Origin of the sequence: Tropicimonas aquimaris (genome assembly GCF_042676185.1) — a bacterium.
Taxonomy (GTDB): Bacteria; Pseudomonadota; Alphaproteobacteria; order Rhodobacterales; family Rhodobacteraceae; genus Tropicimonas; species Tropicimonas aquimaris.
This window is the reverse complement of sequence record NZ_JBHTJT010000009.1, coordinates 1-44,858: the sequence shown is the minus strand read 5'-3', so window position 1 is coordinate 44,858 and position 44,858 is coordinate 1. Positions and strand designations below refer to the sequence as shown.

At 62.4% G+C, this 44,858-nt stretch carries 36 protein-coding genes and 3 pseudogenes; 18 read left to right on the top strand and 21 right to left on the bottom strand.

Going from position 1 to position 44,858, the window contains the following annotated elements:
• The first annotated feature begins 304 nt into the window (after nucleotides 1-304).
• From ACFQ2S_RS10150 to ACFQ2S_RS10125, 6 genes are all read left to right on the top strand, one after another.
• On the top strand, nucleotides 305-922 hold the full coding sequence (locus ACFQ2S_RS10150; protein WP_386074352.1) for a hypothetical protein: 618 nt from the start codon (nucleotides 305-307) through the stop codon (nucleotides 920-922).
• 722 nt (nucleotides 923-1,644) lie between these two features.
• Nucleotides 1,645-2,427, top strand: a complete 783-nt coding sequence (locus tag ACFQ2S_RS10145) for a citryl-CoA lyase (protein WP_386074351.1) — start codon at nucleotides 1,645-1,647, stop codon at nucleotides 2,425-2,427.
• 5 nt (nucleotides 2,428-2,432) lie between these two features.
• On the top strand, nucleotides 2,433-3,737 hold the full coding sequence (locus tag ACFQ2S_RS10140) for a phenylacetate--CoA ligase family protein (RefSeq protein ID WP_386074350.1): 1,305 nt from the start codon (nucleotides 2,433-2,435) through the stop codon (nucleotides 3,735-3,737).
• A 40-nt stretch (nucleotides 3,738-3,777) separates the two neighbouring features.
• Nucleotides 3,778-4,359, top strand: coding sequence for a VOC family protein (locus ACFQ2S_RS10135; protein WP_386074354.1), 582 nt, complete (start codon nucleotides 3,778-3,780; stop codon nucleotides 4,357-4,359).
• A gap of 389 nt (nucleotides 4,360-4,748) precedes the next feature.
• Entirely contained in the window at nucleotides 4,749-5,711 is a 963-nt protein-coding gene (locus ACFQ2S_RS10130) for a TAXI family TRAP transporter solute-binding subunit (RefSeq protein ID WP_386074349.1), read from the top strand.
• Nucleotides 5,712-5,771: 60 nt separating this feature from the next.
• Nucleotides 5,772-7,538 carry a TRAP transporter permease gene (locus ACFQ2S_RS10125; protein ID WP_386074348.1) on the top strand — a complete coding sequence of 589 codons (1,767 nt, stop codon included), beginning with the start codon at nucleotides 5,772-5,774 and terminating at the stop codon, nucleotides 7,536-7,538.
• A 65-nt stretch (nucleotides 7,539-7,603) separates the two neighbouring features.
• On the opposite strand, the gene ACFQ2S_RS10120 is transcribed toward ACFQ2S_RS10125, so the two are convergent.
• From ACFQ2S_RS10120 to ACFQ2S_RS10100, 5 genes are all read right to left on the bottom strand, one after another.
• Nucleotides 7,604-8,539, bottom strand: a complete 936-nt coding sequence (locus ACFQ2S_RS10120) for a DUF6782 family putative metallopeptidase (protein WP_386074347.1) — start codon at nucleotides 8,537-8,539, stop codon at nucleotides 7,604-7,606.
• Entirely contained in the window at nucleotides 8,470-8,988 is a 519-nt protein-coding gene (locus ACFQ2S_RS10115; protein ID WP_386074346.1) for a hypothetical protein, read from the bottom strand. Before ACFQ2S_RS10115 ends, ACFQ2S_RS10120 begins: the two co-directional genes overlap by 70 nt.
• A gap of 159 nt (nucleotides 8,989-9,147) precedes the next feature.
• Nucleotides 9,148-9,825, bottom strand: a complete 678-nt coding sequence (locus ACFQ2S_RS10110) for a hypothetical protein (protein WP_386074345.1) — start codon at nucleotides 9,823-9,825, stop codon at nucleotides 9,148-9,150.
• A 48-nt stretch (nucleotides 9,826-9,873) separates the two neighbouring features.
• A complete protein-coding gene (locus tag ACFQ2S_RS10105) occupies nucleotides 9,874-10,773 on the bottom strand; it encodes a fatty acid desaturase (protein ID WP_386074344.1) in 900 nt (299 codons plus the stop codon).
• Between the two features lie 193 nt (nucleotides 10,774-10,966).
• Nucleotides 10,967-11,173, bottom strand: a complete 207-nt coding sequence (locus ACFQ2S_RS10100; RefSeq protein ID WP_089235623.1) for a cold-shock protein — start codon at nucleotides 11,171-11,173, stop codon at nucleotides 10,967-10,969.
• 881 nt (nucleotides 11,174-12,054) lie between these two features.
• On the opposite strand from ACFQ2S_RS10100, the gene ACFQ2S_RS10095 reads away from it, so the two are divergent.
• The 5 genes from ACFQ2S_RS10095 (at nucleotide 12,055) to ACFQ2S_RS10075 (ending at nucleotide 15,217) form a co-directional block, all read left to right on the top strand.
• Entirely contained in the window at nucleotides 12,055-12,441 is a 387-nt protein-coding gene (locus ACFQ2S_RS10095) for a hypothetical protein (protein ID WP_386074343.1), read from the top strand.
• A gap of 65 nt (nucleotides 12,442-12,506) precedes the next feature.
• Complete coding sequence (locus tag ACFQ2S_RS10090; protein ID WP_386074342.1) at nucleotides 12,507-13,247, top strand: hypothetical protein; 741 nt, start codon at nucleotides 12,507-12,509, stop codon at nucleotides 13,245-13,247.
• Nucleotides 13,248-13,281: 34 nt separating this feature from the next.
• Nucleotides 13,282-14,124 (top strand): transglutaminase-like domain-containing protein, encoded by an 843-nt coding sequence (locus ACFQ2S_RS10085; RefSeq protein ID WP_386074353.1) that lies wholly within the window; start codon nucleotides 13,282-13,284, stop codon nucleotides 14,122-14,124.
• A 217-nt stretch (nucleotides 14,125-14,341) separates the two neighbouring features.
• On the top strand, nucleotides 14,342-14,833 hold the full coding sequence (locus ACFQ2S_RS10080; RefSeq protein ID WP_386074341.1) for a hypothetical protein: 492 nt from the start codon (nucleotides 14,342-14,344) through the stop codon (nucleotides 14,831-14,833).
• 72 nt (nucleotides 14,834-14,905) lie between these two features.
• Nucleotides 14,906-15,217 (top strand): hypothetical protein, encoded by a 312-nt coding sequence (locus tag ACFQ2S_RS10075; protein WP_386074340.1) that lies wholly within the window; start codon nucleotides 14,906-14,908, stop codon nucleotides 15,215-15,217.
• A 432-nt stretch (nucleotides 15,218-15,649) separates the two neighbouring features.
• Here the strand turns inward: ACFQ2S_RS10075 and ACFQ2S_RS10070 are convergent, their stop codons facing one another.
• The 5 genes from ACFQ2S_RS10070 to ACFQ2S_RS10050 form a co-directional block, all read right to left on the bottom strand.
• A complete protein-coding gene (locus tag ACFQ2S_RS10070; protein WP_386074339.1) occupies nucleotides 15,650-15,883 on the bottom strand; it encodes a hypothetical protein in 234 nt (77 codons plus the stop codon).
• A gap of 297 nt (nucleotides 15,884-16,180) precedes the next feature.
• Nucleotides 16,181-16,387, bottom strand: a complete 207-nt coding sequence (locus tag ACFQ2S_RS10065) for a cold-shock protein (RefSeq protein ID WP_386074338.1) — start codon at nucleotides 16,385-16,387, stop codon at nucleotides 16,181-16,183.
• A 166-nt stretch (nucleotides 16,388-16,553) separates the two neighbouring features.
• The gene (locus ACFQ2S_RS10060; protein WP_386074337.1) at nucleotides 16,554-16,781 is read right to left on the bottom strand and encodes a hypothetical protein; all 228 of its coding nucleotides are present in this window, start codon (nucleotides 16,779-16,781) and stop codon (nucleotides 16,554-16,556) included.
• A gap of 139 nt (nucleotides 16,782-16,920) precedes the next feature.
• On the bottom strand, nucleotides 16,921-17,169 hold the full coding sequence (locus ACFQ2S_RS10055; protein ID WP_386074336.1) for a ParB N-terminal domain-containing protein: 249 nt from the start codon (nucleotides 17,167-17,169) through the stop codon (nucleotides 16,921-16,923).
• A 71-nt stretch (nucleotides 17,170-17,240) separates the two neighbouring features.
• Entirely contained in the window at nucleotides 17,241-18,062 is an 822-nt protein-coding gene (locus ACFQ2S_RS10050; RefSeq protein WP_386074335.1) for a transglutaminase-like domain-containing protein, read from the bottom strand.
• Nucleotides 18,063-18,254: 192 nt separating this feature from the next.
• Here ACFQ2S_RS10050 and ACFQ2S_RS24800 point away from each other — a divergent pair.
• Nucleotides 18,255-18,435 (top strand): annotated as a pseudogene (locus ACFQ2S_RS24800) (IS5/IS1182 family transposase); the annotation flags it as partial.
• A 98-nt stretch (nucleotides 18,436-18,533) separates the two neighbouring features.
• On the opposite strand, the gene treY reads toward ACFQ2S_RS24800, so the two are convergent.
• The 6 genes and pseudogenes from treY to ACFQ2S_RS10020 all read right to left on the bottom strand — a co-directional run bounded on the left by treY (nucleotide 18,534) and on the right by ACFQ2S_RS10020 (nucleotide 28,496).
• Nucleotides 18,534-20,732, bottom strand: coding sequence for a malto-oligosyltrehalose synthase (gene treY, locus ACFQ2S_RS10045; protein WP_386074334.1), 2,199 nt, complete (start codon nucleotides 20,730-20,732; stop codon nucleotides 18,534-18,536).
• A 2-nt stretch (nucleotides 20,733-20,734) separates the two neighbouring features.
• Nucleotides 20,735-22,453, bottom strand: a complete 1,719-nt coding sequence (gene treZ, locus ACFQ2S_RS10040) for a malto-oligosyltrehalose trehalohydrolase (protein ID WP_386074333.1) — start codon at nucleotides 22,451-22,453, stop codon at nucleotides 20,735-20,737.
• Nucleotides 22,446-24,479 (bottom strand): annotated as a pseudogene (gene glgX, locus ACFQ2S_RS10035) (glycogen debranching protein GlgX). Before glgX ends, treZ begins: the two are co-directional and overlap by 8 nt.
• Before the next feature lie 648 nt (nucleotides 24,480-25,127).
• On the bottom strand, nucleotides 25,128-26,471 hold the full coding sequence (locus ACFQ2S_RS10030) for a sodium-dependent transporter (protein WP_386074332.1): 1,344 nt from the start codon (nucleotides 26,469-26,471) through the stop codon (nucleotides 25,128-25,130).
• A 144-nt stretch (nucleotides 26,472-26,615) separates the two neighbouring features.
• Nucleotides 26,616-26,918 carry a hypothetical protein gene (locus ACFQ2S_RS10025; RefSeq protein WP_386074331.1) on the bottom strand — a complete coding sequence of 101 codons (303 nt, stop codon included), beginning with the start codon at nucleotides 26,916-26,918 and terminating at the stop codon, nucleotides 26,616-26,618.
• Nucleotides 26,919-27,056: 138 nt separating this feature from the next.
• A complete protein-coding gene (locus ACFQ2S_RS10020) occupies nucleotides 27,057-28,496 on the bottom strand; it encodes an amidohydrolase family protein (protein ID WP_386074330.1) in 1,440 nt (479 codons plus the stop codon).
• A 203-nt stretch (nucleotides 28,497-28,699) separates the two neighbouring features.
• Here ACFQ2S_RS10020 and ACFQ2S_RS10015 point away from each other — a divergent pair, with 203 nt between their 5' ends.
• Nucleotides 28,700-29,707 (top strand): AraC family transcriptional regulator, encoded by a 1,008-nt coding sequence (locus ACFQ2S_RS10015; protein ID WP_386074329.1) that lies wholly within the window; start codon nucleotides 28,700-28,702, stop codon nucleotides 29,705-29,707.
• Nucleotides 29,708-29,992: 285 nt separating this feature from the next.
• On the opposite strand, the gene ACFQ2S_RS10010 is transcribed toward ACFQ2S_RS10015, so the two are convergent.
• The gene (locus ACFQ2S_RS10010) at nucleotides 29,993-30,718 is read right to left on the bottom strand and encodes a Crp/Fnr family transcriptional regulator (protein ID WP_386074328.1); all 726 of its coding nucleotides are present in this window, start codon (nucleotides 30,716-30,718) and stop codon (nucleotides 29,993-29,995) included.
• Between the two features lie 157 nt (nucleotides 30,719-30,875).
• Between ACFQ2S_RS10010 and ACFQ2S_RS10005 the strand changes: the two genes are divergently transcribed.
• Nucleotides 30,876-32,765, top strand: a complete 1,890-nt coding sequence (locus ACFQ2S_RS10005) for a DUF3604 domain-containing protein (RefSeq protein ID WP_386074327.1) — start codon at nucleotides 30,876-30,878, stop codon at nucleotides 32,763-32,765.
• A gap of 139 nt (nucleotides 32,766-32,904) precedes the next feature.
• Here the strand turns inward: ACFQ2S_RS10005 and ACFQ2S_RS24795 are convergent.
• The 4 genes and pseudogenes from ACFQ2S_RS24795 to ACFQ2S_RS09975 all read right to left on the bottom strand — a co-directional run.
• Nucleotides 32,905-33,699 (bottom strand): annotated as a pseudogene (locus tag ACFQ2S_RS24795) (transposase); the annotation flags it as partial.
• A 234-nt stretch (nucleotides 33,700-33,933) separates the two neighbouring features.
• A complete protein-coding gene (locus tag ACFQ2S_RS09985) occupies nucleotides 33,934-34,986 on the bottom strand; it encodes an ABC transporter ATP-binding protein (protein ID WP_386074323.1) in 1,053 nt (350 codons plus the stop codon).
• Nucleotides 34,987-34,995: 9 nt separating this feature from the next.
• Nucleotides 34,996-37,140: an ABC transporter permease gene (locus ACFQ2S_RS09980; protein WP_386074322.1), complete on the bottom strand. Its 2,145-nt coding sequence runs from the start codon at nucleotides 37,138-37,140 to the stop codon at nucleotides 34,996-34,998.
• Nucleotides 37,141-37,207: 67 nt separating this feature from the next.
• The gene (locus ACFQ2S_RS09975) at nucleotides 37,208-38,239 is read right to left on the bottom strand and encodes an ABC transporter substrate-binding protein (RefSeq protein WP_386074321.1); all 1,032 of its coding nucleotides are present in this window, start codon (nucleotides 38,237-38,239) and stop codon (nucleotides 37,208-37,210) included.
• 212 nt (nucleotides 38,240-38,451) lie between these two features.
• Between ACFQ2S_RS09975 and ACFQ2S_RS09970 the strand changes: the two genes are divergently transcribed.
• From ACFQ2S_RS09970 to ACFQ2S_RS09955, 4 genes are all read left to right on the top strand, one after another.
• Nucleotides 38,452-39,192 (top strand): response regulator transcription factor, encoded by a 741-nt coding sequence (locus ACFQ2S_RS09970; RefSeq protein WP_386074320.1) that lies wholly within the window; start codon nucleotides 38,452-38,454, stop codon nucleotides 39,190-39,192.
• Nucleotides 39,189-41,663: an ATP-binding protein gene (locus tag ACFQ2S_RS09965; RefSeq protein WP_386074319.1), complete on the top strand. Its 2,475-nt coding sequence runs from the start codon at nucleotides 39,189-39,191 to the stop codon at nucleotides 41,661-41,663. The genes ACFQ2S_RS09970 and ACFQ2S_RS09965 overlap by 4 nt, the downstream gene beginning before the upstream one ends.
• Nucleotides 41,650-42,249, top strand: a complete 600-nt coding sequence (locus tag ACFQ2S_RS09960; RefSeq protein ID WP_386074318.1) for an HAD family hydrolase — start codon at nucleotides 41,650-41,652, stop codon at nucleotides 42,247-42,249. Before ACFQ2S_RS09965 ends, ACFQ2S_RS09960 begins: the two co-directional genes overlap by 14 nt.
• A 1,165-nt stretch (nucleotides 42,250-43,414) precedes the next feature.
• Nucleotides 43,415-43,801, top strand: a complete 387-nt coding sequence (locus ACFQ2S_RS09955) for a ParB N-terminal domain-containing protein (protein WP_386074317.1) — start codon at nucleotides 43,415-43,417, stop codon at nucleotides 43,799-43,801.
• The last annotated feature ends 1,057 nt before the right edge of the window (nucleotides 43,802-44,858 follow it).

The window sequence follows — 44,858 nt, the reverse complement described above, 5'->3', positions numbered from 1 at the left end:
GTTCGCCATTCTCTGTCCTCCGTTTCCTAAACATAACGGTGGACCAGTTCAGATGGGGCACTCCAAGCGGACCTCGGGCTCCACTGCGGCAGAAGTCATACTGATTGTTCGGCTAGCCTGCATTTTTTTGGTGCAGCCAGATATCTCCTCCGTACCTCATGCTCTTCCTTGATGAGGGTCAACGCCGCTTGGATGGAAAGATGATAGATATCCCGAGGGAGAGTTCTTGCGCCGCTCCGGTGATAAAGAACGCGCGGAGCGCGTGGGAGGCCAGTCCCAAGGCAACAAAGAAGGAGTGGGGCGAATGCCGGATTCTGCAGCCACCAGCTACAATACGGTACGGGAGGTCGTTGCTGTCTTTCACGACGCAAGAAAGCTCGAAGCAGCGGCAGACGAACTTGTTCTGGCGGGCTTTTCGCAAAGCCGCCTGAATGTGATAGGGGACCAAAAATCGATCGCGAGAAGGCTTGGCCACCATTTTGAGCCGGTCGAGGTAATGGAAGACGACCCACGCGTGCCTCAGCAAGCCTTCGTCTTCAAATCCGACCGGATGACGGCAGAAACCGCCCTGTTCGGGCTTCCACTATACGTAGGTGCCATGGGCGGCGCAGTGTTGGTGGTGGCGAGCGGTGGTGCCCTTGGGGCAGTGCTTCTGGGGGCGGCCGCCGGCGGGGCCGTTGGGGGCGGGCTTGGCGCCGTTCTTGCTCAGGCTGTTGGCAAGGCACATGCTGACGAAATGGAGACTCATCTTCGCGCGGGCGGGATCCTGTTCTGGGTAGCAGTCAGTGACGACGTCGAAGAGAGCCGGGCCAGTGAGGTCCTGAAGAGGTGCGGCGGAGAGCATGTGCATGCCCACGTGATCGAGCGCACGTTCGGAGAAGAGCGGTTCAAGTACCGCAACCCTGACCCGTTTCTTGACTAGGACGCAGCATCGCTGCGGCTATGGGCCGCTCCGTCGCGAACGAGGCGGGTCATAGTTCCGTTTAGCGCGCGCCTCGAAAGGAACTGCGAAGAGCTTCTATAGAAGAGCTTCTATAGGCGTCTGCGGGATTCCCTGGCCTGCGGCATCCGCGTTGCAAGCCCTTCCGATGGACTGGTTTCGCCAGCCGGCCTCGGATGTCTTGGTGCCGGGCAAGGTCCCGGCGTAACTGATAAAATCAGCGCACGACACCAGACCTTGCAACTGATCGAAGGGCAGAGACTCTGACAACGGCCGACGGCGCGTTGGGTCGCACGTCACAGGATTGGAACGTCAAACGCATCCCTGAAAACGACAACAAGCATGTCGTCGATCATTATCAGCAGGATGTTCTTGGCATGTCTTGGGGCAGGCCTCTCCTTCTCCCCAGCTGCAACATTCTGAGTTGTAGATGAGCCTTTTCCCGGAGGCCATGATTTCAGTCATGTCTCGCGCTTTACCGAATGCGATCCACACAATCATCTGACGCTCTGACCACATCTCTCGATCGGATAGCTCGCTGGCGTGGAAATTCGGCCTGCGCCGCTGGTGCGCCAAGAAGAGATTGAGCGCTGATTCCTCGGCAAGGAGCCCCCGTACTACGCTTCGTAGAAAATGCCACGAACACGCGCAGCAGTTTCCATGTCCGGACATCGCGCTATTTTAGCACGACAGGGAGTACGACAATGCAAATTGGCAAGGCCGGCAAGGCAACCACATCCATTTCGACAGCGACCCCGGACGCGATCACCGTCCGCAACCATGACTTGGTCAACGAACTCATGGGCCATGTGAGCTTCACCGAGTATTTCTTCTTACTGACCACCGGTCGCAGGCCGACGGAAGATCAGACGTTCTTTCTGGATCTCCTGCTGGTATCGATTGCCGAGCATGGTCTGGTTCCCACCAACCAGGCGGCGCGCATGACCTATGCAGCTGATCCCGATTTTCTTCAGGGGGCTGTGGCAGCAGGGCTGCTAGGATGCGGCAAGGTCATCCTCGGGACGACAGAGATCGCAGGTGCATTCCTGCGCGAGACGCATCAACGCCTCGCCGAAGAAGGAGAAACACTCGACGATTTAATCGTTCAGGCCAGGGATGCGGGCCGACGTCTGCCGGGATTTGGGCACCCGCTCCACAAGCCCGTCGATCCGCGCGCGCAGCGGATCCTTTCCCTGGCCGAAGAGCGCGGTGTCGCGAAGACCTATGTGCCGCTTGCGAGAGATATCGAGGATGCGGTCAACCGCCTCTGGTCGAAGCCGTTGCCGATGAATGTGTCTTTCGCCATTCCTGCGGTCCTGCTCGATCTCGACTTCCCGGTCTCGGTGCTGAAAGGGATCCCGATACTTGCCCGCACGGCAAGCTTGCTGGCGCATCTCGCGGAGGAGAACCAGACCCCAATCGGCTTCACACTGGCACATCACGCGGAGATGGGGATCACCTTTGAGCCTCAGCCGGTACCAAAATGAGCGCGATGGCTGGGATCGACTTTCCGTGGGACCAGCAACGTTCCCATGATGAAGATGCTTACAGGGCTCAGCTCGACTATTTGCTGGGTTATTCGAAATTCTATCGGGACAAACTCGCGACGGTGGGTATTTCCTCCGCCCGGGACGCCGGAGGGCTCGACAACCTGCGAAACCTTCCGTTCACGGAGAAGGACGAGCTTCGCGAGTCCCGTGACGAACAGCATCCGATCGGAACCCACCTTTCCGCACCCATGGAGGAGGTGGTACGGATCTATTCGACAAGCGGAACCACGGGGACGCCGAGCTACATCCCCTTGACGGCGGATGACTTGGCCAACTGGGTCGAGATTTCCTGCAGATCCTACGGGGCGAGCGGAATTACGGCCGGCGAACGCATGGTGACGACATACAACGCGGGTCCGTTCGTTGCCGGTGTGACGCTGGATGCCTTCGCGCGCCTGGGCGTGTGCCACATCCCGGTTGGCGCCGGAAACACCGAGCGATTGATGTCTGCCGTGCAACTCCTGAAACCCACCGTGCTTGGCTGCACGCCGTCCTATGCATTGTACCTGGCTGAATGGGCGGCGGACCGCGAGATCGACACGGCGTCCTCGTCCGTCAACAAGATCCTTGTCGCTGGTGAACCCGGTGGTGGCGAGCCCGCAATGAGGGCGCGCCTCGAAGCGGCCTGGGGCGCGCGGGTAACCGAAGCAATGGGGATCGGCGACATCTCGGTCTCGCTTTGGGGGGAATGCACCGAGCAGAACGGCATGCACTTTTCCGGTGCAGGCTTTGTGCATTTCGAATTGATCGATCCGGAAACCGGAGATCCGGTGCGCATGGTGGACGGCGCAGAGGGCGAGTTGGTCTATACGCATCTGAAGCACAGAGCGGCTCCGCTTCTGCGTTTCCGATCTCGTGATCGGGTGCGAATGTCGGTCGGACGGTGTTCCTGCGGTCGGACGACGCCGAGAGTCCGCTGCATAGGTAGAACCGATGATCTGCTGATCGTCCGGGGTGTGAACGTGTTTCCGTCCGCTGTCCGGGACGTGGTCGGCAAGATGGGCGAGCGCCTGAGTGGAACAATCTCGATCCGCCCGAAGGCCAAAGGGGTGAAACAGTCCCCCCCGCTGTCCGTTGTGGTCGAACTCTCGCGGGGAGCAGACCCCGATCCGGGGCTTGCATCCCGCATTCGCCAACGCCTCCGCGACGAACTCGTCGTGACTACGGAGATCGAGCTTGTGCCGTTCGGCACGTTGCCAAGAACGGACTACAAGTCAAAGCTGGTCGACTGGTCCGGAGCCAGTTGATCGAAGAAATCGGGAGAGAACCATGTCGCAAGCCAATGAAATCAGAAAGATTCAGACCCAGGGCGTTCACCATATCACGATCATCGGCGCGGACCGTCAGACCTCGATCGACTTTTGGGAAGGTGTCCTTGGCATGCCTTTCATCTTCGATCAGCCAAATCTCGACGACCCGAACGAGGGGCACCTTTACTTCGACCCCGGTGACGGTCGGCTGATCACGATCTTCACCAACGAAGACCGCAAGCCCGATGCCATGCCGGTGCCCGAGGCGATCGGGTCCCTTCACCATCTTGCGCTCAATGTCAGCCAAGCGACGTTCTGGCAGGTCGCCGAACGACTGGATGCGCGTGGGGTCCCGCATTCCGGCCCGGTGGATCGGGGCTTCATGGACTCGATCTATTTCCGGGATCCGCTGGGTCTTCGGCTCGAACTCGCAAGCTACAGGTTCGAGCCGCCCGAGGGCTGCCGCCACGCCGACGTGATGATCGAGGCCCACAAGATCCGTGTGGCGCGCGGCGATCATCACATCGATCGTGCGCATCTGGCGGATGCGATCGAACTGCTCGTGGATCGTCGGCAAGCCTCACTTTCCGAAGACCGGTCGCCACGGAAGTCCTACTAGAGAGCGAGTGACGCAGGAGCGTGTTGGCAGCCAAACAAACTCGGCCAGGCAGCGAAAGGAGAAAGGCCTAGCAGCGAGAGGCCGGGCCTTCGTACCCATGTGGCTCCCGGACAGGATTCTGCAGAAAGCCAGGCCATGGCCAACCAAATGGACCGCGGCAACAAGCTTTGGGGGCAACTATCTGGCAACTCTACCGGACCGATCGGATCAGGCTTGCCGCGACCACAGACCGGCCCGCGGTCCAATCGGAAAGGCCGCGAGATGATTGGGTTCCTGCCGGATTCCAACAAACGTTTATACTCGTGGGTCCAGCAGGGGCACTTGCGCTTGGCACAGTGCCGAGTTCCTTCTAAAACCAGAAACATACTGAGAAACGTTGGGAGGAAGCAATGAAACCAATCCGTTACGCTGTCATCGCGACTGCTGCCGCGGCGCTCGCCCTCGCGGCCGGTGTCGCCGCCGCACAAGAGCGCGTGACTTTCAAGTCTGCGAAGTCGACCTCGTCCTACTACCAAATGGCCGTGCAGGTTGCCGAAGCGATGAAGGCCGGCAGCGACGGCGGGATCATTGTTACGGTCGAGGAAAGCCAGGGCTCGGTTCAGAACGTCATGGAAGTGAAGGCCCGCGGCGCGGATTACGTCTTCACCACGCCGCCTTCGCTGGTCGGACTGGCCCAAGGTGGAAAGGCGATGTTCGAAGGCAAGGGAGACCCGGCCTTTGACGAGATCCGGGCCTTGTTCCCGATCCCGTCGCTTACCATGCATTTCGTCATGTCCGGCGCGAGCGGCGTGACCGACTTCGCGGGGATGGAGGGCAAGACGATCCTGCTCGGCAAGGGGTCCTTCGGCGCGCGCGAAGGCGAGAAGTACCTGCAGCTCTTCGGGCTGGAGGGTAAGGTCGAGCTCGCCGAGGTCGAACTGTCGAACGCTGTTTCCGCGCTCAAGAACGGGCAGATCGACGGGTTCGTTACGGCAGGCTCCTACCCGGCACCCAACGTGATCGAGGCCGCCGCGAGCGTGGGCGTAAACGTCCTGTCGCTGACCGACGATCAGATCGCAGAGAGCAAGCGGACGCGGCTTGTCATCCCCGCCGGCACCTATGCCGGGCAGGAGAGCGACATCGTGACGACGTCGCTTCCCGTGGTGGCCTACACCACCACCAAGATGAGCGACGACGTGGCCTACGAACTGACCAAGACGTTCTGGGAAGAGCGCGAGGCGATGGGCGCCGGCGCTCCCTGGTGGCTGGGCGTCGACGAAAGCCTGATGCCCACGATCACCGGCAAGATCCACGCCGGCGCGCTGCGCTACTACAAGGAAGCCGGCTTCACGCTGACGGACGCGAACATGTAAACGACACCCGCCCGGAGGCCGCTCTGGCCTCCGGGCAATCTGCCCTTTTCCGGATATCTCATGCGACTTGTCGCCTTTGCCGCAGCGCTTTTGCTCGTGGCCTACCACCTTGGTCTGATTTTCTCAGGCCTTGTTCCAAACCTCGTGAGCCGACCGCTGCACCTCGCGCTTGCGCTCCCATGGATCCTGCTGGTGGCCGATCAGTCCCGCTTCATGTGGGTGACGGGGCTCGTGCTGACGGTTCTCGGCGTCGGGGCATGTCTTTGGATCGCGTGGTCGCATGACATTCTTGCGGACCAGTATGGCTTCCTCGAAGGTCCTGGACAGACGGCGATTGCAGTGGTCCTTCTCGCCGTTGTCCTCGAGGCGGCCCGCCGCGCGATCGGCTGGCCGTTGCCCCTGGTTGCATCACTCGCGCTTGCCTACGGTCTTTGGGGCCAGCACATCCCCGGCGAATTCGGTCACTCGGGGACGCCGCTGGCAAGCTTCCTGGGCACGCTGACCATCGCCGAAGGTGGCATCTGGGGCAGTCTGACCGGGGTCTCGGTCAACGTCGTGGCGATCTTTGTGATCTTCGGGGCCGTCCTCAATGCGGGTGAGGCGGGGCAGGGGTTCATGAATCTCGCGGCCGCGGCGGCGGGGCGGCTGAAAGGCGGAGCGGCCAAGGTCTCGGTTCTGTCTTCCGCGTTCTTCGGATCGATCTCCGGATCGGCTTCCGCCAATGTCGCCTCGACCGGCGCCATCACGCTCCCGGCCATGACCCGGCTCGGCTATCCCAAAAGGCTCGCGGCGGCGGTCGAGGCCGTGGCCTCCTCAGGCGGGCAGATCATGCCCCCGCTCATGGGCGCCGGCGCCTTCGTGATGGTCGAGCTAACGGGCACTCCCTACACCTCTGTCATGGCGGCGGCCCTCTTGCCCGCGTTCCTGTATTTCCTCGCTGTCTGGGTTGGGGTGAACGCCTATGCCGACCGTTTCGCGCTGCGGGGCATCGATGCCGATGACCGGCCCGGGCTGCGCGATGTCATCATCACCACGGGTTTTTTCGCGGTCCCCTTCGGCGTTCTTCTCTGGGGCATGTTCGGCCTGAAGGTGACCCCGCAATACGCGGCGAGCCTCGCGATCCTCACCGCTTTCGTCCTCCTCTTCTTCAACGCACGCGGCCTGGGCTCCCCTTCGGAGACCGTTCTGCGGATCGAGAAAGCGCTTCTCGCAGCAGCGCGCCAGGTGTCGATAATCGCCGCGATCATCGTTTGTGCCGCGATCATCATCGGCGTGCTGTCGATCACCGGGCTTGGCGTCAAGATCACCTCGCTCATCCTGTCGGGGTCCGGCGGGATGCTTTGGCCGGCCCTTCTCCTGACGGCGCTGGCCTGCCTTGTCCTCGGGATGGAGGTTCCGACCACGGCGGCCTACGTGATCTGCGTGTCCGTTGCCGGCCCGGCGCTGATCGAGCTTGGTCTCGACCCGCTGCAGGCCCATCTCTTCGTCTTCTGGTTTGCGCTCCTCTCGACGATCACTCCACCGGTCTGCGGCGCGGTCTTCATCGCCGCAGGCATGATCGAAGAGAACTGGCTCAAGGTCGCCATCACCGCGATGAGCCTCGGCTTCGGGCTGTACATCATACCGCTGGCGATGGTCGCCAATCCGGCCCTGATCGCGCTGGAACACAAACCGGTCCTGGCGTTGCTGGCCACGCTCCGCATCGGTCTGGGGTTGGCTCTCATTTCGGTTGGACTCGTGGGCGCGCGTTCCTTGCCGGTCCGGGCCGGCTATCTCTGCCTCGGGCTGGTCCTTGCATTCTCGGGCAGTTTGCTAAGCGCGATCTGACCGGAGCCGGCGTAGAACGGCTGCACAAACCGAGAATTGAACGTGTCCACGGGAACACGGGCTGTTCAGAACTTCGGTTCTTCGCAGGGGTAGGGCCGTCCATCCGGAAGCTTGCAAATCGTCGTCAGGAAATCAGACGCCAGCGCACCATGTTGGGGGAGGCTATGGGTGTCGTCCTGTCGATCAAGGTAGTCGCTGCATGCGGCAAGATAGTACGACTGTCGACGCCAGTCGGACACGTACCATTGGGCGAAAGCCTGCGCTGCGGCGTGCATCGGATCGCCCGTCTCCGTCATTGTGCGTTCGTAGACTGCGGCCAGATCCGCATGCGTTGGCCATGCTGCAAGCGCGTCCCACACGCCGGGGGCGCCGGCCTCTCGCAAGCTCCATCCGACAACGAGGCTGATCGCGCTTGCATCGGCTTCGAGCGCCAGCGTCATGCGAGCAACCGCCTTCATCGAGTTGTCCGGTGCCGGACAAGTCCCCGAATGGACCTGGTGAAGGTGACGGACCTCGTGGAGGACCACCGCGCGCATCATGTCCAGAGACAGGCCTTCCCGCAGAACAATCGCGTTGCCATCCACGTCGAAATAGCCCTCGGCGCCGAAGATCTTCTCCGCGAGACAGATCCTTGGCGCGCTCTCTTCCAGCGAAAACAGAAGATCCGGATGGCGGGCAAGGGCGGTCCGGAGCCAGTCCGCCAGCGCTTGTATCCGGGCTTCGTGATCCGTCGTCGCCCGGTCGTAGGGGGCGTGCAGACACACGACCTGATGCCCGCCAACAACGTCAGCGATCGCTTGCGTTGATGAGCACACAAGTGCGATGCCTGCCAGCCTGGAAATCCAACTCATGCGCACCCCATCACAACCGACGCGGCATGATTTTTGCAGATCGAGGGGAATTCTCAAAGAGCCGAGCGACACCAGAGCGATCAGGTCTTCCCCGCATTCCGATACCTGTCGATCACGTCTTTCAGGTCCGTCGACGAGATCTCGAGGCACCAAGTTGCTATCATTAGATGGTTTGGCCCGACACGTTTGTGCATTGCCTTCACCAGCTTCTGTTCGACAGGAACCGTGTAGGATTTCGAGAAGCTGGGGCGCAGCGTCAGTATCACGAAATCGCCTCGACGGACGCAGTTCCGGACCGCTGTCCACGGAATTTCGGTGCGGTTGATTCGAAGGTCGACCAGGCCAGACCTGCGAATCCGCAAGGGGGCGCCGAATGGAACAATCAGGCGCCAGATCGCAATGCAGAGCAGGAAGGATGCCAGCGGGAGAATGACGAAGGAGTCACTGCGGAACCTGCGATCCCGGTAGCCGTCGACTTCCATCTGCACACCATAGGCCGATGCCGCTATCAGCAGCAGACCGATGGCGACCAGCCCGACGGTCCTCGGCCAATCGCGTTCAACGCTAAATTCCTCCGATATTGGTATGTCTGATGCCATCGGTTGCTTCCGAGGCTACGGCTCTTTCCGCTCTCCGCCAAATGGAAACCCTCTGAGACCTAGTTCCATATCGGGACTGCAATTCGTTGCTCCGGCCTGGCTGGCGACCGGAAGGGGGAAGCGCTCGCCGCGTTGAGCTGCGGAGATCTATCCTCGAGATCAGATTCCACTTCGGACTGAAGCGCGCAACTCGGGATGGAGTATCCAGTTTCCAGGGTCTTCGTCGTTGCGCGCAATGCCCCTGAAACCGAGGATTGAGGTGCCTTCCAGACCGTTGGAAGGTCCGTTCGAAACCGTCTCCGCAGAAAGATAATTGGCAATCAGCATTCCAGCGCCGGCGAAAGACCGATTGGCGGATGCCTGTGACTTGTACCCCGCCGCGTACGCCATGCGTGCGTCCGTCATTCCGTCTTCGCCGGCGAGAGACAGTGCCGCCAGCATCGCGCGCTGCGGTCTCGACAGGGCGATTTGACCGATCGCTTCGCGGTATTCCTCGGTGCTCGGCACGGCCAGACCCGTTCGCGGATCGGTTCTGCGCTGTGCGGTTCTGCGGTCCTCCCGAGCATTGATGACCTCGAGCAGGTTCGCGATTGCCGCCTCTTCCGTTGCGCCGCGCGCCTCGGCGATCAGTCCGCGTGCCTGCGTCGGCGGTTTGGGAAACGCGCGTGCAACGAATTCCCCGGCGAGGTAGCCTGACTTGATCTGATATCGGCCGTGCTCGCCGACGAGGACCGCCGGGACCTTTTCCTTGTTGCGCGCCTTGGTTTTCTTCTTGCTCTTAACCTTGAAGACGTCATGGCTCATATCGTAGCTGCCTGCTGTGCTGGAACGTGTCATCGTTGATCTTCTCCTCGATGGTGAAATGTCATGTCCTTTGCGTCAGCCTCAGGCCGGCAGCCTCCGAGCCTCGGCGAAAGAGACCAGTCGCCGGCTCTCTTCGTCCCAAAGAGAGAGGCTTGCGCAATGCAGGCTTTCGCGAAGCGTGAGACGCCCTGTATCGGCGAGCGCGTCATGGTCCCGAAGGACTTCGGGCAAACGGTAGAACGGAATCCTGCTGGCAAGGTGGTGAACGTGATGGACCCCGATATTCGCCGTGATCCAGTTCAGGACCGTGGGCAAAACGTAGTGAGACGAACCGTGTAAGGCTGCGTCCTGCACCGACCAATCGTCTTCGTCGGCCCAGGACGTTTCCTCAAACTGGTGTTGGACGTAGAACAGCCACATGCCGGCCGAGGCCGCGAGCATCATCATCGGCAAGTAGACGCAGAGCAGGACCTGCAAGCCGCCAAGCAGGTAAAGCCCACCAAGCATGAACAAGACCACGGCATTCGTGCCAAGCGCACTTGCCCAATAGCGCCACCCGGACCGCATGAGGCCCATAGGGATACGATTCTGGAGGAAGAAAGTGTAGAAAGGGATCACCCCGAACAGGATCGCGGGATGCCGCATCAGGCGATACAGGCAACGGCCAACAAGCGGCTTTGCGCGGTACTCCGAAACTGTGAGCGTCGGAATATCTCCGACGCCGCGGCGGTCGAGATTTCCGGTCGTTGCATGGTGAATGGCATGGTTTCTCCTCCACACACCATACGGCGTCAGAGTCAGCACGCCGATCGTCCGGCCAACCCAGTCATTCCATCGACGGCTGCCAAAGAAGGCTCCATGGCCACAATCGTGCTGGACCATGAAAAGGCGCACCACAAAGGCTGCGTTCGCCAGCGACAGCGCGACGGAGATCCAGAGGCTGACTGACAATGCAGCCCATGCGGCGGCAAAGATCGCCATGAATGGTAGCGCCGTCACAGCCAGTTCGAAGCGGCTCCGCGCCGAATTCGGGATGCGATAGGCTGCGAGACGTCGTGTCCATTCGGCCGCTCCGCCAGAGGTGACGGCCAAAACGGGTTCACTGGCGGGAGACAGCCGTCGCTGTGGCTGGCTGGGTTCCGGGCGCCCATCAGGGCACCCGGTCACACTCGTTTCATGCGAGCGCGAGATTGGTCGCGCTTTCGCGGCCGTCGCGGCCGGCCTCTACGTCGAAGGTCACCTTCTGGGCGTCGGCCAGGCCGGTGAGGCCCGCACGCTCAACAGCCGAGATGTGGACGAAGATGTCCTTGCCGCCGGACTCGGGCTCGATAAAGCCGAAGCCTTTGGACGTATTGAACCATTTCACGGTGCCATTGGCCATATCCGTGGTCTCCTGTTCTGAATGCTGCCCGCACAGCGCGGCAGCCCGGCAAAGTCAGCTCGAATCGATCAACTGATGCCGGGTGAACGGAGGCAGAGGTTCGCAGAGAATAACGTTAGCTCTACAGAGGTGGGGCTTCGAGGAGAGAGAAACAAGTGCGGTCCGGCCTGGAAATTTCTTTTCGTCAAAATGCGCATTTCGAATGCAATGATTGACAATGCAGGCGCGAGGCCCCATGTTTTTATTACGTCATAGCCCTGCCGCGTGAGCAGGCGGCCTCAAGGTCGCCCCCGGCCGTGATGGACAGTTTTCCCAAATCACGAAGGGAGACCCCGCTTCGGGCAGATGTTGGCTCGGCCTTGTGTCGTGTGCGGTTGCCCCGGGTACATCTCAGCCGTCCAAGCGCAGAGGCGCCTGGCGGAGCCACCGGATCGAGGTCCGGAAACGGACCGTATGGGAATTTCGAAGAACTCGGACTCAGTGCCTGCCTCACCTGACGGCTCGAAGGCCTTCATACCACGAGGCCGGGACCCATTCAGAAGACAACGAATTCACGCGCCTTTGAGGGGCGTGGAGGTGGAGCGATTACGTTGTGCGCTGTGGACGAGGTGGCAAGGCTCACGGCCGTCGAGAGATTGCTTGCTATTCGCCTCGATGCCGCTGGCGGTCGCCGCTGGGACCAACAGTGCGAGAAGCCGAAACAACAGGGCGAGCTGCGGCCGTGCCGACGCGCTGGAGGAGATACGGAGAGCATGGCTGACAGAGACCATGCCGGCCGGAGCGTGGCGCAAGACGGGAAACGGCGCGAAATGCCGAAACCTGACTGCGTGACCGAACGATATTCATAGCGAGGCGGCGCTCTCTCCGCAGGAGGACAAGATATGAACACTCCCGAATGGCTCAAGCCGGGCATAAAAGGTGCCCTGATCGGCGCCGTTTTCGTTGCCATCGTCGGTTTTGCCTGGGGCGGCTGGGTGACCGGCGGGACCGCGCGTGACATGGCGATGAAGATCTCACGTGATGACGTCGTTTCGGCAATGGTGCCTGTTTGCCTCGATATTGCCCGAACCGATCCGGAGCGCGTGGAAAAGCTGGCGACGATCCGTGCCGCTTCGACCTACCAACGTCGAGATGCGGTGATGAAGGCCGGATGGGCAACCGTTCCGGGGGCCGAGGCGCCCGACCGGGAGATTGCCCAGGCGTGTCTGGCGTCTCTGGATTTGAATGTAACCCCGGAGAGCGCCCCTACCGCGGTTGACGAAGGATGAGCCGCGCCCTTTCCATCTGCTGGTCGAAGGCTCTCCGGCCAGGTCCGTTTGCGAGGATGGCTGCCTTGGCGGGCATGATTGCCTTCCTTGCGTTTCCTGTCCTTGCGCAGGACGGCACCGGACCGCTACCGGAGAATGCAGAGGCGCGTGACTATGGCGGCGGCTGGGACTGTGACCTTGGATACCGTGTGGAGGGTGCAGAGTGCCTCGCCATCGATACTCCCGAGAATGCCTTTCCGACAGGGCGGTCGTATGGCTCGGGCTGGGCGTGTCGGCGCGGATACCAAGAGGTCGGTGGCACGGCCTGCAAGCCGATCTCAATACCAACCAACGCTTTCCTGCATTCGTCTGGCTACGACTGGCAGTGTGAACGCGGGTTCCGGCGGGACGGGGAGAGCTGTGTCCTCATCGTCTTGCCCGATCATGCATATCTTACGAATGACCCTTCGGAATCCGGTTGGAAATGCGCGCGTGGCTATACGGCAAAGGCCGGCAACTGCATTCCAATTGCCGTGCCGGAGAACGGCTATCTCACCAATGCGGACTACGGGGCCGCTTGGGCCTGCGAGAGGGGATTTCGAAAAGTCGACGGCCGCTGCGATCCCGTTCCAGTGCCGGCAAATGCCTTTCTCGACCCGGACTCATACGGACCGGGATGGCGCTGCGAGCGCGGATATGAGGCCAAGGGCAACGCATGTGTAGCGATCAATTTGCCGGCGAACGCGCATTTCGACCGGTCCGGCAACCGGTGGCGATGCGACCGCAGCTTTCAACTCTCGGATGGGGAGTGTGTTCTTGGACGATAGTTCTCCCAATCCAGCCCGTTCCGGAATGTCCGGTATACGTATGCACATCGGATGCCGCCTGAGTTACCAGTTCACTGGACCGACGCCGCTCATTGCCATGCTGAATGTGCACTACTCGCGGTTCGGCGACCTGGAACGGGCCGACTATCTGGTGACGTCGCCCAGCGTGCCACTCGAAAGCTATCGCGACGGGTTCGGAAACTGGTGCACGCGGCTGGTGGCGCCAGCCGGCGACTTCACCCTAAGCTCCGACGGCATCTTCCGCGACTCTGGCCGGCCCGATGCGTTCGCGCCTGAGGCGGCGCAGCATGCGGTTCAAGACCTGCCTTTCGAGACGCTCGTGAATCTTCTGGGCAGCCGCTACTGCGACACGGATCTTCTGTCGGACGAAGCCTGGCGCATGTTCGAGAACACGGCGCCAGGATGGGCACGCGTTCAAGCGATCTGCGATTTCGTTCACGAAGCCGTCTCGTTCGACTATATGCAGGCAAGCGCAACTCGCACAGCGTCCGAAACGTTGGCCGGGCGGCAGGGCGTCTGCCGCGATTTCACACATGTCGCAATCGCCCTTTGCCGCTGCATGAACATCCCGGCCCGCTACTGCACGGGCTATCTGAGCGATATCGGCGAGCCGGAGCCCTATCCGCCTGGCGACTTCGCCGCGTGGATGGAGGTTTTTCTCGGCGGTCGCTGGTGGGTGTTTGACCCTCGAAACAACACGAGGCGCACCGGGAGGGTTCTGATCGCCCGAGGGCGGGACGCGGCTGATGTGCCTCTGACACAGACTTTCGGGCCGAACACTCTAACTCAGTTCGAGGTATGGATACGCAACGCGGAAGACGCTCCGACGGAAGCGCCGTCCGATACCCGCAATTGAATAGCAGCGCTCCGTCGTCGTCAGGTTTTGTCCATTCGCCATCGGTTCACCCGGTCGGGCGAGTTCAACGAGTTTCGAAACAGTGACGCCTGCCCACCGCGCGACGCATACCCTGGCGTCCGTCCCACGAACGAAACGTAGCTGACGACAAGACTACAGCCCACGCCCCACTATCCGGCTGGACATCCGTGGTCACAATTCATCCTGGAGATATCCAATGATTTCTTCGATCAAGACGACCGCGGTTTTTCTGCGACCGTTCGAACTCCCCAGTTTCAACGAGAGCCTACCGCCCGGCGAATACGACATCGAGACCGAGATCCTCGAACCTTTGGACACGATCGATCTCGGTACATGGACCTCTTCGGTACTGATACACCTGAAGCCCCAGTCGTCGCGCCCCGGCCTGAGCCGGACGCTGACCGTTCCACTTGCAGAGCTGGAACATGCCGTTGCAAAGGACAAGCTCACCGGCAAGCCCCTCAAGGATTTCTTCCTCGAGGAGATGCTCGCCGATCCGATGATCGGTCTCGTCATGCAGGCTGATGGCGTTACCGAGTCCGAGTTGCGTGAGTTCTACCGGGTCCGATCCGGTGGAGAAACCGGCGGTGCAGAGCAGAGGCAAGACCTGGCTACGCCGCACGAGACCGATGGGTTTGATGATCGCCGCCTCCGGACGGGAACCTCTCGACCGGGGATCGGCGAATGATGGCCATGTGCCAGATGATCGTCCAACAATTCCGTGGCACCCCCGATCGGACGCCGTCGTGAGGACCTTGCCGTGACAGACGACCCAATCGAACTCGACGGTCGCAGGACCGCTGCTGGAAAGATCGAGATCAAGCTGCGGCGGCATTCCGCAAACAACCGTTCGAGCCCCAAAACGGTTGGTCAGCCTCACCTCGAAAGTCTGGAAGAGCAAATGATGGCCGAGCCGGTGCCGACCTGGATAGAAACTATGGAGAGATGCCGACTTCTTCTTGATCGCTATGCCGCGTCACCAGACGGACAGGCTCCCCGGACCCGGGAAATGATCGAGCGTGCCCTCGACGAAATTGCACACCTGATAAAACATCAAGAGCAGGAGCCATGATCGACACGGAAGAGTCCGTTCGATCGATCGTCAGAGCGCGACACGACGTAGCTGCCGAACGCGGCTGCCTTAGCTGCAAGGCCACCCTCTGAGCGGAGGGGGGGCCACCGCGTCTGTGCCCGTTGTAAGCGCACCTTTTCCAGGCGTACCGCGGCGCCGGGAAGCACCGGGCTGTCTGTTCCCCCAATACCGGGCCATTGTTTGGACCAGGAAAGGGGAACGGCGACCTTCACCCTGTTTCTGGTCCCGTCGTCATCCGCCGTGCAATCCGCCGATGTGGCATTGATGGCGGAGCTCCTTGCTGATCGTGCTCCGAGGGAGCCGATCTCAGATCAAGAAGCGACACGGTAGGAGGGGGCAGAACTCCGGTTACGCAGTGACTGTGCTAACTCATTTTTTCAAGGCAGCATCTTCTGGACCAGCACAGGCCGGTCACGACCAGTTTGCCTCATGTTCCAGCACATCGGTTGGGCCAAGGCCACACCAATAGCAGACCGCAGCCAGAGCAAGCGCCCGCCGGTTCCTTGCGAAGCGGATCTCGGAATAAATATCATAGGCTTCGTCTGTCGGTCGCGGATCCGTGGGAGCGGGGCCGAGACGCGCGATCAGTTTGGCCAGTTCGGAGCGAACATTGCTTTTGAGCTGATTATCTTTCATTTTTTCCATTCATGTATTGTGGGCAGCGCTGGTCTTGCAGCGCCGTCTGGTAAAACCTGTGGTGGGTAGGAAGAGGGCGTCTCAGCTCTCGGCGGCAATAGAACCGCGTCGGGAGTCTGTCGGGTCAGTTGCCGGCGAAACGTCAGCAAGTGCGACCCACTTCAATGCCACTGCGATGATCATGAGGAGCACGAGCAGGATCTGCGGTGCGAGATCGGCATTGCGATGCTTCACACTGGTCTTTCCGTGTGAAGCGTCCGTCTTCTTCGGGTGAGCATCGGGGCGCTCAGAAAGCGCCCCGGCTGATCAAGCAAGGGCCACGTTGGTCGCGGCGTCGCGCCCGTCTCGCCCGGTCTCGGTGTCGAAGGTCACTTTCTGACCATCGTCGAGAGCCGAAATGCCGGCGCGTTCGAGCGCGCTGATGTGAACAAACACGTCGCGCTTGCCCCCTTCAGGCTCGATAAAGCCGAAACCTTTGGTGGAATTGAACCATTTCACGGTGCCATTGGCCATCGTGATGTCTCCTGTTTGAGTGCTGCCCACGGAGTTGCGGCCGCCCGGCTCGGTCAGATCAAGTCGATACTGAAGCCGGGTAAGGGAGACAGTGGTCAAAGAGATAACGTTGCCCCTCATACATGGGGCGTGCCAGTCGCAAACACAAGGAAAGTTTTTCAAGCAGTCACAGATCGAGCCCGACCTCGTCGAATCCGATCGTCTTCTCGAACTCGGCGATCGCAGTCGCCGCATCGGGAAACGTTCCGAGCATCCGGTCACGGTGATCGCGCAGTTCGACGGTGTTCCCGTCGATCACAACCACGGAGCCTGCGACCGTTCCGTCGACGACCAGCTTGAGGGTGTTTGCCATTTGCGCCGTCTTGACGACGCTGATCTGGTTTCGAGGTGCCATGTAGTGTCTCCCGGGTTGAAACCGACCCGAGAATCCTGGGTAAGCCATCTTCCGCAGAGCACAGCCAGGTCTCGAAGGCCAGTCAAATCTGGAATGGATTTCACGGGATCGGAAAGCGCACATGCTGGCGAGATGCGAGTCAGTGCAGCCGCGCACTTACGAGGTAGCCGATAATCGTTTTCTCTCCGAGCGCCCGAAGCGCTTCGAGCCGATGCAACCCCTCGATCAGGACAAACCGATCACCGTCCTTGCGCAAGCGTATTGGTGTCTTCTGGCCATGTTGCATGATGCTTTCGGCAAGCTCCAACACCTTGTCAGGATCCAGGGTCTTGATGCGTTTGACCGGAACGCGGATCTTGTCGATCGGGTAAGGCGCCTTTTTCAGCATGCGTTTCTCTCCATCGTGTCTCTTCCTCGTGCCCGCCTTGAGTCACCACTCGCAGGGTGCCGTTTCCGGGATCAGGTCTGTGATGCCCCATCCTGCTGTTCGATCCATACAGCGAAGTCGGTAAGCTGATGCTCGCCAAATCCGTGTGTCAAAGGCACGTAGGCCGCATCGCGCCCCCGCGCAACGAGAACTCGCCCGAAACGGATGTCGTTGTTGCGTGGGTCGAACACCCACCACGCGCCGCCGAGATAGACCTCCATCCAGGCCGCGAAATCCATCGGAGGAAATGGCGGTTCCTGACCGATGTCACTGACGTAGCCGGTGCAGTAGCGCGCCGGGATGTTCAGGCACCGGCAGAGTGTGATCGCAAGGTGGGTATAATCGCGGCAGACACCGACGCCTTCGTTCAGAGTTTCGGCGGCCGTGCGTGTCGCACGTGCGTGCTGATAGCCGAAAGTCACGTGATCATGCACGAAGTCGCACACCGCCTGGACGCGCGGCCAGCCTGCCCGGGTGTCTCCGAATTGCTTCCAGGCGAAATCTGACAGAAGATCCGTCTCGCAATACCTGCTCGGCAGAAGAAAGGTCAGGACCTCGCTCGGCAGTTTGCCGATTTCGACCTGGGCAGCGGCAAGATCCTTGAGGTCGGAAAGACCGGGATCCCGAATGATACCATCCGTGGAAACCGTGAAGCGCCCTGCTGGCGCCGACAGTCGACAACACCAGTTGCCGAAGCCGTCACGGTAATTCTCGATGGGAACTGCGGGATTGGTCGTCAGCACATCGGGCCGCTCCAGATCGCTTGCGCGCGAGTAGTGAACATTCAGTAGAAGTATCATCGGTGTCGCTGATGGCAGCTGAAAGCTGAGCCGACAGCCGAGGTGCAGTCGCATGGGGACCGACTTTCTCGCCGACACCTTCAGCGGTGTCTCCGGCGGTTGGGATTGGCCAACGCTTAGCATGTAGAGCCCGCGTTGTCGCCTGCATCGCCAAGGGGGCCAGCTTCTCGTCCTTGGTTCAACGACAACACCTGAAATACTGTCCCTCCCTCCGTGGCTGTTGTCTCCGACAAAACCGCAGTTCTCTGGCTTGCGGCAGACACGGTCTACGGCACTGCCGAGACCTTCGGATGGCTGATCGCGAAACGCATCATCATTCCGTTCATCCCTGTCATCGACAAGGCGGAGCGGGTGGAAAAGCACATTCACCCGATCAGACGCCGAATGGGATGAGTTGAATGATCAATTCATCTGCCCCGAGCGCCATGAGGTGTATCCTCGTCCGCCGACGTTGGGTTGGCGCAGACGTGGGGAGTGGAGCTTGTGAGGAAACGTCAAGGGCAATGAGAACCTGCCCGGACAATCCTAATCAACGTCAGAACCATGGGAAACGCCGAAACTCGCTTCACGGCAGCGGTCCAGAAGCGGCTTGTAACGCGCCATGATCCGGGTGCCCGGGTCCATTGCGGGCCAGTCGTCGCCGGCGGGCTCGGCCCCGGCAAGACGGGCGCGGGTCAGACGGCACTTTGCTCCAACGGCTCCGGAGGACGAACACAGGGCTTCCATTTCGGCAGGCGAGACGGGGCGGCGGTTGTCGGGGTCGGTGAGGTCGAGGAGCGCCCCTTCCGCCCCCTGGTAGAAGTCGGGCACGCCCGGGAGCGCGAGTTTCAGTTCGAGCTGCAGGCGTGACAGTGCCTCGCCCGCGGCAAGGATCGGGGCAAGCCGCGGTGGCTCGTCCCGCGTCCAGTCGGCCACCAGCGCACGGGCAAATGCAGCCGCGGCCTGTTCGACCTCGGCGTCCGGATGCGCCCAGGTTGTCGTCTCCTTCGCCTCGCGCAGGGCCTTCTCTGTATGCTGCACGAGCCGGTCGGCGAGATCCTGTGCGATCGACTGGCCAACGGGCTGCCAGAGCGCGATCAGAGACTGCAGGATGTACCAGCATTGGTTCGGATCGGGGGCAGTGGCTTCGGGAAGGGCGCGGGCGCGGGCCCACAGCGCGGCGAAGTCGTCGGGGCAATGCGTAAGCGCAACGAGCCGCATCCGCGCGTCCTCGCTGCGCTTGGTGTCGTGCGACGAGGTCAGGGTGAGCCCGCGTGATCCTCGGGTCGCCGCCCAGTCGAGGAACTGCGCCCCGTCCCAGGCGGGCTCGTCGGGTTCGGCGCCCACTTCGTTTGCGGCGAGACAGGGCACCCAGCGGAACCCCGCGGTGTCTTCCTGCGCCTTCGCGAGCAGCGCCCCCGACACCTGCTGGAACCGCCGGGTGAGCGCCGCCTCTTCGGCGGTCTCGGATCGCAGGATCGCCTCGACGAGAGCGCGGACCACCCGATCCGAACGGAGGCCTTGCGCGGCCTTCTCGGCTACCTCCTGCCACAAGGTCACGTCAACCTCGCGGGGCGCGCGCCCGGGTTGGATATAGCTGCGGTAGCGCGGGAAGGCGATGAGCAGGGCGAAGACCGCCTCACGAATGGATTCGGCGCCAGCGTCGGTTTCTGGATCGTCGCCAAGCACCGGTTTGCACAGCGCGATCAGCTCGTGCAGTTCGGCCGCAAGTTCCTCGCGCAGTACCTGGTCCTTGGCCTCGGCAAGCGCCTCGCGGAAGCTCATGTCGCGGCCGGTCTCCTCCTGCCAGAGCGCGTGCAGCCGCTGCCAGCCGGCTTCGTCGGTAAGCACGCAGGCGATGGCGCGCGCGGCCTCGTAGCCGGTTGTGCCGGCAGCCGGCCAATCGGGCAGCTGTTCTTCGCCGACCAGGATCTTCTCGACCCAGATCGGCACCGGTCCGAGGTTCGCGGCAAGACGACGGAGGTAACCCGTCGGGTCGGCCAGCCCATCGACATGGTCGACCCGCACACCATCGACCTCGCCAGCATCGACAAGATCGAACAGCAGCGCATGCATGTCTTCGAAGACCTCGGCCCGTTCGACCTGCATCCCGATCAGCGACGTGACGTTGAAGAACCGCCGATGGGTCACCCCGTCACGTTCGTAGCGCCAATCGGTCAGCCGCCAGGATTGGGCGTCGTGGACGGCGCGCAGGGCGTCGCGGTCATTGCGGGAGATGTCTGTGCCGGGGGCAAGCGGCAGGGTAAGCCCCGGCGCTTCGAGCACCGGCCGGCCGGCCTCGCGCCGCAGCGTGAGGTCGCCGCGTTCGAGCGCCTGGTCGAAGGTGCCGTCGAGCAGCGGCAGGACCAGCGGTCCCGCCTGCCAATCGATGTCGAAATGATGCGCGAAACGGCTGTGTTCGCCGTAGCGCAGGACGTCGCGCAGCCAGGGATTGGCCGGGGTGAAGGCGGTATGGTTCGGGACGATGTCGAGGATCAGCCCGAGACCCTGCGCCCTGGCCGCCCTGGCAAGGCGCGAGAAACCCGCGCGGCCACCGAGGGCCGGGTCGATCTCGCCGGGGTCGATGATGTCGTAGCCATGGGTCGATCCGTGCTGCGCGGTAAAGATCGGCGACAGGTAGAGATGCGAGATCCCGAGGGAAGCGAGGTGGGGCAGCCATGTCTCGGCGGCGGCGAAGTCGACGCCGCCCCGAAGCTGGAGCCGGTAGGTGGCTGTGGGGAACATGGTCATGTGCTCACGGCGAAGGCGAAGGGGGAGAGGGCCGGGTCGCCCTCGGAAAGGTCCGGCGACCAGTCGGGCGGCGTGTCGGGCAGCGCCCCGAGATTGGCCGCGATCCGGAGACGGCCGGCGGCGAAGCGCCATTCGGCGGCGATCGAGCGCTGACCGGTGCGCCAGGCTTCGGGGTCGCCGACGAGACCTGAGGCGACACGCGGAACGACGTGCTCGCGTCGGAATGCCAGGCACCGGCGGGTAAGGTCCAGCCAGCCGCGCGCGCGGTCGTCGTCGGCCCAGCCGAGGCGCGAGGCATCGCGCGTGGCGGGGGACGTGGGGTCGGGCACCGTTGCCCCGGCAAAGGCGGAGAACCCGGCAAACTCCGCCCGGCGCCCGTCGCGGTAGGCCTGGGCAAGGTCTTCGCCGGGGTCGGCGAAGAACTGGAAAGGACGGGTCTCGCCGCGCTCCTCGCCCATGAACAGCATCGGCACGAAGGGCAGACAGAGCAGCATCGCATGGGTGGCGCGGGTCGCCGGGTCGCCCGCGAGCGCGACCAGCCGCTCGCCGAGGGCGCGGTTGCCGACCTGGTCGTGGGTCTGGTTGGAATTGACGAACGCGCAGGGCGGCAGGTGGCCCGACGGCTTGCCGCGCGCGATGTCGCTGCCCGCGCGCTCCTGGCCCTGCCGCACCTGGCCCGAACGGAGCGCCAGCAGGAGATCGGCGATCGGATCGACCGCGAAGGAGCGATAGTAGCTCTCTGCCTCTCCGGTCAGCGCACAGTGGATCGCGTGGTGGTAATCGTCGTTCCAATGGGCGTCGAGCATTCCGGTTTCGCGCAGCGCGGTGTCATTGCGCTCGTCCTCGGCGACCAGGTAGACCGGCCCGTCCACGGCGGCACGCGCGGCCGCGGAGATCTCGTCGAGAATATGGATGTCGGAGGGGTCCTGGATCTGGTGGGTCGCATCAAAGCGGAACCCGTCGATCCGGTACTCGGTCAGCCACATCAAGGCATTGGCCCGGTAGAAATCGCGCACCGGCTCCTTGGTGAAGTCGATGGCCGCTCCCCAGGGCGTGCTGCGGGTCTGGTCGAAGAACGGCGGCGCGATGCGGTGCAGGTCGACGCCCTCGGGGCCGAAGTGGTTGTAGACCACGTCGAGCAGCACCATCAGGCCGAGCCCGTGAGCGCGGTCGACCAGCCGGCAGAGATCCTCGGGCGTGCCGTAGGCGTGGTGCGGCGCGAAGGGGAGGGCGGTGTCGTACCCCCAGCCGTGCTGCCCCGGGATCTGGTTCAACGGCATCAGTTCGATGGCGGTGATGCCGAGTTCTACCAGCCCCTCGAGACGGTCGGCGGCAGCGGCAAAGGTGCCCTCGGGGGTGAAGGTGCCGATATGGATCTCGGAGATGACCGCTTCATGCCAGGGACGGCCCGGCCGGTCGTGTTGCCAGCGAAAGCCCGAGAGATCGACAAGGGCCGAGGGGCCGAAAAGCCCATGGGGTTGCGCGCGCGAGGCCGGGTCGACCATCGGCGCGTCATCGACAACCAGGCGGTAAAGGCTACCGGCGGGGGCTGCGAGATACCCCTCGAACCGGTCGTCGGCATCGCGGGCGAGGTCGTGGCGGGTGCCGTCGATTTCGACGGCGACGCGGGTCGCCCCGGGGGCCCAGAGCCGGGCGCGCCATCCGTCGCCGGAACGGGCGACGCCCCAGTACCGCGCCGGGACCCCGTCAGCCATTGTCGAATACCGCAACGCTCTGAGGGGGCATTTCAAGTGGGTGCGCTTCGGGCGCAAGTTCGCGGCTCGCGAGCCGCAACCGCCAGTTGCCCTCCGGGAGGGTGACCGCGGTGGCGTCACCCGCGTTGAACAGCATCAGCAGGTTGTGGTCGTCGCCGTCGAGGATCAACCCGAAACAGAGCGTCGTCGGCCAGTCGCTGTCCTCCATGTGACGCCCCTCGGGGTGCCACCAGTGCACCGCGTCCAGGCGGTCGCCCTGAGCGCCGGAAATACCCTCGAAGGTGCGGCTCGAGAGGTCCGGAAAGCTGCGCCTCAGCGCGGTCAGCCGGGCCACCCAGTCGACGAGGTCGGTGTCGGCCGCATCCCAGTCGAGCCAGGATGTCTCGTTGTCCTGGGCGTAGACGTTGTTGTTGCCGTCCTGTGTGTTGCCCATTTCGTCACCGGCGAGCAGCATCGGCACGCCGCGCGACAGGAACAGCGCCGCGAGCATCGCCTTCACGCGTGCGTTGCGGGCGTCGTTTATGACCGCATCATCGGTCGCGCCTTCCGCCCCCATGTTGTCGGAGACGTTGTGGTCGTGGCCGTCGCGCCCATCCTCGCCATTGGCGTCGTTGTGCTTGTGGTTGTAGGAGACCGTATCGCGCAGGGTGAAGCCGTCGTGGGCGGCGATGAAATTGACGGAGCTCGTGGCCGGGCGGAGCGAATGGCCGAACTGCACGGGCGAGCCGAGGAGCCGTTCGGAGAACCGGCCGGCCATCTCCGGGTCGCGCCGCCAGAAGCCGCGCACGTCGTCGCGGAACTTGTCGTTCCATTCGCGGAAAGGCCAGGGAAAACCGCCAACCTGGTAGCCGCCGTCGCCCACATCCCAGGGCTCGGCGATCAGCTTCACCGACGAGAGCACCGGGTCCTGCTTCATCGCGGCGAAGAAGGCGCCCTCGCGTTCGAACCCGGTCGGTTCGCGGCCGAGCGTCGAGGCGAGGTCGAAGCGAAAGCCGTCGATATGCATGACCTCCACCCAGTACCGCAAACTGTCGAGCACCATGCGCAGCACGGCCGGATGCGCGACGTTGAGCGTGTTGCCGGTGCCGGTCACGTCATAGCAGTGGCGCGGGTGCTCGGGATCGGTGAGGTAATAGGTGAGGTTGTCGATGCCGCGAAAACTCAGCGTCGGGCCCTTCTCGCTGCCCTCGGCGGTGTGGTTGTAGACCACGTCGAGGATCACCTCGATGCCGGCCTTGTGCAGGGCCTTCACGGTGCGCTTGATCTCCTCCACGTGCCCGCCGGCGAGATAGGAGGCCTGGGGCGAGAAGAAGTTGATCGTGTTGTAGCCCCAGTAATTGGTGAGCCCCTTGTCGACGAGGTGCTGGTCGCGCAGGAAGGATTGCACCGGGAGCAGCTCGACCGCCGTGACGCCGATCCGGTTGAGGTGGTCGAGGACGGCCGGATGGGCGAGCGCCGTGAAGGTGCCGCGCTGTTCCTCGGGCACAGCGGGGTGCTGCATGGTGAGGCCGCGCAGATGCGCCTCGTAGATCACGGTTTCCGACCAGCGGCGGCGGATCGCCAGATCGCCGTTCCAGTCGAACACCGGGTCGGAGACCACGCCCTTGGGCACGAAAGGCGCGCTGTCGCGGTCATCAAGGGAGAGGTCGTCGCCGGTGGCGACGTCGTAGCCGAAAACCGCGTCGTTCCAGATCAACTCGCGATCGAGACGGCGGGCATAGGGGTCTATGAGCAGCTTTGCGGGATTGAAACGGTGCCCCCGGTCCGGCTCGTAAGGCCCGTGGACGCGTTAGCCATAGCGCTGGCCGGGGCCGACGTCCGGCAGGAAGCCGAACCATATCCCGCCCTCCATCTCCGGCAGCATCCCCGACTGCGTGGGCGCGCCGGAATCGTCGAAGAGGCAGAGCTCCACCGCCGAGGCGTGTTCGCTGAAGATCGCGAAGTTGGTTCCGCCCTCCTGCGGTTCTGCTCCGAGTATGTTGGAGCGGGCCGCGGACCGGTCGAAGGGGAGGTTGGACTTGGTCATGCAGAGATCCCTTGAAAAACCCCGAGCGCTCCCGGGCCGACCTGCCAACGTGTCACGGCGCATTTGGTTCCACGGAAACCGCCCGAAGGTGTTTGCATCGACACCCACGAGCTTGCCCGGTTCATGGCCGCTGTCCTTTTCTCGTGTGGCTGACCTCACGCACACCCGACTGCAGCCGACCGCAGCCCGTCCGCCGCGTTGCTCCTCGGTTGTGTTTGCAACCGGCGTTTTCACCTTGCATCAATCGGTGCTGACCCCTCATCGGGCCGCGCGAAACAGCCCATGGATGGAACCGTTCCAGCGAGCCTGCGCCTTCGGGACTGACCGAGGGCTACCTGGCAAGGTGGCGAAAAATCGAGGCCGCCGGTGTTGCAGTTCGTCGACGCGCATGGAGACGCAGTGGACACGGACAGGATCGGCGCGTGGCTCGCGGCCGCAGGGAGCGCTTGGGGGGCGTAGAATACCGACCGACCGCTGGTCACGCTCCACTCCGGCATCGCGATCGCAGCAGCGCGAAGCGCTGACGATCAGCTACCCCGTCGCATCGCCGTCCCATGAATGGATGGTGAAGCGCGGATGGGAATTGCCGTTCAGCGCCCCGCGGACGAAGAGTTCAGACCCACAGGCGCTGAAGCCGATCATTTAGCGTCAGAACGCGATTATCTCCAATCCGCTCAGGAGAATGAGAAGGATCGCGACCGGGGCGATGAAGCGCAATATGAGAAGCCAGGCCCTGGTCAGGAGGCCCGGTGCGCCATCTCCAGACACTTCCCTTTTCATGACCGGAGCAATGATCCAGCCGGCGAAGATGCAGATCAGCAGGCCGCCAATCGGCAACAGGAGCTTGTCCGTCAACCAGCTGGCGGAATCGAGGAAGCCCTGGCCCTTGATGAAGTGGATGTCATTCCAGATCCCGACCGACAGGGAGGAGGGGATACCGAGCAGGAAAATGATCACGCCGGATCCGATGGTGGCCGTCTTGCGAGAAAGGCCCATGTTGGTGAAGAAGGCGACGACCGGCTCGAGAACCGAGACCGACGAGGTCAGCGCGGCGATGGTCAGCAGCACGAAGAAGATGATGGCAAAGAAGTACCCGCCGGGCATGGAGTTGAACACTGTCGGCAAGGTCACGAATGTCAGGCCCGGCCCCGCCGCGGGATCCATGCCTAAGGCAAAGACGGCCGGCAGGATGGCCAGCCCGGCCAGGATGGCGACCAGCGTATCCAGAAATACGATCTGGACCGCGGATTTTCCGAGATTTGTCTGCCTGTCGACATAGGATCCGAAGGTCAGCAGGATCGCCATGCCGAGGGAGAGTGAGAAGAACGCCTGGCCGAGTGCGGCCATGACGGTAAGGGCAGAGATCTTGGAGAAGTCCGGCGCAAGGAAGAACTCCAGGCCCTGCGCCGCACCCGGAAGGGTCACGGATCGCGCAACCAGCGCAATGAGGATGACAAAGAGCATGGGCATCAGGAACTTGCTGGCCTTCTCGATGCCCCCGGCGACGCCTCCGATGACAACGGCCATGGTCAGGCTTGCGAAGATGCCATGGTAGACGATCGGGGCCACCGGAGATCCGATGAACGAGCCGAATGCCCCCCCGATCGCTTCCGCGTCCATGCCCGAAAACGCGCCGCCGGCGGACTTGACGATATAGGCAATGCACCAGCCGGCCACGACCGAATAGAAGGACAGGATGATGACGGCTGTCACGACGCCAAGGACGCCAACGAAGGTCCAGCCCGGCTTGCCGATTTTCCGGAAGGCACTGATGGCATCGGTCTGGGCGTGTCGCCCGATGGCGATTTCCGCCAGCATGACCGATAGGCCGATGGTGAAGACGATCCCGAGATAGATGATGATAAAGGCAGCCCCTCCGTTTTCGCCGGCGACATAGGGGAATTTCCAGATGTTCCCAAGGCCGATCGCAGACCCTGCGGTCGCCAGAATGAAACCGAGGCGAGAGCCCCAGTTCTCATGTGCTGCTTTCATTGTCCTGTCCCTGAACTGTCAGCATTCGCAAGGAGCGCTGGTGTGGCTTGCAGCTCAATTCGAGCTTTGGCGGGCCGTAGAGCACAAGAGGTCACCAATGGGAATGCGGCATCCGCTGATCGAACTCTGCTTTTTAATTGTCCTTCAGCAATCCCTGCGCAAGACGGCGAACCGGAAAGCACGGTTTTCATGGGAACGAGCTCCCAGGGTGAGGTAATCGAGATTGAAGCGGAAGCCGCCCTCCGCCAACCGGTCCTTCCAGCCGAAGTAGCCGGGAAGGGCGTTGCGCGGGAAGTTGGTCCGCGGCTGCGGGTCCGTGAGCCCGTCTCGCGGAGACAGTTCGGCAGCCACCGAGGACGGGCCGGAAAGCCCCTCCTGCGCGACCAACGTTCCGGGCAGCAAGAGCGTGACCAAGGCTACTGCAAAACGTTTCGACACAAAGGACACGCGTTCTCCTATTGCGCGCCAGCCTGGGCCTGAATCCCATTTTACGACCGGCGAGGCAGCCGAGGTATGAAACCGCCCCGCCGTACAATCAGTCCGGCGAGTTCTTTGCGATCGCACCGTACTTCATGGTGATCCGGCTCACGGGTGCATCTGCGGTTCCCGAACCGCCGGCCGGTACATGATACTGTCGCTGTCGACCATCGTGTTTTTGTAAGCGCGGCCGTTCTTCATGACGAGCTGCAGGTTGGTCTCGTCGAGGATCAGGTTGATGTCCTCCAGCGGGTTGCCGTCCCAGATCAGGATGTCGGCATAGCTGTCGGGCGCAATCTGTCCGAGCTTGTATGTCGGGTAAGGGTCCTTTGGCCCCGACCACTTGAGCACGATCCCAGCGTTTCCTGTCCAATGCTTCAGGGCCTGCGCGGGGCTGAAACCAGCCTCGACGTTGCAGGTGAGGTCTTCCTTGATCTTCTCAACCAATCCGGGGCTGAAAATGTCCGACCCGCCGACGATGAACATGCCGTATTCGTTCATCCACTTGGACATTCGGCGCACGCCTTCACCCGCGGCAACGCCCTTGAGTTTCTGTTCATGTGTGAAGAAGTCGGGCATCGTTTCATAGCTGCCGAAGGACTTCACGCTCATGTAGCACTGGAAGCTCCAGACGATGTCCTTGGTCTCATTGTATTTTGCGACCATGCGCTTAACCATGACTTCCGAAATCAGGAAGCCATGTTCGAAGGAGCGGGTGCCGAGACGGAGATGCCGGTCGTAACTTTCGTCGTGATAGGCATGAACCGCCACGTAAGTGCCATTGTCCCTTGCAATTTCCACCGCACGAGCGACTTCGTCCTCGGCCAGGCCCAGGATCTCGAGGGGATCGAATTCACTGGCAACACCGCCGCCGCCCATCACCTTGAGAAAAGCTGCGCCGCGACGGAAGTTCAGGCGCGCGGCCCGCGTCACGTCGTCAACACCATCAGCCACCCATGTGTTCGACGTCGCCTGCCCCATATCCAGACCGTTTTCGAGCGTATGCGGCGGGACGTTCCTACCCGCCCAGTCGCTGTGACCGCCGGTCTGACCTATTGCGCCACCTGCAGAATAGATTCGTGGTCCCCTGATCAGATCCATATCGATGGCTTTGGCGATGTCCAACGGATCGCCTGCGATGTCGCGGACCGTTGTGATACCCTTCACGAGCATGTGATCGTTGATGTATTGGATGGCGATCGCCCCGCCCGACGCGTCGTCCCATCGGGTCTGATATGCCGCCGTGCCTTCGGGTGGGTTCAGCATCACGTGCTGGTGCATGTCGATCAAGCCTGGCGTCATTGTTTTGCCGGTCGCATCAACGACGAACGCACCCTCTATCTCGATAGGGTCGGTCGAGACCTGAGTTATTGCGTTGCCTTCGACGAGAACGTTGGCGTCTTCGATCAGATCCGGTCCAAAGCCGTCGAAAACGTCGACATTCGTGAACAGGATCGGCGGCGGTCCCGCTTCCTCCTGTGCGACTGCAGAACTGACGGTTGCTACGGCGAGAGCGACGCCGGCAACCGAGTTGAAGAACTTGCACATTTCCATCTCCCATTGGACGCAGCGCCCCTGGCCGGAACGCTCCAGTGGGAAGCCAGTATAACGACCAGATCACATGCGTCCTGTCCCTGTGGGTCGGCGAGATCAGATTTTTGATCCCTGGAGACTGATATGGGGGATTTCTGCTGTGCGCCTTTCTGTCGATTGATAGGCTCAAAGGTATATATTACGGGGAAAAGAACCGGATGCCACCAAACCTGCCACTCGTAAAAGTGAGCGTTCTTCGCCCCTTTGTGAGCGAAATGCGCAGTCGCGGTGTCGACCCGGAGCCAGTATTCGAGAGCGTCGGATTGAGCGAGGAGATGACGCTTGATCCAGAACTCTCTATCCATGTCATGGTTATCACGCAGTTTGTAGAGAGCGCTGCGTACGCGGCCGGTGACAATTTTCTCGGCGCCCGTGTGGGTTCAAGTCTGAACCTGGACGGTTGGCCGCTGCTCGCTGACGCCGAGGCGCGAGCCTCCACCGTCGGGGACTATCTATCGATCTTCGTTTCGACGGCGAACACGATTGCATCCTCGGCCGAAGAGTTTCTTCACCTCGATGGGTCAAACGTAACTCTCGGAGAACGGCGTGCCTTCCAACCAACGATCCTCCCGGCACAGAACGATGCTTTCATGGCCGCGCTCGGCTGGTCCATCCTGCGGCGCGCATTGCAGGACCGTCTCGATCCGTCGAAAGTGACCGTTGTGGTCAGCGACCCGAAGGCGCTTCCGTCAGACTTTGACCTGATGCACCCGATAAAAGGCGACCGCATGGGGTTTCGCCTACGCTTTCCGTCATCGTGGTTGGCAACACCTTTCGAGCACGAGGAGGCCAACAATTGCTTCAAGGCGGCACCGGACAGTGGAACGCCAGAATTCGTCGGCTCCTTTCGCCAGATGCTGCGCGCTCATGTAGGGATGGGCAATCTGTCGGCACCTGAGTGCGCCGCGCTCGCATCAATGAGTCAGCAGCAACTGAAACGCCGCCTGGCAGCATTCGGTACGGACATCTCCAGCGAGATCGACGTCGTTCGACAGGAATACGCACGTGTCGCGCTTTCGGCCAGCGACCGTTCCATCGCGGACATTGCCGCCGCTCTTGGCTTTGCGGACCCGGCCAACTTCACCCGCGCCTTTCGTCGGGTGAATGGCTTGACGCCGACCCAGTTTCGGAAGTCGCGCCGAGCGCTGGATGACGACAAGACGTGAATGCGCCGGAACCCGACATTCGCACATTGTGACGTTAAAGAAGAAGAATCCGTACATGCGACATTGGCGCAAAATGCGGCGAACTTCTGTTCCCCGCCCACGGCGGTCATCTGCATCCGCGAGAAGCGCAGACCCTGCATCGGGCAGGACTGTCGAAGACCGCTCAGTGCCGTCGATCATGGAATGCACCTGCACTGCGGTCCGGCGGCACCACACCAGCCATTGGTTGATTGCGCAGCATCCAATGCAAAGCCGAAATCGTTACCTGACGGTGTTCGACACCCGTCAGTCTCCATCCTTCTTGGGAGACTTGTCGACTCCGGCCGCTGCGCGCAGGGCATCGATGTTGGCCACGCTCATCCGGCCGTAACTGCGCCGGATGATGCCGTTGCGTTCCATTTCCTCCAAGTGACCTCCGACGACCGAACGCGAGAGGTTTGCCATCTGCGCGAGGTCGGATTGCGTGACGTCGATCTCCAGCGATACGGTATCTTCCGCGGTTCCCAGACGCGCGCCGCATAGACGGACGAGCACGGCTGCGAGCCGCGCCTTGGAGGAACGGATCATCGCATCGTCGAGCGCCGCGACCGCCAGGCTCAGGTGCTCAAAGGCGAGCAGCCCGATCCCGCGCCAGAGTTCCGGCCTTTCGCGTACAATCGTTTCGATCGTCTTGGCTCCGATAAAGAGGTATTCACACGCGCGTAACGCGGACATCGAGGTGATCCGTGGCGAGTCCGCGAGAAACTCTGCCTCGCCAAGCCACGCACCGGCGTGAAAGGTACTCAACATCGAAGGTCCGTGATGAGACCAGATCGTATCCATCCGAACACTTCCGGAGATTAGTCCGTAGAGCCCGTCGGGCTTGTCACCATAGGACCAGAAAACCGTACCGGAAGGACATTTGCGCCGAGCGCTGGCAACGCGCAGACGCTTGGCCAGATCCCCGGGAAGTACGGACAACCAGTCAGCATGTAGAAGACGCGCTTCTGCACCATCGGATGGCGAATGCATGTGATCAATCTCCCCGCGCCAAATGCCTGATACCGGCATTCCCTGATGCCCAAGCGTGCTACCTTGCCGCCGCGACAGGTGTCCAGATCTGACCAACCGGATTTCGTGAACGGCGTCATAATTCGTGCGCCATCGTCTCGCCAGAGGAGGAATTTACATGCGGATTATTGTCGTTGTGGCGGCCATTTGCTGTGGACAGCCTATCGCAGCAATTGCTCAGGAACTTCCGGGCCTCAGGCCGGGAGTGGATATCGAGTATTCGCCCTACTTGCAGGAGGACTTTCCGAACCAGGTCTTCTTCGGCGACACGCATCTGCACACCTCCTTCTCAGCCGATGCCGGCCTGGTCGGCGCGACAACGACACCGGACGACGCTTTTCTCTTTGCCAAGGGCGAGGAGGTGATCTCCTCCAATGGCATTCCCGCACGCCTTCAACGACCGCTCGACTGGCTCGTGGTGACGGATCACGCCGAAAACCTTGGCATCCCCGCCGCTCTTGCCGCCGAAGACCCCGTTCTGACCGACACCGAGTGGGGCGCCCAACTCGCCGAGATCGCCGCGCCAGGCACGGAGGAATCGATGGTCGCCTCCTACGAATTCTGGATGCAGGCGACCTTCAAGGGCGAAGACCCTCTGGCCGGCACGCCCTTCGGCCAGTCCATGTGGGAGAAGGCGACCGAGGCCGCCGAGCGCCATAACGATCCCGGAGCCTTTACCGCCTTCATCGGCTTCGAATGGACCTCGCAACCCAACGGCTCGAACATGCACCGGAACATCATCTACCGGGATGGCAAGGATCTCGCCGATCAGAAAGTACCAATCAGTTCCTATGACACTGACGATCCTGAGGTGCTCTGGGACTGGATGGCCGACTACGAGGAGACAACGGGCGGCCGGATGTTCGCGATCCCTCATGGCGGCAACCTATCCAACGGCCTGATGTTCGATGACATCACCCTGTCCGGTGAGCCGTTGACGGCGGACTACGCGGAGCGCCGCATGCAGTACGAACCGCTCTACGAGATCACGCAGATGAAAGGCGATGGCGAAGCTCATCCGATGCTCTCGCCCGACGACGCGTTTGCGGACTACGGCACCTGGGACAAGGGCAGTTTCGGCCCCGAGCCGAAGACGCCCGACATGCTGCCGAGGGAATATGCCCGCTCCGCCCTGAAGCGTGGCCTCCAGTACGAAGCCGAACTGGGCACCAACCCCTTCAAGTTCGGCGTCGTCGGCTCGACGGACGCGCACACTGGGCTGTCGACGGCGGCGGAGAACAATTTCTTCGGCAAGGTTGCGCTCGTCGAACCGACGGGCAATCCGATCCGCTACGAGGAAACGATCACCGGCCGCGCGACACCCGATCCAGTCGACGACCTGACCCATGCGGATGCGATCGCCTCGGGGATCGCCGCGATTTGGGCGCGGGAGAACACGCGCGAGGCGCTCTGGGACGCGATGGAGCGGAAGGAAGTCTACGCGACGACAGGCACCCGCCTCCGGGTCCGTGTGTTCGGCGGCTGGGAGTTCGAGGAAACGGACATGACCCGCTCCGACTTCGCCGCCCATGGCTACGAGGCCGGCGTGCCGATGGGCGCTGATCTGAGCGCCGCCCCCGAAGGCGCCGCGCCGAAGTTCCTGATCCGTGCTCTGCGCGACCCCGATGGCGCGAACCTCGACCGCATCCAGATGGTCAAGGGCTGGACAACGGCGGAGGGGCCGCAGGAGCGGGTGTACGATGTTGCCTGGTCGGACGATCGCCAACCGGACACCGACGGCAAGTTGCCTCCAGTGGGCGATACGGTCGATCCGCAGACGGCCACCTACACGAACGCGATCGGTGCGCCCTATCTGGACGCCTTCTGGGAGGACCCGGAGTTCGACCCGACGCAGCGCGCCTTCTACTACGTGCGCGTGCTCGAGATCCCGACTCCACGATGGACGACGTATGACAGCGTCTTCTTCGGGATCGACCTGCCCGTCACCGTGGACGCAAGCCAGCAGGAACGCGCCTATACCTCGCCGATCTGGTACACGCCGGGCTGACCGATCCCATCGTCCAGCTCAATGGAGAGAAAACTGCTCGATTGCAGTGACAAGGGCGGCGCTACCTGTCCGCCATCGATTTGAGTGGGCCGACCGATTTGATCGCGGTTTGGAGGATGTGGCTCATCGGCTTTGATGCTATCCCGAATCTCCTCTCGATCCTGTCGAGCATTGTGCGCGAGGCGCCGAGTTCCGCCAAGCGGATCGCTCTCGTCGCCTCGACATCCATGATGACCGCGTTGTTGGTGTCGATCAGGTAGTTGGTTGCAAAGGCAAGGCATGGACGGCTTGCATCGTCGCTGGGCCATCGCGCAGCCGGATCAGACCTGCCTACGAACTTCGGCGGGACCGGCGATGCGAGTCTGAAGGCGGCGTCCTCCAGCGTTTCCGGGTATTCTCGCGCCGCCCGGTTCCCGGCCTCACGCGCGACCTCCGGCCTCCAGTCCGCGGCCGCAATGGACCGGACCTTATTGGCGTTAGCCGAGATCAGGCTGGCGTCGACAGAAAAGCCATCACCGGACACGGGATGCTCCGCTCGACCGTAGCAACAAACACCTGCCGCAGCAGGTTGCTTTCCCGGAACTTGCCGTGGCGAATGCGGTAGAAAGTCGAGTGATCCTGGACCTTCCCCTTCGGTTCGAGCCGACAGAACAATATACAGGCCAGGTTTGGATCGACCTCATCGCAGAAGCAGCGTTTCGAACTGACCCCCATGACGTAGCCGATCACCATCATCCGCATGACCAGCTCGGGTTCAATGGATGGGCGGCCAGGAGGGGCGCAGCGCGTCCCGCAGGCTGTCACCATCGATGAACAGATCGATCTCGTGCAGCACGTGATTGGCCGGGACGTGGCCCGCCAGATCAAACTCGTAGAATAGCCGCGCCGGAGCTTCCTGCCTGCCCCTCGTCCCGAAATCCTTCCATCCTCTCATGGTTGAGTGAAACGAATGACTTGGCGCATTGCGACACAGGCTTTTTCAAGGGCCCGGCGGGAGGGTTCGTTCGCTCCGGATCGCACGAGTGATCATTCACATGTCATCAGCGCGCTACCTCACGCGGAAGAACCGAGAAAACGAGTGTGTGGGATGGATCGCTGCGATGCCCAACGGCCCAAACGGTGAGTTGACCGCCCGAGCTGCCGCAGGCCGGGCGCGGGTTTGCTCATGTCAGATCGAGACGATGCGCGCCGCCGTCGGGTCAAAACCCACGTGCACACTGTCGCCTTTGTGGAAGGGCGTGGCGTCGGGCACCGTGACGGCAAAGATTTCCCCGAGTGCGGTGGTGAGCGTGTATTGTATCTGATTGCCAAGATAGGCAGCGTAGCTCACTTCGGCGGGCAGGGCACCCGCCACTGCATCGCGGGTCAGGCGCAACTGGTGTGGGCGTAGCACCAGGTTTGCCTGTCCGGTGGTCGCGAAAGCGGTGGGCAACTCCATATGCCGACCATCGATCACGATATCGACCGTCTCTCCGGCCCGGGCTACCTCGACCGGAAGGAGGTTCGCGTCGCCGATGAAATCGGCAATGAAGGCCGAGTTCGGACGTTCGTAGAGGTCCGCCGGAGTGCCTTCCTGAGCGATTTCGGCGTTCTTCATCACAATGATGCGGTCGGAAACGGCCATGGCCTCTTCCTGGTCGTGGGTGACGTAGATCGCGGTGAGCTTCAGACGTTGCTGGATCTCGCGGATCTCTTCGCGCACGTGCCGGCGCAGCTTGGCGTCCAGGTTGGAGAGCGGCTCGTCGAGCAGCAAGACCTCGGGCTCGAGCACGATCGCGCGTGCAACCGCCACCCGCTGTTGCTGCCCGCCCGACAGTTCCGACGGCAACCGCTCGCCGAAGCCTTCGAGCCCGACCATCGCCAGCCCTTCCTCGACCCGCGGGCGCACTTCGCTCTTGGGCGTGCGTTTGACCGTGAGGCCGTAGCCGACATTCTCCGCGACCGTCATATGCGGGAATAGTGCGTAGGATTGGAAGACCATCGACACCTTGCGGTAGGTCGCCGACAGATGGGTGACGTCCTCACCCCCGATGAAGATGCGCCCCGAGGTGGGGGGCTCCAGCCCGGCGACGAGCCTCAGCGTCGTGGTCTTGCCGCAACCCGAGGGCCCGAGGAGCGTGACCAGCGTGCCGGGCGCGATGTCGAGATCGAGCGGCTTCAGGGCGACGACGTCGTCGAAATGCTTCGTGACGCCTTCAAAACGGACGGATCCCTTGGTCATGGGGCTCTCCTAATGGGCTTCGATGCGATCCGCCCGGCGCAGGGTGCGGCGGCCGATCACGAGTTGCATGGCGATGATGACGGCGAGCATCGTGACGATCAGTACCGAGGCATAGGCGATGGCGATGCCGTATTCGCCGTTCTCGACCCGGCCGACGATGAAGCTCGTCGCCATGTTGTGACGGGCGGAAACGAGGAAGATCACCGCCGAGACCGACGTGATGGCGCGCACGAAACTGTAGGTCAGCGCCGCAAGGATGGCCGGCCCCATCAGCGGCAGGATTACCCGGCGCAGGGTCGTCGCGGAATTCGCGCCGAGCATGATCGAGGCCTCGTCGAGCGACCGGTCCAGCTGGCTCATCGCGGCAATGCCGCCGCGCACGCCGACCGGCATGTTGCGGAAGATGAACACGATGATGAGGATGAGGCCGGTGCCGGTGAGCTCGATCGGCGGGAAGTTGAAGGCCATGATATAGGCAACGCCGATCACGGTGCCGGGGATGGCGAAGGAGAGCATGGTCGAGAACTCGAAGGCGTCCTTGCCGGTGAATTTTTGTCGCACGAGCAGATAGGCTGTGGCCAACCCCACCGCCGCCGTCAGCGGGGCAGCTATGGCCGAGATCGTCAGCGTCGTGAAATAGCTGTCCCACGCCGCCCCGGTGAAATGCACCCCGTTGCGTACCACGATCTTGAAGCCGCGCAGGTAGTGCTCGAAGGTGAAGGTGTGGTCATAGCCCCAGAGCTTCACGAAAGATCCGAAGATGATCAGCGCGTAGAGTACCATGGTAAAGAACGCCCATGGCAGCGCCAGCAGGTAGGCCGTCCACCTGAGAGCAGGGTTCAGCGCGGCGTGGCGGCCGGAATCGGCTTTGCCGGTGACGGTCGCGTAGTTCTTCTTGCCGACCCAGAAGCGTTGCGCGAGGAACGCCGTCAGCGTGAAGGTCAGCAGCGTGATCGACAGGATCGCGGCCTGCGCCGGGTCGGCGATGGTGCCGACGATGGCGAAATAGATCTCGGTCGAGAGCACGTTGAAATTGCCGCCCAGTACCAGCGGGTTGCCGAAATCGGCAATCGACTCGATGAAGCCGAGCAGGAAGGCGTTTGCCAGCCCCGGGCGCATCAGCGGGAAGGAGACATAGCGGAAGGTCTGCCAGCGGTCGGCGTCGAGCGTCTGACTCGCTTCCTCCATCGACGGGCTCACTCCCTCCACCACGCCAATCAGCACCAGGAACGCAATGGGCGTGAACGAGAGCATCTGGGCCAGCCAGACACCATGAAAACCGTAGAGCCAGCGGGTCTTTTCCCAGCCGAACGCCCAGGAGAAGAACTCGGTGATGGTGCCGGCGCGGCCGAACAGAAGGATCAGCGCAAGGCCGATGACGAAGGGCGGGGTGATGATGGGCAGGACCGTCAAAACGCGCAGGAGCTTCTTCGCCCGGAAGTCGGTGCGCGTAAAGATCAGCGCGAACATCAGCCCCATGATCGTGGTGCCAGCGGCGGTCGAGAGTCCGAGCAGGAACGAGTTGATGGCCGGACCGCAACTGCCGCCGCCGGTGATGCAACCAATGCCCCATATTTTTGACGAGAGGAAACGCGGCAGGAATTCCCCGAATCCCAGGCCGGCACCGCCCTTAAGCTCGAAGGCACGCACGAGAATGAAGGTGAGCGGGAAGAACACGAAGATCGCCACCAGCGCGACGATCGCGCCAACGAGGCCGGTGACGAAAGCATCGCCCCGTCCCTTGCCCATCCCGGAAATTCCGGTCGTGGCGATGAACAGGAGCGCCGCGGCCGTCACGAAGGCCCCCGCGCCGATGCCAGGGTTTTCGCCCTCCCACAAACCGTAGCGCGTACCGATCAGGAGCGCCTGTCCGATAAGCAGGGCAAGACCGGCGGTGCCGGATGCAACGAGCCCGCGCGCCGTGGCAAGTTGTGTTCGCGTGAGGCCGAGAGAAAGCGCAGTCCCGACGAAACCAAGAGCGGGCAGCCAGAGCCATGGCTTGCCGGTCAGGGCAGCGCCAAGCGCCGATGCGTTCGTGCCAGACATGTCGGCGAGCCATCCGAACCGCCAGAAGCCGCTCTCCGTCAGGTACCAGGGCAGCAGGGCCCAGCCAATCGTACCCGCCACCAGCCAGAACAACGCAATGCGCTTCATGCCACCGCTCCCCAATGGAGCCAGCCCCGCGCGTGGCGGGGCCGGTCATTTCATGCTTGCTGGAAGATCACTCTTCGACGACGCCGCCGGCGCCTTTCACTTCCGCTTCCCAGCGGTCGAGCAGGCGGGCACGCGTGTCGGACGCACCATAGGTGGCAAAATCGTAGTCGATGAGCTTTACCGCAGCCATGTCGGGGGCGTCCGGATCGGTGGCCGCGTCGGGGTTCGAGGGGATGTTGTAGACACCTACTTCAAGCCCGGCCGATTGCGCCGGCGCCGAGATCACGTATTCGACCCACTTCTTGGCGGAGTCCATGTTGGGCGTGCCATTGATGATGGACACCGCGCCGACCTCGTACCCGGTGCCTTCGCAGGGTGCCACGATCTCTACCGGGAAGCCCTGCTTCTTGAGGTTCACCATGTCATGCATGAAGCCGATGCCGATGGTGTTCTCGCCGCGCGCGGTAGCCTTGCCCGGCGCGGAGCCGGACTTGGTGTACTGGTTCACGTTCCGGCCGATATCGGCGAGGAGCTTGAAGCCCTCATCTTCTCCAAAGAGCTGAACGAGCGTCGCCAGTTCGGTGTAGGCCGTGCCCGAGGATTTCGGGTTCGCCACCTGGATCTCACCTTCGTATTCCGGCTTGGCAAGGTCGCGCCAGCAGGCGGGCGGCTCGAGCCCCTTCTCGGCCAGAACCTCGGTGTTGTAGATGATGCCGAGCAGACCGACGTGAACGCCGACGGCCTTGCCTCCCGACATCTCGGTCATGCTCTGCGACCATCCGAGCTGGCCGGAGACATCAACTCCGGAAGGGACGGTCAGGTCTTCGGAGGCGGCAATCAAGTGAGGATCGCCGGTGCCACCCCACCAGACATCGACCTTGGGATTGCCCGCTTCGGCGCGGATCTGGGCAAGCGTTTCACCGGTGGACTTGCGCACGATGGCCACGTCGATGCCGGTTTCGATCTCGAAGTTCTGCGCCATGAGATCGCACCAGGCCTGTTCATTCGAGCAGACCACGTTGAGCGATTGCGCCATGGCCGTCGAGGCACCGAGACCTGCGGTCAGCGCCACGGCACCGAGTGTGAGTGTCTTGTTCATGGAATCCTCCCAGACTTGCCGCGCAGTCCTCCACCGCACGGTCTTGGGAAGTCTCGCATCAAGCCGGACACCAGGCGAGTGATGTGAGCGATATCAACTCGCAATGCACCGGGTTTTTGATGAACAATGTTACAAACCGGAGCCAAGGGGATGACGATGGCCACAGGCTCGGCGCATGTTGGCAACCGTATCGTCAAGCGCACGGGAGGCGCATGACAACGATGGCGGACCCCCGGGGCAAGCGACCAGTGATCGCGGTGATAGACGATGACGCCAACCTGCGGCGCACCGTGGCGGCTTTGCTGTCCGAAAGCGGTTTCGAGGCGGTTCCCCTGGCCGATGGTGCCGCCTTTCACGCGCGTGGACCGGACCCCGGTGTCGATCTTGCGCTGATCGACCTGCGGCTTGCGAACGAGAACGGGCTCGACCTTGCCATCGCCCTGCGCCGGCGGCACGGGCTTCCGATCGTCATGCTCACCGGACGCGGAGACGAGGCCGACCGTATCGAAGGGCTCGAAACAGGGGCCGACGACTACATGATGAAACCGTTCAACCCGCGTGAACTGATCGCGCGCATCCGGGCCGTTCTCAGGCGGGCGGGGCACCCCGGCATGGACGCTCCCAACCGCGATGCCGAGCGCCTGATCGCTTTCGGCGGGCTCCGGCTCGACCGCGACCGGCGCGACCTTGTCGACGCGGATGGCTCCGAGATCGCGCTGACCAACGCCGAGTACCGGCTGCTGGAATACCTGGTGCTGAACCCGGGCCGGGTGATCCCGCGGCCCGAACTCATGGCGGAACTCGGGGCCGACCTGAGCCACTACGGTGACCGCACCATTGACGTGCTGATCCTGCGGCTGCGACGCAAGATCGAGCCCGTGCCCTCCAAGCCCGTCCACCTGCAGACACGGCGTGGCCAGGGCTACTTCTTCGTGATCGGGTCCGCGCGATGAAACGGATATCGGTCAGGGCGCGCCTGCTGTTCGCTCTCGCCGCGCTCACCCTCGCCACCTTTCTTGTCGGGGCAATCGCATGGGCAGCGCTCGAGCGCACGACGACCCGCGTCGACCGGTTGCACGGCGATACGCTCTCCGCCGTCGACGCGGCGATGACCCTGTCGCGTCGGGCCGCAGGCATAGCGACGAATGCCCCATACCTGCTGCTGCTCGACAGCCCGTTTCGCATCGCCCAGGAAGGGGATGCAACGGTTGAGGTGATCGACGCCATTGCCGCCGGGCTCGCCGAGGGCGACGACCTCGCCGCCACGCTGGAAGACATGCGCGCCGCGACGCTTGAGATGGTTGCGCATCTGCAGGCGCGTGCCGGCTATCGCGACCAGACCTTGCGCACCAATGCGGCCCTGGCCAGGGCCGAGCGGCGCTATGCGCAACTGGCGGCCAGCACGGACACGCCGCTCTCGGAGCGGCAGGACTGGTTCACGCTGCAAAGGGTCGCCGATGTCCTGCTTGGCGCGGGGCGGGCGGAAAACCTGATCGGCGTGGGGGAGTTCCAGCGCGCCTACCACGGATTGCGGCGCGTCGCGAATGGCGACGGCCTGCGGGACGGCCAGGGCGATCTGGCCCAGTTGGTGGCCCTCGCGGAAGGGAGCGAAGGGCTGTTCGAACTGCGCCGGCTGGAGCTCATGCATCAGATCGGTGCGCAGGGCGCGCTGGTCCGGGTCCGGCGCGGCGCCGCGGCGGTCATCGCCCATGCCGAAGCGGTCACGGCCGAGGCTCAGGCCGCGATTGCCGCCGAGCGCATCGACACCATCAGCGCAATCGCTCTGCAAAAGAGCACGATCCTGATTGCCGTCCTCGCCTCCGCGGCCCTTGCGCTGACCGCCGCGCTCTATGTGTCCGGCTATGTCACCGGCAACCTGCGTGCCGTTTCGGACGCAATGATGCGTCTTGCCGCCGGCGACCGCTCTCTGCGCCTTCCCCGCGGCGAAGGTGCGGGCGACGAGATCGGCAAGCTGTTCCACGCCTTCAGGACCTTCCGAGCCAACGCGATCCGCTTGGACCGCTCCAACCGCCGCCTCGCCGACCGCAATGCGCTCTTCGAAAGCATGATGAGCAGCATCACCGACGGCGTCGCGATCCTGTCGGACAGTGGCGCGATCGTTGCCCGGAACGAGCGCCTGTCGGAGGTCCTCCGGCTCGATCCCGCGGATGACGGCAGGCGCGTCGGCCTCGACGAGCTGGTTGCCCGGGGCGGTTGGGAAGAGATGCCGGGTCTCGCCGGGAGCAGAATGCTGGCCACGGCCGATGGTCACTACGCGCTGCGTCGTGAAAGCCCCTTGCCGGGCGGCGGTGCCGTGGTGCTGATTGCCGACATCACCGAACAGCGGCAGATTGACGACCGGATGCAGCAGATCCGCCGGATCGAGGCCCTCGGCAAGGTGACAGGCGAGGTCGCGCATGATTTCGGCAACATACTCTCGACCATCAACGGCAGTCTGCACCTGATGGAGACTGCGCCGCCCGAAACGCAACGGGAACTCGTCGGCTCCATCGCGAACGCTGCCGAGATCGGAACGTCGCTGGTCCAACGCCTTCTGGCCTTCGCCCGGAGGCAGAAGCTCGTGCCCGAGGTGGTCGAGCTCAACGCATTGATCGACGGCATGGCCGACCTCGTGGCGATGGCCCTCAGGGACGAGATCACGCTTGAAACGAGAGGGGCACCGGAACCGATCGAAGTGCGCGTCGACCCGGGGCAACTCGAGAGCGCCCTGCTCAACCTGTGCCTGAACTCGGCCCAGGCCATAGATGGTGCAGGATCCATCACGATCTCGCTCGCCGCCGAAGCAGACCGGGCGGTGATCGAGGTTTCCGATACCGGATGCGGCATGAGCCCCGAGACCGTCGAACATGCGATGGAGCCGTTCTATACGGCGCGCGCCGACGGGACGGGCACCGGACTCGGGTTTGCCATGGTCTACGGCTTCATCAGCCAGTCCGGCGGCGAGGTCAGCATTCACTCGACGCTTGGCGAGGGCACAAAGGTGCGCATGATCCTGCCCCGCGCCAAGGCGGCGGAACAGCCGGCCACAGCGTGGAACCGTGTTCTGCTGGTCGAAGACGACCCGGAGGACCTTGCCGCGGCCCGCGCCCTCATGAAGGACCACGCAGCCGAGCTTGTCGAAGAGACCACGGCCAAGGGCGCGCTGGCACGACTTGAGGACCAACCGTTTGACCTTGTCGTCTCGGACCTGTCGCTTGGCGGCAATCCGGAAGGGTGGCGCATTGCATCCGCTGCACTGTCATCCGGTTCGGCCCGCGCAGTCGCGATCGTGTCCGGGCGCCTCCCGGCACACACGCCCTTCGACGGGCAATACGGCCCGGCACTCGTGACTCTCGCCAAGCCGTTCGACATTGCAGCCTTGCATGCTGCCCTGGGAAAAGAAAACAGAGATGACCAAGCCTGATGCGAAGGCGGTGATTTTCGACTGCGACGGGACATTGGCGCTGACGGCGACCCTGCATTTCGACGCCTTTAATGCCGCGCTGGCCCTTCAGGGCGCCTGTATGGACCGCGCCTGGTACGAAGCGCGAAAGGGCCTCGACCGGAACGACTTGATCGCCGCATTCTCGGAGGAACACGACGGCGCGCTGGACACGGCGCGCCTTGTCGCCGACAGCCGGAGGATCACGGTGGAACGCGCCGAACGGACCGCGGTCGAGAACCCGCCGGTCGCGGCGCTGGCGCGACGGCTCAAGGGCATGCTGCCGATCGCGGTCGGATCGAACGCGGAAACCGACGTCGTCCGCGCCATCCTTCGTGGGGCGGGATTGGATTATCTGTTCGACGTGGTGGTCACCGTGGTTGAAGCGCGAGTGCCAAAACCGGACCCCGCCATTTTCCGTCTCGCGGCCGAGCGGCTGTCGGTGAAACCGCGCGACTGCCTCGTACTGGAGGATTCCGAACAGGGCCTGCAGGCCGGGATCGCCGCCGGGATGAAGGTGTGGGATGTTCGGCGCCCCGACGTTCTTTCGAGAATCGAGAACTTCTAAATGACCTTTCAGTCGAGATCTTACGTCCTTTTCTGATGGCATTCAGAAAGAGGGCAGGATGTCCAAGCTCGAGCTCGCAGCATAGCATCGATGCCGATGAGCCAAGCCCACCAAACCGCATTCAGCTCGGTCGGTCCGCCTTACTTGATGTCGGATAGATTCCAACATTTTTCGTAAGGAGCCGAGGTGGTCTGCCCCCTACCTGTTCGGTGCCGTCGCTTCCGCCATCTTTTGCGAAGGCGAAAGCGCCAGGCACCGAAACGGGACGCATCCATAGTAAAGCCGCCAACGCACTGAGATTCTCGGAAACAGCACTTGATCGGCTCGAGACATGCCGTGGCGTGCATGGCTTTTCCAACTGCGATTCGATCAGGAACTGCCTCGCCACCATCTCCATCGTGCTGCGCGCTGTCGTGCGAAGGCGGAGTGGAAAGCGTTGACGGCGGCTGACCTGCGTAGCACGGTAAGCCCCATCCGATCACGGCGACGCCGAAAGCCCGAGAGGCCAGTCCAGGGCCGTTACTGTAAACCAACCTGCAAACGGCGCTTCCGAGCGCTCCGAAAAGCGGGTGCTGAAGTCCAGTTTGTCTATGAAAATAAGGTGGAGGCGAGTACCGGACTTGCGCCGCGTTTTCCTAACGCTTTGAAAGTGCTGCGCAAATAACCGTTTTGTTGTCCACTTCCGGTGTTGTCCGCGTTGTACAACGATAGCCGTTAGTTCAGCTCTGCGCAACGCGAGACCGCACCTCCATCCCCTGTGCCGCCTAAGAGGCCGAGGAGAGCGCCTGCGCAAACGAAAGCAGAAGCCGGTTGGGGCCAATCGAGCTGCACTGCCTGCAAGCTAGTGAATTGAGTTGCACCATTACAGTGGGGCTTCCGCCTCACAGCTCGGCGGGCGATCTAGGGCCGCGCGTGATAGCGCATCACGGCAGCAGATGAGCATGTCGGTGCAAATGCACGTGGTGGCTACTGAGAGCTTGTGCTGCCTGAGCTTTCTGGTTGCGTCTGGATGACGCCGGGGGCGGGGAAGCACAACGAAAGCCCTCGGTAGCTCTAGAGGCTTGGCTCAAGAGAGCCGGAGCGGGCAGCGAGGGTGTGCAGCCTTAGAGCGTGCATTTTGCACAGCCCGCAAACGCTATCATCATCACAATGAAAGGCCTGTAACATGAGCAGCAACAAGGGCTTACTCAAGCCAAGGCGTCTGAGTGTGCCGCTTCCAGAGATCGACACAGACTATGGCCGGTTTCAGTTCCGCAGTCTTGATATCACCCAGTGCCATGTTGCCGCTCTTGCCGACGTTCTCAAGCGAGAGCAAAGCTTGGACAGGTTGGATCTCTGGCAGGATGCTGACGGACGCTTGCTCGTTCTGGATGGCCACCACCGATTGGCTGCGTACCGCCAGTACGGATGGACGAAGAAAGTGCCGGTCGTAGTCCATTACTTCACCGAAGCTGAAGCAAAGCTCTTCGCGGTCAAAGCCAATGCCAAGGCAAAGCTGCAGATGTCGCCACAGGAGCAAGCTGACAGCGCTTGGACGCTAACTGTGCATTAGCCGGGGATCTCGAAGCGCGATGTAGCTAGAGCCTGTGGCGTAAGCCAACGCACTGTCGCCAACATGCGCCGGACCAGATCGCGATCAATGGAAACAAGATTGGCCCAGAGCACAGAGTGGCCGTGCGTCGGGAGGCATTCGACAGCCTTGACCTATCGTGGCTGAGTACCTGGAAAGCGCGTTAGTGGCGGTGGCCAATACACGCAAGCTTGAAGACATGCGCCTTTCTTGCCGCAGGCTTTGGTAGGCGAGATGCCAGTCCGTGCTTGCTATCAGTGTGCGGCGGAGCCGTGGTGATGTGCGCGGCTAGTAGCCCAATAGATATCCATCGGTCAGCAGTCGTTTCCAGACGGCCTGCTGAGGAACGTTGCCCAGTCCCTTGATAATGGACTTCCCGAAGGGTTTTCCCGTCCAAGGACACTGAGCGCCCACCAATTCATCCGGTGTCACCATGCGAAACACCCAACTAGAGCCGGGTCCGCGCGATTGCTTGAGGTACTTCATGTCTTCTTTGCCGTCCATGCGTGGTACATAATGGATAACGAAGAAAGGGACAACGCGCTGGGTATCTGTTTAGATTCAGTGCGTTAGGGGATTTGGAGGCGAGTACCGGAATCGAACCGGTGTACACGGATTTGCAATCCGGCCCCTTAGTCAAGAAAATCAAGGCGGGACCGTTTCAAAACATGCCAAGACAAAGCATGAACTTCCCGAGAATGTTTCAAATGCCGGATTGACCGGCGCAAAGGAAAACCCCGGTGCGGCGGCAACCGCGACCGGGGTTGAAAACTGTGAAGAAGCTTCTCGACTTCATTTTAATCTTACCCCAAGACGGGGTCAAACCGCAACATCGATTGCCCGCCGGCTGCACGCCAGCACCTCCTACAAGCGAGGGCTGGTATGATGGATATGAACATCCCAACGGCCGCGGCGTTTTGCTCCGGCTATGGCCAGCTCGACACGCACAAGAACACTGGCGATCCATACGACAGAGTGACCTTCTCGGACATCGTGGCGATGGCTGAGAACCCGCCGCAGACCCCCAAGGCGCAAGCGC

What these genes read in the sequence shown, in the direction of transcription:
- ACFQ2S_RS09955 (WP_386074317.1), top strand. Translation starts at nt 43,415, where the DNA reads ATGAGCAGCAACAAGGGCTTACTCAAGCCAAGGCGTCTGAGTGTGCCG.
- treZ (WP_386074333.1), bottom strand. Translation starts at nt 22,453, where the DNA reads ATGGCTGACGGGGTCCCGGCGCGGTACTGGGGCGTCGCCCGTTCCGGC.
- ACFQ2S_RS10050 (WP_386074335.1), bottom strand. Translation starts at nt 18,062, where the DNA reads ATGCGACTGCACCTCGGCTGTCGGCTCAGCTTTCAGCTGCCATCAGCG.
- ACFQ2S_RS10095 (WP_386074343.1), top strand. Translation starts at nt 12,055, where the DNA reads ATGAACACTCCCGAATGGCTCAAGCCGGGCATAAAAGGTGCCCTGATC.
- ACFQ2S_RS10115 (WP_386074346.1), bottom strand. Translation starts at nt 8,988, where the DNA reads ATGGCATCAGACATACCAATATCGGAGGAATTTAGCGTTGAACGCGAT.
- ACFQ2S_RS10145 (WP_386074351.1), top strand. Translation starts at nt 1,645, where the DNA reads ATGCAAATTGGCAAGGCCGGCAAGGCAACCACATCCATTTCGACAGCG.
- ACFQ2S_RS10150 (WP_386074352.1), top strand. Translation starts at nt 305, where the DNA reads ATGCCGGATTCTGCAGCCACCAGCTACAATACGGTACGGGAGGTCGTT.
- ACFQ2S_RS09965 (WP_386074319.1), top strand. Translation starts at nt 39,189, where the DNA reads ATGAAACGGATATCGGTCAGGGCGCGCCTGCTGTTCGCTCTCGCCGCG.
- ACFQ2S_RS10070 (WP_386074339.1), bottom strand. Translation starts at nt 15,883, where the DNA reads ATGGAAAAAATGAAAGATAATCAGCTCAAAAGCAATGTTCGCTCCGAA.
- ACFQ2S_RS09975 (WP_386074321.1), bottom strand. Translation starts at nt 38,239, where the DNA reads ATGAACAAGACACTCACACTCGGTGCCGTGGCGCTGACCGCAGGTCTC.
- ACFQ2S_RS10020 (WP_386074330.1), bottom strand. Translation starts at nt 28,496, where the DNA reads ATGTGCAAGTTCTTCAACTCGGTTGCCGGCGTCGCTCTCGCCGTAGCA.
- ACFQ2S_RS10130 (WP_386074349.1), top strand. Translation starts at nt 4,749, where the DNA reads ATGAAACCAATCCGTTACGCTGTCATCGCGACTGCTGCCGCGGCGCTC.
- treY (WP_386074334.1), bottom strand. Translation starts at nt 20,732, where the DNA reads ATGTTCCCCACAGCCACCTACCGGCTCCAGCTTCGGGGCGGCGTCGAC.
- ACFQ2S_RS09960 (WP_386074318.1), top strand. Translation starts at nt 41,650, where the DNA reads ATGACCAAGCCTGATGCGAAGGCGGTGATTTTCGACTGCGACGGGACA.
- ACFQ2S_RS09970 (WP_386074320.1), top strand. Translation starts at nt 38,452, where the DNA reads ATGACAACGATGGCGGACCCCCGGGGCAAGCGACCAGTGATCGCGGTG.
- ACFQ2S_RS10065 (WP_386074338.1), bottom strand. Translation starts at nt 16,387, where the DNA reads ATGGCCAATGGCACCGTGAAATGGTTCAATTCCACCAAAGGTTTCGGC.
- ACFQ2S_RS10105 (WP_386074344.1), bottom strand. Translation starts at nt 10,773, where the DNA reads ATGGCGATCTTTGCCGCCGCATGGGCTGCATTGTCAGTCAGCCTCTGG.
- ACFQ2S_RS10125 (WP_386074348.1), top strand. Translation starts at nt 5,772, where the DNA reads ATGCGACTTGTCGCCTTTGCCGCAGCGCTTTTGCTCGTGGCCTACCAC.
- ACFQ2S_RS09985 (WP_386074323.1), bottom strand. Translation starts at nt 34,986, where the DNA reads ATGACCAAGGGATCCGTCCGTTTTGAAGGCGTCACGAAGCATTTCGAC.
- ACFQ2S_RS10005 (WP_386074327.1), top strand. Translation starts at nt 30,876, where the DNA reads ATGCGGATTATTGTCGTTGTGGCGGCCATTTGCTGTGGACAGCCTATC.
- ACFQ2S_RS09980 (WP_386074322.1), bottom strand. Translation starts at nt 37,140, where the DNA reads ATGAAGCGCATTGCGTTGTTCTGGCTGGTGGCGGGTACGATTGGCTGG.
- ACFQ2S_RS10010 (WP_386074328.1), bottom strand. Translation starts at nt 30,718, where the DNA reads ATGCATTCGCCATCCGATGGTGCAGAAGCGCGTCTTCTACATGCTGAC.
- ACFQ2S_RS10015 (WP_386074329.1), top strand. Translation starts at nt 28,700, where the DNA reads ATGCCACCAAACCTGCCACTCGTAAAAGTGAGCGTTCTTCGCCCCTTT.
- ACFQ2S_RS10140 (WP_386074350.1), top strand. Translation starts at nt 2,433, where the DNA reads ATGGCTGGGATCGACTTTCCGTGGGACCAGCAACGTTCCCATGATGAA.
- ACFQ2S_RS10055 (WP_386074336.1), bottom strand. Translation starts at nt 17,169, where the DNA reads ATGCTGAAAAAGGCGCCTTACCCGATCGACAAGATCCGCGTTCCGGTC.
- ACFQ2S_RS10080 (WP_386074341.1), top strand. Translation starts at nt 14,342, where the DNA reads ATGATTTCTTCGATCAAGACGACCGCGGTTTTTCTGCGACCGTTCGAA.
- ACFQ2S_RS10060 (WP_386074337.1), bottom strand. Translation starts at nt 16,781, where the DNA reads ATGGCACCTCGAAACCAGATCAGCGTCGTCAAGACGGCGCAAATGGCA.
- ACFQ2S_RS10100 (WP_089235623.1), bottom strand. Translation starts at nt 11,173, where the DNA reads ATGGCCAATGGCACCGTGAAATGGTTCAATACGTCCAAAGGCTTCGGC.
- ACFQ2S_RS10030 (WP_386074332.1), bottom strand. Translation starts at nt 26,471, where the DNA reads ATGAAAGCAGCACATGAGAACTGGGGCTCTCGCCTCGGTTTCATTCTG.
- ACFQ2S_RS10110 (WP_386074345.1), bottom strand. Translation starts at nt 9,825, where the DNA reads ATGACACGTTCCAGCACAGCAGGCAGCTACGATATGAGCCATGACGTC.